This is a genomic window from Amphritea opalescens (assembly GCF_003957515.1).
GTDB lineage: Bacteria > Pseudomonadota > Gammaproteobacteria > Pseudomonadales > Balneatricaceae > Amphritea > Amphritea opalescens.
This window is the reverse complement of record NZ_RQXW01000010.1, coordinates 1-57467: the sequence shown is the minus strand read 5'-3', so window position 1 is coordinate 57467 and position 57467 is coordinate 1. Positions and strand designations below refer to the sequence as shown.

Below are 57467 nucleotides of genomic sequence, written 5' to 3'. Positions count from 1 at the left end.
AAGACTGATTGATGGCGGCTAAAAAGCGTGGTTTAGGACGGGGACTGGATGCACTGTTATCAACCAGTACTAAATATGCAGAGGAAGCTGTAACAGAGGCTCAACAGAGCGGTACCGATGGTTACTGCCTGATGTCGGTCGATCAGATTCAGCGAGGCAAGTATCAGCCGCGTCGCGATCTTGAACCGCAAGCGCTTGAGGAGTTAGCTAACTCCATCAGAGCCCAAGGTGTGATGCAGCCCATCGTCGTAAGGCCTATTGCTGATAACCTATATGAAATTATCGCCGGTGAGCGTCGTTGGCGCGCCAGTCAGATGGCCGGTCTTGAAACGATACCAACGGTTATTCGTGATGTGCCCGATGAAGCCGCGATCGCGATGGCGTTGATTGAAAATATTCAACGTGAAAATCTTAATCCCATGGAAGAAGCCATCGCCCTAGATCGGCTAAAAATGGAATTTGATCTCACCCAGCAAGAAGTCGCTGATGCGGTTGGTAAATCCCGTTCATCGGTTACCAATCTGTTGCGCTTGATTCATCTCACCGATGAAGTCAAAAAAATGCTTGAGTATGGTGATTTAGAGATGGGTCATGCTCGGGCTTTGCTGGGGATGGATGGTGAAGATCAGATTGCGGCGGCCAAAGAGGTTGTTGGCAAAAACATGTCGGTTAGACAAACGGAAGATTTGGTACGCAAGTTACACCAGAAAAAAACCGAACCTGCACAGACGCCTAAAAAACCAGACCCTCTGCTGAAAGATCTGTCAGATTCTCTTTCGAGCCGACTGAATAGCAAAGTGTCCATCAGTGAAAACGCGGCAGGCAAAGGTAAAATTACTATCGCCTATGAAAACCGTGAAAAATTTGAAGCCATTTTGAAAGCCCTTAATTAATTAAGGCTTTATTTGGGGCTTTGACACTCTATCTACCGATATTAGGGTATTTACGTAGAAAATCCTTTCTGTTGGACTAATACAAAAGTGCAAATTGGACTGAATCGTGTTGAAGCAGAGGCGTTAAGCCCCTATAATGCGCTGGCTACTGAGGGTATAAGCAAAGCCCTGAGCAGCAGATGACGGAAACTGAGGCTGTAATGAAATGAGAAAAGGGCACCGGAAACCTGGCGTTCATGCTCGTATCGCCTTACAGCAGTTTAAAAAAGTCTTCTTGATTCAAGTAGTTAGTATGATAGTGATTGCTGGAGTATCACTATCATATAGCGTGAGTGCAGCGTACTCATCCTTTTGTGGAGGTATGATTTTTTTACTGCCTAGTTATGTGTTCGCTTGGCGGGCACTGATTGCAAAACAAGCAAAAAATACTCCTGGCGCTGTTATAGCACAGCTATATACGAGTGAAATATGGAAAATGGGCTTATCCATCGCACTCTTCTCTGCGGTGTTTATCCTGATTCAACCTCTGAATCCATTTTCCTTATTTAGCACTTATATATGGCTTCAGTTGGTCGGTTTTGTCGCCCAGTTGAAGTTAAATAACAGATTCTTAAAACTTTGAATGAGAGAGATAGTAATGGCTAGTGAAATGACTTCCTCAGCCTATATTTCCCACCACCTGACGAACTGGACGTTTGGTGTGCATCCTGAAGGCGGTTTGGGCTTTGCTCATACTGCTCAGGAAGCAGCAGAAATGGGATTTTGGGCAATTCACGTAGATACAATGCTGTGGTCTGTAGGCTTGGGTCTGTTTTTTATCTGGATGTTCCGCAAAGTTGCTAAAAAAGTAACCTCCGGTGTTCCAGGCAGCACTCAGAACTTCGTTGAAGTGATCATCGAGTTCGTTGAAGACAATGTCAGCAGTATTTTCCACTACAAAAATGCGTTAATTGCCCCATTGGCACTGACTATTTTTGTTTGGGTCTTCCTGATGAATACCATGGATTTGATCCCAGTTGACTGGATTCCTTTCCTGGCTCAGAAGATCGGTGAAGCGTTTGGCGCGGACCCACATCACGTCTATATGAAGGTCGTACCGACTACGGACATTAACGCTACACTAGGTATGGCGATTGCAGTGTTCGGTTTGATTCTGTACTACAGTATCAAAATGAAGGGTTTAGGTGGTTTCCTTGGCGAACTGGCTTTCCAGCCGCTAGGTAAGTGGATGCTACCTTTCAACTTGTTCCTGGAGATCGTAGGCCTGTTGGCTAAGCCAGTATCACTGGCGCTGCGACTGTTCGGTAACATGTATGCAGGTGAGATGATCTTTATCTTGATCGCTCTGCTGCCGTTCTGGGCGCAATGGCTGTTGTCTGTGCCATGGGCGATCTTCCACATTCTGGTAATTACGCTGCAGGCGTTCATCTTCATGGTTCTGACGATTGTCTATCTAGCCATGGCGCATGAAGACCACTAAGTAGTTGTAATAACTGAATAATTAAACGATTTCTTTTTAAATATTAACTTAAACTTTAGCAATTAAAAATCGGAGAAAACTGATGGAAATGGCATTGCTGTACATCGCTGGTGCACTGATGATGGGTCTGGGGGCTGTAGGCGCCGCTGTAGGTATCGGCATCTTAGGTGGTAAGTTCCTTGAAGGTGCTGCTCGCCAGCCTGAACTGATCCCACTGTTACGTACTCAATTCTTCATCGTAATGGGTCTGGTTGATGCCGTACCTATGATCGGTGTTGGTCTGGGTCTGTACGTACTGTTCGCTGTTGCATAAGTAGAGCTACATACGTCCCTTTATGGGTAACTACTTTTTAAGACAACCGCGAGAGGTAATGGCGTGAATATTAATCTAACCATCTTTGGTCAGATCATTGCATTTGCCTTCTTCGTTGTATTTTGTATGAAATACATTTGGCCACCAATTACTGGTGCGCTGGTAGAACGTAAGAAGAAAATTGCAGAAGGTCTGGACGCTGCTGACCGTGCTCAACGTGACTTAGAGCTGGCTCAAGAAAAAGCCATCGCTGATATGCACAAGGGCAAGGAAGAAGCAGCCGCCATCATTGAACAGGCTAATAAGCGAGCTAACCAGATTGTTGATGAAGCTAAAGAGAAAGCACGTGAAGAGGCAGCTCGCCTTGTCACAGCTGCTCAAGCTGAAATCGATCAGGAAGCAAATCGTGCCAAAGAAGTTCTACGTGCTGAGGTTGCTGCTCTTGTAGTAGCCGGTGCTGAGAAAATTCTTGAAGCGTCTGTTGACGCTAATGCGCACGCACAGCTTGTTGAAAAACTAGCTGCTGAGCTTTAAGCGAGGTTTACGATGGCTGAACTCAATACAGTCGCTCGGCCTTATACCAAAGCCGCTTTCGAGTACGCAGTGGATAAGGGAAATCTTGACCAGTGGTCTAACATGCTGATAACTGCTGCGGCAGTTTCTCAACATGAGACGATGAAACTGGTATTGGGTAACCCTGGTCTTACTAGCGAACAGAAAGCTGAAGCAATGAACTCTGTCTGCGAAGAGCAGATGGATCAGTCAACGAAGAATTTTATCTCTTTGTTGGCTGAAAATCAGCGCTTGGCTTTGTTACCAAAGATCTCTGCGCAGTTTGAACAGTTGAAAGCTAATCAACAGCATTCTGTTGAGGTAAGCGTGATAACTGCCTTTGATCTGGGCGAGCAGCAGCAACAAAAATTAACTCAGGCACTGAGCTCCAAGCTGGGCCGCGAAGTGAGTCTGACCTCCGAAGTGGACAAGTCCATTATTGGTGGTGTGATCGTTCGAACCGATGATATGGTTATCGACGGCTCTATTCGTGCTCGACTGGCTAAGCTAGCCGAAGCAATGAACTCCTGAGTGTGAGGATTAAACATGCAGCAACTGAATCCATCTGAGATCAGCGAGATTCTTAAGAGCCGCATCGAGAAACTTGATGTCTCTTCTGAAGCACGTAATGAAGGTACTATTGTCAGCGTTTCTGACGGTATTATCTTGATTCACGGTCTGGCTGACGTAATGTACGGGGAAATGATTGAATTCCCTGGCGGTATCTACGGTATGGCGCTCAACCTTGAGCGTGACTCTGTAGGTGCTGTAGTACTGGGTGACTATCAGGGTCTGGTAGAAGGTATGACCGCGCGTTGTACTGGCCGTATCCTGGAAGTACCTGTTGGTCCGGAATTGCAGGGTCGTGTAGTAGACGCCCTGGGTAACCCGATCGACGGTAAAGGCCCAATTGAAACTAAACTGACTGAGCCTGTAGAAAAGGTTGCACCAGGTGTAATCGAGCGTCAATCAGTTGATCAGCCTGTACAAACAGGTCTGAAATCTATTGATGCGATGGTGCCAATCGGCCGTGGTCAGCGTGAGCTGATCATCGGTGACCGTCAGATTGGTAAATCTGCGATTGCGATTGACGCTATCATCAACCAGAAAGGCACTGGCGTTAAATGTGTCTACGTAGCAATTGGACAGAAACAGTCCACTATTGCCAACGTAGTACGTAAGCTGGAAGAGCACGGCGCAATGGAACATACCATTGTTGTTGCTGCTGGTGCATCTGATCCTGCAGCGATGCAGTTTCTGGCGCCTTATGCTGGTTGTTCTATGGGTGAATATTACCGTGACCGCGGTGAAGATGCTCTGATCGTATACGATGATTTGACTAAACAAGCTTGGGCTTACCGTCAGATCTCCCTGTTGCTACGCCGTCCACCGGGCCGTGAAGCATATCCAGGTGACGTATTCTATCTTCACTCCCGTCTGCTGGAACGTGCTGCACGTGTTAACCCAACCTACGTTGAGAAATTTACTAACGGTGAAGTTAAGGGCAAAACTGGCTCTTTGACTGCATTGCCAGTAATCGAAACACAGGGTGGTGACGTATCTGCATTCGTACCAACTAACGTTATCTCCATCACCGATGGTCAGATCTTCCTGGAAGCGGACCTGTTTAACTCAGGTATTCGTCCGGCGATCAATGCTGGTTTGTCTGTATCCCGTGTAGGTGGTGCAGCTCAGACTAAGATCATCAAGAAGCTGGGTGGTGGTGTTCGTCTGGCTCTGGCTCAGTATCGTGAATTGGCGGCATTCGCCCAGTTTGCATCTGATCTGGATGATGCGACTCGTGCTCAACTTGAGCATGGTCAGCGCGTCACCGAGCTGATGAAGCAGAAACAGTACTCCCCAATGTCAGTTGCTGACATGGGTCTGAGTCTGTTCGCTGCGAACGAAGGCTTCCTGAACGATATCGACCTGAACAAGATCCTTGATTTTGAAGCGTCCCTGATCGCTTACTTCAACAGCGAATATGCTGATGTAATGGGTAAGATCAACGATGGTGGCGATTACAATGACGAGATCGCGTCTCAGTTCAAGGCTGGTATCGAAAAGTTCAAATCTACCCAAGCTTGGTAATAGCTCATTAGAGTGGGGGTCTGTATGAACGATTATGCAGACCTGAACTAAGTAAAGGTTTAATAGGTGGAACTATGGCAGCCGGAAAAGAGATAAAGACGCAGATAAGCAGTATTCAGGGCACACGTAAGATTACCAGCGCTATGGAAATGGTGGCTGCATCTAAAATGCGTAAAGCTCAGGATCGCATGCAGGAAAGCCGTCCTTACGCCCGGAATATCCGCAGCGTAATTCAGCACCTAGCGAAATCCAATCCTGAATATAAGCATCTGTATCTGCAACAGCGCGAAGTAAAGCGTGTCGGTTTCATTGTTGTAGCAACCGACCGTGGTCTCTGCGGTGGCTTGAACATTAATGCGTTCAAGGCAGCGATTGCCAAGATGCAAGAGTTCAAAAATCAGAATGTCGAAATGGACATCTGTGCAATGGGCTCTAAGTCAGTAAGCTTCTTCAAAACTTATGGCGGTAATGTAACCGCAGCGAAATCTGGATTGGGCGATAAGCCTGAAATAGCCGAGCTGATTGGTACCGTCAAAGTAATGCTGGATGCTTACGACGAAGGCAAGCTGGATATGTTGTTTGTTGTATCTAACGAATTCGTTAATACGATGACACAGCAGCCACAAGTAGAGCAGATTCTTCCGCTGAAAGCAGAAGACGATGATGACCGTCTTAACCATCACTGGGATTACATCTACGAACCTGATGCAAGAGAGCTGTTGAACGGCTTACTGGTTCGTTATATTGAGTCCCTGGTCTATCAGGCGGTGGTTGAGAACAATGCCTGTGAACAGGCAGCACGAATGCTGGCGATGAAGAATGCAACCGACAACGCCGGTGACCTAATCGATGAGCTTCAAATGGTTTATAACAAGGCTCGTCAAGCTGCGATTACTCAGGAAATATCTGAAATCGTAAGTGGTGCTGCTGCTGTATAAGGCAGTTAACAGGTTTAAATGTTAAGAGGATCCGAACATGAGTAGCGGACGTATTGTTCAGATTATCGGCGCTGTTGTCGACGTGGAATTCCCACGCGATAGCGTACCGAAAATCTATGATGCACTGGTCGTTGAGTCTAAAGGACTCACACTTGAAGTTCAGCAGCAGCTGGGTGATGGTGTTGTACGTGCAATCGCTATGGGTCAGACGGAAGGCGTTAGCCGTGGTCTGGACGTAGTTAATACTGGTGCGCCAGTTTCTGTACCTGTCGGTACAGCAACACTGGGTCGTATCATGGATGTATTGGGTAACCCAATCGATGAGTGTGGACCTATTGGTGAAGAAGAGCGTATGCCTATTCACCGTAAGGCGCCTTCTTATGCTGACCAAGCAGCTTCTAACGAGCTGTTGGAAACCGGCATCAAGGTAATCGATTTGGTATGCCCATTCGCGAAGGGTGGTAAAGTTGGTCTGTTCGGTGGTGCCGGTGTAGGTAAAACCGTTAACATGATGGAACTGATCCGTAACATCGCGATCGAGCACTCTGGCTTCTCCGTATTTGCGGGTGTAGGTGAGCGTACTCGTGAAGGTAACGATTTCTACTATGAGATGAAAGAATCCAACGTATTGGATAAAGTATCTCTGGTATACGGTCAGATGAATGAGCCTCCAGGTAACCGTCTGCGTGTAGCGCTGACAGGCCTGACCATGGCTGAGAAATTCCGTGACGAAGGTCGTGACGTACTGTTGTTTGTTGACAACATCTACCGTTACACACTGGCAGGGACAGAAGTATCTGCACTGCTAGGACGTATGCCTTCTGCGGTAGGTTATCAGCCAACACTGGCGGAAGAGATGGGTGTTCTTCAAGAACGTATCACCTCTACCAAGTCTGGTTCTATCACGTCTATTCAAGCGGTATACGTACCAGCGGATGACTTGACCGATCCATCTCCAGCAACCACGTTCTCGCACCTTGACGCAACAGTTGTACTGTCTCGTCAAATTGCCGAGTTAGGTATCTATCCAGCGGTTGATCCACTGGATTCTACTTCACGTCAGTTGGATCCATTGGTTATCGGCCAAGAGCATTATGATACTGCTCGTCAGGTGCAGGGTGTATTGCAGCGTTATAAAGAGCTGAAAGACATCATTGCTATCTTGGGTATGGATGAGCTGTCTGAAGAAGACAAACAGGTTGTAACACGCGCACGTAAGATTCAGCGCTTCCTGTCTCAGCCATTCTTCGTAGCTGAAGTATTTACTGGTTCTCCAGGTAAGTACGTTTCTCTGAAAGACACTATCAGCGCATTCAAGGGTATCCTTGCAGGCGATTATGATAGCCTCCCAGAGCAAGCGTTCTACATGGTTGGCGGTATCGACGAAGTGGTTGAAAAAGCTAAGAGCATGTAAATGCGCTTAGTTAACCTTTTAAAAGGATAACAACATGGCTATGACTGTTCATTGTGACATCGTAAGTGCTGAAGAAGAGATCTTCTCTGGTCTTATCGAGTTCGTTTCAGTGACAGGTAGCCTGGGTGATCTGGGTGTATACCCAGGTCACGCTCCGCTTCTGTCGGAACTGAAACCAGGTCCTGTAGAGCTAAGGAAACAGGGTGGTGAGCAGGAGATTTTCTACGTTTCTGGTGGATTCATCGAAGTTCAGCCACACAAAGTCTCTGTCCTAGCGGACGTTGCACTGCGTGCGGGTGACATCAATGAAGCTGCTGCAGAAGAAGCGAAGAAACATGCTGAACATGTGATGGCTGACAAGAGTACCGAACTGGATTATTCCCGTGCGACTGCTCAATTGGCCGAAGCTGCAGCTCAACTGCGTACTATTCAGCAGATTCGTAAGAAGATGGGTAAATAACCCTCTCTTACTTAACTGCTACTCGAATAAAAAAGCGGCCTTAGGGTCGCTTTTTTTTTTTGCTTAAAATATGAGCCGCCATTAACCACTGGGGCGAATTATTCAACTTTAAGAAAGCACGAACCTTGGTTGCTTAAAGAACCCGTTACGATGCTTTGAGCGCGTACAAATTAAAAAACCAAGTGCTGCTTAAAGCAGTCCCCATAAAGTTTCGAAAATAATACTCTGTGCAGCAGCCACTTCTTTAGACTCAATCACCACGGCAGTAGGGTAGTTTGCAGAGGCTAATGAGATGATGGCGCACTTAGGCGGATAAACGGCGATATAGGCGGCGTCAACCTTACCTTCGGTCTTGATCCACTTTCGCTCACTTAATTCAGCATCTTCACCGCCTTCGCCAATCGCGATCACTTTAACTTCTATCCCTTTTTGAATCCGCTGGGCGGTAAAGTTTGGGAAAGGTCGATAAAGATGGTTTCGAATCGGTTTAGAGGAGAAAACTGAATAGCATTTAGATTGTTGCTTTTCGACGGTATTGAGAATATCCCGCAGAACCTGTTCGATGCCGCTGTCGCCTTCATAATAACTAACATTAGCGGTATTAAAGTCCGGCATCAGGTGATGCAGTTCGGGCACCACTTTAGTTTTTAACTGATCGATGGCCGTATCCAGTGAGTGACGGCGCTCTTCGGCCAGTTGTAATAGCACTTCAGGCTCTCTAGCACTAAACAGACGGCGTTTTCCTTTAGGCAGATAGGTAACAATACCTTTTTGCTGCATCTCTTTTAAACAGTCGTAGGTGGTGCCGCGATTGATCTCGGCTTTTTCGGCAATAGTGCGAATAGCACTGGGGCCGAGGGAGAGTAAAGCACGATAGAGAATGATCTCACGTTGAGTCAGCCCTAACAGTTGATACAGTTCGTTATCCATAGTTTGTCAATTTTTTCCTGACATTTTATATTGCATCTAAGGCCAATTAGATTAAAGTTCGTTGACATAATCGTTTCTATTCGCAGGCATCGTCGCTCGATCGCACTGCCATCAACCAGGGAAGACTCTGCTTTGAATACCCTTGATATCGTTATTTTGGCAGCAGGCCAAGGTAGCCGGATGAAATCATCTCTACCCAAGGTGCTGCATACCATTGGCGGTAAGCCAATGTTACAACATGTCATCGATAATGCCTCGTTACTTTCAGATGCCCAAGTACATATCGTGATCGGCCATGGGGCTGATCATGTTAAAAGCGCCTTGTCAGGACAGTCTGTTCAGTTTGCCGTACAGGCTGAGCAACGGGGTACCGGACATGCGGTAGCACAGGCATTGCCAAATATTGCTGACAACGGGGTGGTATTGGTGCTCTATGGTGATGTGCCGTTAACGCGGTCTGAAACGATGGCAGAATTAGTGGCGATTGCTGAGCGGGGTCAATTTGGCTTATTGACGGTTAAACTGGATGATCCGACCGGCTATGGGCGCATTGTGCGTAGTGATGCGGGCGACGTAGTGGCCATTGTTGAGCATAAGGATGCCAGTGAAGCGCAACGGGGGATCAGCGAAGTGAATACTGGGATTTTAGCGCTGCCTGCTGCCTTGCTACATGAATGGATCCCGCAGTTATCGGCCAATAATGCGCAAGGTGAGTATTACCTCACCGATATTATTGCGATGGCGGCCGAGCAGGGGGTGCGTATTCAGGCGATTCAACCGGCCAGTGAGGAAGAGGTGCAAGGGGTGAATAACCGACTACAGCAGGCTGCTCTTGAACGCTGGTATCAGCAAGGTCAGGCAGAAGCGTTGATGTTAGAAGGTGTATCCTTGGCTGATCCGGCACGGCTTGATGTCCGCGGTGAAGTGAGTGTGGGTCACGACGTGGCTATTGATATCAATGTGATCTTCGAAGGGAAGGTGGTGATTGGCGATAACGTCACCATTGATGCCAACTGTATTATTAAAGATTCGGTGATTGGTTCGGGCTGTCATATCAAGGCTAATTCTATACTGGAAGAGGCCGTGGTCGCCGATGCCTGCGATATTGGTCCTTTTGCCCGCTTACGTCCCGGTACGCAGTTGGGCAGTCAGGCTAAAATCGGTAATTTTGTTGAAACTAAGAAGGCTGCGATTGGCGCCGGTAGTAAAGTGAGTCATCTAAGCTATATTGGCGATGCACAGGTGGGCGACGGAGTGAATGTAGGCGCGGGCACCATTACTTGCAACTACGATGGGGTAAACAAATTTATCACAGAGATTGGTGATGATGCCTTTATCGGCTCAAATACCGCTTTGGTCGCGCCGGTTAAGATCGGCGCCGGAGCGACGATCGGTGCTGGTTCAACTATCACGAAAACCGTTGAGGCTGAACAGTTGGCGATAACCCGAGCAAAACAGACTAATCTGAATAACTGGCAGCGTCCCGTTAAAAAATCATAAAGGAGCAGGATCATGTGTGGAATAGTAGGCGCTATCGCCGGCCGTAATATTTCAGCAATTCTGCTGGAAGGCCTCAAACGACTTGAATATCGGGGTTATGACTCCGCAGGTATGGCGGTTTTAAACGGTGAAACTGGTCAGCTAGATTGTCTTAAACGGGTGGGCAAGGTGGCTCAGTTAGAGGCTGCATTAGCGGGCTCTCCATTACCAGGTCATCTAGGCATTGCGCATACCCGTTGGGCGACCCACGGTAAAGCGGAACAGCGCAATGCTCACCCACATCTATCGGCAGAACGTATTGCGGTGGTGCATAACGGCATTATTGAAAACTACACAGCGCTGAAAGAGGAGCTGAGTGCCGATGGTTATGAGTTTCTGTCGGATACCGATACTGAGGTGGTCACCCATCTGATTCATCGGGAAGTGATGGCCGGTAAAGGGCTAAAAGAAGCATTACAGATAAGCTTAACCCGCTTGGATGGTGCTTATGCATTGGCGGTGATTGATCAGCAGCAGCCGGATCTATTACTGGCAACCCGTATGGGTAGCCCACTGGTGATTGGCGTGGGTGTTGAAGAAAACTTTATTGCCTCTGATCCACTGGCGTTGCTACAGGTAACCGATCGTTTTATCTATCTGGAAGAGGGTGATCTTGCGGTTATTAGCTGTACTGAGGTTAATATTGAAAATGCCGCTGGAGATATCGTTCAACGGGAGGCTCAGCGGTTCGAACATGGCCACGATGCCGCCGATAAAGGTGAATACCGTCACTATATGCTCAAAGAGATCTATGAGCAGCCGCAGGTGATTCGTAATGTCCTAGAAGGTCGAATTCATCATGGTCATGTGTTGGAACAGGTCTTTGGCAGCGATGCTTCCGCAGTATTTGATCAGGTAAAAGCAGTGCAGATCGTTGCCTGTGGTACTAGCTACAATGCCGGTGTAGTAGCGCGTTATTGGATCGAAAAACTGGTGGGTATTCCCTGTATGGTTGAGGTTGCCAGTGAGTTTCGTTATCGCAAAACCGTCTGTATGCCAGGAACACTCTTCATTACCCTGTCCCAGTCCGGTGAAACAGCGGATACATTGTCAGCCTTGCGAGAAGCCAAGGAACAAGATTATGTTGCTTTTCTGTCGATCTGTAACGTTGCCGGTAGCTCACTGGTGCGGGAATCCGATCTAGCGATCATGACCAATGCGGGTCCTGAGATCGGCGTGGCTTCAACCAAAGCCTTTACCAGTCAGTTAGTCGTGTTGATGTTAACCACGCTGGTATTGGGGCGTCGCTATGGTTTGGAAGGTGAAGCAGACTTCGTGGCCCAATTGGAGCAACTTGCGGGGTTAACGGAGCAGGTGTTAACACTGGATTCACAGATTCAGAAAATGGCCGAACACTTTGTCGATAAGCATCATGCACTGTTTTTAGGGCGCGGCACCATCTACCCTGTGGCGGTTGAAGGCGCTCTCAAGCTTAAAGAGATCTCTTATATCCATGCTGAAGCCTATCCTGCCGGTGAGCTGAAACACGGCCCTCTGGCGCTGGTAGACGAAGATATGCCGGTGGTCGCGGTGGCACCGAATAACTCGTTGCTAGAAAAGCTTCAGGCAAACCTAGAAGAGGTACGCGCCCGCGGAGGTAAGTTATTCCTGTTTGCGGATTCGAAAGCCCAAGTAAAACCGGGCGATGATCTTGAATTAATTACCCTGCCGGATGTACCCACCGTCATGGCGCCGATCATCTATTCGATACCGTTACAGTTGTTGGCTTACTATGTTGCGGTACTCAAAGGTACCGATGTCGATCAGCCACGTAATCTAGCAAAATCGGTAACGGTGGAATAACACCCGCAACAGGATAAGTGTGCGTGTGGGATGACAATAAAGTTTGATAAATGACAATAGAGTTTGATCATTTTCAGATGGAATGTTCATCACACTAAGCGGCAGCCCAGTCAATAGGGTTGTCGTTGATAAAAATATCAGACTTTATTGTCATCGAGTCGTTTTCAATGAAAAGCCTGTCGGTTCATGATCGACAGGCTTTTTATATTTTTAAGCTAAACGAAAACTTCTTTTGAACATGGTAAACGTTAACTCGGCTCAGAGAGCGCGGATAAAAACCGCCAAGGATGACTCATGCGCTCGATGATCATCTTCCCTAGTTGATGGGCACGAGTTGTGGCTTGATCGGCTCACGGGATTTGAGCATCAATAACAGTACGCTGCCCAATGCCATAATGAATGCCGCCATATAAACCGCGCTGGTATAGCTGCCACTTTGCTCTGCAAGTACGCCAGCTAATGCCGGTGCGATGATTTGAGCGGAGCCGAAAGAGAGCGTCATTTTGCCCATCATTTTGGCTGGACGAGTAGGGTAGTAGCGCCCTGCCATGGTGAGTACTAGACACACCATGCCGACAAAGGTGCCGCCATATAAGATCGCTCCGATCATGGTGAATATGAAATTCGCTTCGATCACAGGCAGCAGTATGCCAATCACTTGTAGCATGCTGGCGCAGATCAATGCGTTCAGCGGCCCAAAGCGCCGAGCAACGAAATCCCAGCCGATAGCACTAGGGGTGGCGGCTAATCCCATAATCAGAAAGGCCCAAATACCCTGCCCCTCAAGACCCGGTAGTTGATCGATCAGCGCCACAATAAAGGTGGCGCTGATCACATAACCGACACCGGCACAGAAGTAAGCCACCTGAAATAAGCGCATAAAGGCGGCACTCGGGGGCGAATCAATCAATGCTTCACCGCTGGTTGTTTGTTGAGATTTATCCGGCGGTGGCAGCCAGCGCCAAGCGGGTATGATGATCAGCACGCCAATAAGCGTTAATAGCCCCCACTGTTGGCGCCAATCGAAATAGGGTTGCATCCATTCGATAGCGATAGCACACAAAACGATACCTAAGCCCACCCCGCAAAAATGAATGCCGAGCTCACTCCGGTGGTCGTGACGAATAAGCCAGTTAAGTACTAAACCCGCACCAAGCAGTATCCCTGCTGCGCAGCTCAGGCCAGCGAGAAAGCGAAATAGAGCCCAGAGCCAAAGATTATCCGTTAAGCCCATACCGACCGTGGTCACCAACGCCATCACTAGCCCAATACGGTAGAGGCGGTCTTTGATAACGAGATCACTGATCATGGCCACCACGAGGGCGCCGCAGAGGTAACCTAGGTAATTAACGGCCGCCAACCCACCGCCTTCCGATATCCCCAATCCTGCGTGTTCCTGCATGATCGGCAGCATAGGGGTCAACGCGAATCGGCCAATGCCCATGGTGAGTATCAAGCTCAGTATGCCAGAGCAGAGTACTTTTAAGCGTTGGGCTTTTGTGTTCATGCTGTGTCCTTGGGCAATGAATCTTTGCTTAGCAAAGGGCTTTTTCAACCCATTCAAGGCGGTCTTGGCCGAAAAAGAGTTCATCACCGACAAACATCGAGGGGGCACCAAAGACACCCCGTGCTGTTGCGGCTTGGGTAGCATCTATTAAAGCGGTTTTAACATCGGGTAGTGTTATGGCGTCCATCACGACTGCGGCATCAAAACCCGCGCTGTTTAGGACCTCTTCCAGAACAGGTTTAGCGGATAAGTCTTTACCGTCGATCCAAGCGGCGGTAAACATCGCCTGATTATAGGCGTCTAACTGGTCATTGGCCTGCGCCCATAGCGCACCGCGCATGGCATTCACTGTACTGAATGGGAAATGTGAATTTAGGTGGTAAGGCACGCCGTAATGATCAGCATAGCGTTGAATATCTTTTTTCACCCAAGCCCATTTAGCGGGGATGGTAATCGGACTGATGTTGTTACAGGCATTGAAAACGCCCCCGAGTAATATCGGTTTGTAGTGAACAGAGGCTCCGGTGCGTTTTGATATGCCCTCGAGTTGAGTCCATGCTAGGTAAGAGGCGATGCTGATGTAGTCATAATAAAAATCGATTGTTTTTGTCATGGTGTATTCCTTGAGTGAGAGCGGTTACCAGGGCTCGGCGAATGGACGAACATCTTGCTCGAAGGTCCAAGCATTTCGCGGCTGCTGGTGGAGTTGCCAGTAAATATCGGCGATGTTATCCGGCTGAATGATGCCGTCATCTCCTTTACTGGCGTAAAGATCGGGTAGGTATTCGGCGGTTGCTTGGTTTTCGATTAAACCATCGATGATCACATGGGCGACATGAATGCCCTGTGGGCCGAGTTCTCTGGCCATACTCTGAGCCAGTGCGCGTAAGGCATGTTTGCCGCCAGCAAAGGCTGCGAAGCCGCTGTTTCCGCGCAGGCTGGCGGATGCGCCGGTAAACAGTAGGGTGCCCTGTTGGCGGGGTAGCATTTTTCTGGCTAATTCGCGGCCGAATAGAAAACCGGCAAAGGCACACATCTCCCATACTTTGCGATAGATTCGGCTTGATGTGTCGCAAATATCATAGCGAACATTACCACCAACATTGAACACCGCCACCTGAATGGGGCCGAGCTCGGTCTCGATCTGATTGATGAGGTTGATAACCTGCTGTTCATCACGGGCATCAGAATGATAGGGGGTTGCACTGGCGCCTAATGCTTCGACGGCCGTGACTAGGGCACCTAAATCGCCACGGCGACGGGTAGCGACGATATGAAAACCTTCCCGTGCGAAACGTTTGGCAATCGCTAATCCTAAGTGGTCTCCGGCTCCAATAATCAGCGCAATAGGTTTGTTGTGTGCGGACATCTGTTGCTCCTGAATGATGGTGATGGATAGCAAAAGCTTAGAGTGTCTCTTATAATAAATAAAATCGATTGTTTCTATGGTTATCATAATCAGAGGTTATGTTGTGGAGCTACAACAGTTACGTTGCTTTTTGGCCGCGGCAGAATTAGAGAATTTTACCCGGGGGGCCAAACGTGCATTTGTTTCGCAACCGGCGCTTTCGGCTTCTATTTCCAAGCTGGAAGCTGAGATGGGGGTGAAGTTGTTTACGCGTAATAAGCGAAACGTGGTGCTGACCCCAGCAGGACGGATGCTGCTTAAAAGAGCAAAGAAGATCGTTGAGGAGTGTGCACGGGCCAAAGATGAGCTGAAACATCATGAGATGCCGCGCGTATTACGTTTGGGCGTGATTAATACCCTATCGATTTCCCATGTTGCTCGGTTGATCGAGCAATACCGGCGGCAAAATCCCCATCTGCGCTTGAACGTATTTGATGCCAGTGAAGCAGAGATGGAACAACTTGCACAGGCGGGGCGCATTGATATGGCGCTCACGGTGTTACCGCAACAGCCAGATCAGCGTAAACCGTTCAGCTATTCACAGGCGCTGTTTTCCGAGTCTTACGTGGTGGCGATGGCAACCGACCATCATTTGAGCCAGTCACCATCGGTCAGCCTCGACGATTTAAAAGATGAGCCCTTTATTGCGCGTTCTCACTGCGAATATCGACGGGTATTTCAGGAACTGCTTAAGGCCAGTGATGTGCGTCTGAATGTCGCTTATGTCACTAATCAGGATGATCGTGCCTTACGGCTGGTGGAAGAGGGGGTTGGCGTGGCCTTTATTCCAGAACACTACACATCGTCAGGTATTGTGAAGCGGCCGCTGATTAAAGCGCCAGGGCAAAGAACTATCGGTTTCGAGTGGGGGCTGGGTGAAAATCAGGCTGAAGTTGATCAACTGGTCGCCTTTGCTAGTACGGCCCGATGGCCATAAACGCTAGTTGAGAGACGCTATTGAGATTGTGTTGAACAGTCGCTCAGGTTATACTTGAACAAATGCTCAAAGAGATTGGTAACCTAGGTGTCAAATGTAAAGTATGATCGGCAAGATGCTATTAACAGAGCGACGGATCTGTTTTGGGCTAAAGGCTATCACGCCACTTCCATGCGCAATCTTCAGGAGGCTATCGATATGCGGCCAGGCAGCATCTATGCGTGCTTTGGCAGTAAAGACGGCCTGTTTAAAGAGACTCTGCAACACTACGCACAGATGAGTCAGCAGCGCTTACACGAGTGTCTTGCGGCGGCTGCATCGCCAATCGAAGGGTTAAAGCTTTTTATTCGTGGTGCGGTTAGTGGCTGCGAAACATCGGCTCCGAGTGGTATGTGCATGCTAGTGAAAACCATCTCTGAGTTAACACAGGACAATACGGAGCTACTCGTCGAAGCGCAGCAGTTATTACTGCGTATCGAAGGGGCTATCGCGGCCATTTTACGACAGGCTCAGGAACAGGGTGATATTAGTTCCACTAAATCACCCGAACGTCTAGCGCGTGCGCTGCAGGTGCAACTGATGGGGCTACGTGTTTATGCCAGTGCGAGCGCAGGTAACAAACAGGTCGATGAGTTGATCGATGATATGTTTGATAATCTGCGCTGAACGGGTAAGCGATCACCTATGCAAACTTAGGCCATTGATTAAAATGCTGTTTCTCTAACTGCATCTCCCCCTTTTCATCTTTATATATGTTGATCCAAGCCTGCCAGTTTTCATTATCGATATCGGGATAATCCAGTCGATAATGGCTGCATCGGCTTTCGGTGCGCATCATGGAGGCTTTAAGCTTCATCTCGGCTGTGTGGATCATATTCATGGTTTCATGGGCCAGACGCAGATGATGGCGATCGGATGCCATCAGCATCGGCCCGTGATGCTCTTTTAGCTCTTCTATATAGGCGAGTGCGGCCTGTAACATGCGCTCTTTTTTAATGTATAAGACAAAGTTAGGAATCATCACACTTTGTAATACTTGGGTGGCCCACGCTGGGCTATAGCCACTTTCCCGTTTTAATGGCGCGAGCATTTCAGCTTTAGTTTGTGCCAGTTTTTCTGCCGGTATCGGGATGGGGGTTATCGACCGGCTCGCCTTCGCCGCTGCTTCACCCGCCAATGCCCCTTGTACGGCGGAACCTGCCATAGAGCTGCCTATTTGCGTATAGATACCGCCGGACATATAGGAGCCTAAGGCGTCACCTGAAGCCCACAAGCCTGGAATTGAGCTTAAACCGGTTTCATCGATAGGCACCAAGCCCTCTGATTTATGGATCGCCATGCCGGCGGTTGATCCACCCACCGATTCAGACCCCATACCCGGAGGCCCATGTGGTTTATCTTTAGCAAATAGTGCGCGTAAACCTGAAGATTCGGCCGGTGGCTGAGGCGGCGGTCCACTTTGACGGAAGGCTTCGGGTACATAGGGGCCTGCTGGAACATCCGCGGTTGTCTCTTCTATGGTGTCTGATTTTGGCCCGGGCCCCATGCTGACAGGTCCACCACTGACATAGGCGGTATAGTTCATATCAACGCCGAGGTGGTGGTTGATCTGTGTCGACGTCGTGCTGGGGCGTTCTTCTATCTGTCCGTGCCAGTTGTCATAGCATGAGCCGGAGTTTTTTGCGGCAGCAGGATGGCCGTCATTCCACTCTTTACCGGTGACTTTTGCGCCAATGTTATAAGCCATAATGGTGCCATCATGGGTGAGGTCGCATAGAGGAAAGCCACTGGCTTTAAAGCCACCGGAGCCGGTACAGAGGATGACCGTTTTGGCGGAAAAGTTGAACACCGTATTATGATCCAAACTAAAGCCAGAAGCCCCGACAACCCGGCCCTGCTCTTTATGTAGATGGGTCATCATGATGCGTTCCATAATAGGAATATCACGCTCGCGCATCGGTTTGGAAAAACTTTCAAAACATAATGCAGAATCGAAGAAACCCCACTCACGTAATTCAGCCACCCGATCGGCAGAGTGATCTAACAGCTGGCGGGTAAAGACTGGGTTATTGGTACCAATGGATGAATCGGCAACTTTGGCGAGAAACTCATCGGGTGTCATCGAGGCGTTTTGTTTGTCATAACAAAACACACCTTTACCGAAAGGAGTCAGTCCTGAGCTACCTAAACGGCCTTTTGATACCATTAATACCTTAGCGCCGGCATCATGGGCCTTCACGGCGGCAAATAGCCCTGCAATGCCACTGCCAATCACTAAGACGTCGGCTTCGACGGTTTCCTCTTTGAAACTGTCGGCATCGATACTGGGTTGATTTCGGGTGGGCGGTTGGTCCATCGGTGGCATAGACGGTAAGTTGCCAGCAATAGCGGTTGCGCCAATCGCGCTGCCGGCCATGCCGAGAAACATCCGGCGCGATATCGTTGTGGAATCTGACATGATATTACCTCCAGGCGACAACCACAGGGATTGATTTTTCCGGCGTGATGGTAATGGCATCGACCGGGCAGTAAAGACGACATAGATGACAGATCTGACAGTCTTCCGCATAAGCGATATACGCTTTTTGCTGATCATAATCGAACTGGATAACGTCGGTAGGGCAGGTCTGCACACAGGTTTTACAACCGATACAACCTGCAATCTCACTAATGGGCATGTTGTGATCCTCTTAAAGCGGTTAAAAAGACAGCTGTTCGTAATGAATATGTGAGGCCGGAATGTTTAATGATTTCAGGCTTTTATTCACCGCGTTAATCATCGGTTTTGGGCCACATAAATAGACCGTCCAATCGCGCGGAGCGAGAGCGTTAAGCGTCTGCTCAAGGCAGTGCGTGTCGATAACGCCTTGATAGATAGCGTCGTCATCCGTCGCGGTAGCACAAACTAACTGCTGCTTAAAATTGGGCATGGTTTTTTCTAAATGTTTAATCTCATCCTGCAGAACCATCTGGTTTAGATGGTTATTACCGTATATCAGACGTATTGGTCTTGGGTCGTTCTGCTGAGCTAAGCCGCGCAGCAGACTGAGCATTGGGCCAATACCCGCGCCGCCCGCGATTAAGACGATGGCTTTCGCCTGAGCGGATTCCGCTAAACCAATGCTGCCGTAAGGGCCATCGACATAGACATTTTGGCCCACCTTGAGGGTATTCAACTTAGAGGTGTAATCACCGAGGTTGCGAATAATAAAGGAGATTTTCGGCAGATCGGCTTGGCAGGACGCAATTGAAAACGGATGCTCTTTGACCCCACCGCTGTGTTGGCTGGTGTTTAACCAAACAAACTGACCGGCGGCAAAGGTAAAGTCCGAAGCTTCTTGTTTTTCGATGGTGACCTGCCAGTCGGTACGGCTAACCTGTGTCACATCAAGCAGCTTAAAGGGCTGAGACCGAAGGGATAATGGTTTAATAAAGTAGTTATATAACACCATCGTCACGGAGGCGGCACAGAGCGCCCACCAAATAATATTAAAGCTTGCTTGAAACTGCCCATGACTGCCTACGGTGGTGATATGCAGGGTAGCGAGGATGGTGATAATGACGAAGCCGAGCATATGGCTAAAACGCCAGGTTTCATAACGCATCTTCAGGGCGTCTTTAAAGATGGCGGTGAGTATCCAGATCATCAGACAAACCCAAGCAATCAATCCTGTGAGCATCTGCGGAGCCGTAATAACGGATATTAAACTGTGCATTCCATCGTTGAATGACACCATAAAGCGGGGGGCAAGAATGAGCAGCGGATGTAATAGAAAAATAACACCTAACCATTGGCCGACTTTCTTATGGTGCGAGATATTCCAATCGATATTGGCGAACAGTGGAATCCGCTTTAAGCGGCTCGCTAATGGGAATTGCATATAAAACGCCATCATGGCGAGGGTATTGATGACCGTCAGGGTGGTGGCGTATAGGCCCTGGGGTTCCATATTCAACGTCAATGTGGCGAGAAAGGGCAGCGACATTAAGCTTAAATATCCCAGTGTTAGCCAAGCTTTCCGGCCAAGAGTATAGGCGCTGCGCTCTTTGGAGCGGCCTAAAAGGGTTGATAGAGTCGTCATTGTTTTCATCCAAAGTCATATGATGGCTTATATTGATCGTCAGGCAGTGGTTGCTAACGCAGCATAGATGCCTTTTTAATGATGAAAGTATGCGCTCCAAATGGATTAAAACCATGGAACGATTGTGGATTAAATAAGGAAGTTCGCCAGATATAGTCTGAGATCACAGGTGATCCGTTGATGCCTTTCGACGCTCAATCGTGGCCGTTCTGTTAGGTCTCTCCATCTAAATGGCGGTGATTGAATGGCTTTTCATTGTTTGGCGGCACAAAATGATGACCGACGTCGTAGGCAATACCTGTTTAACAGGATAGGATTGGCGCTGAGGCATATAGGTGCCAACAGACAACAACAAGGAGTATGGAATATGACTGATCCCGTCAGCAGCTTTGCGATTAATTTCGTGGCAATTCTGGGCGGCATCCTACTGTTGACCATTGTTGGAGGGCTGATTGCAGGGTTGATTATTTATCAGATTGATAAAAATCAGACCAAACAGACCATCCGACGAAACTATCCGCTGTTTGGTCGCTTCCGTTATGTATTTGAGCACCTAGGTGAATTCTTTCGACAGTATTTCTTTGCAATGGATCGTGAAGAGATGCCATTTAACCGAGCGCAGCGCAGTTGGTGCTACCGTGCGGCTAAGAATATTGATAACACTATCGCCTTTGGTTCTAGCCGAGATCTACGGACGCCCGGTACTTACTACTTTCTTAACTGCCCGTTTCCTACCTTAGAAGAGGATGCGGTGAAGAATCAGCCATTGCAGATCGGGCCTTTTTGTCGCGAGCCATACGACGCTAAATCCTTTTTTAATATTTCCGGTATGAGTTTTGGTGCGATCTCTAAGCCCGCCATACGCGCGTTGTCGAATGGCGCTCGTGAAGCCGGATGTTGGATGAATACCGGTGAAGGTGGTTTATCGCCATATCATCTGGAAGGCGGATGCGACATTGTCTGTCAGATCGGTACCGCTAAATATGGTATGCGAGATGACAATGGCTTATTGAGCGACGATAAACTTAAAGAGAAAGCGGCCTATAAACAGGTACGGATGTTTGAGATTAAGCTCAGCCAAGGTGCTAAACCCGGTAAAGGTGGAATGCTACCGGGGGCGAAAGTTACGGCTGAAATCGGTGCTATTCGTGGTATTCCTGAAGGAGTGGCTTCGATTAGCCCGAATCGACATGTCGAGGTTGATTCAGCAGACGATCTGTTAGATATGGTCAGTCATATTCGTGAAGTGACCGGCAAACCGGTTGGCTTCAAATTAGTGTTGGGGTCGACCGACTGGCTGGATGAGTTTTGTCAGCGAGTGGTCGCCCGAGGCATTGAGCAGGCACCGGATTTTATTACCCTCGATAGTAGTGATGGGGGGACGGGGGCGGCACCGATGCCGTTGATGGATAGTGTCGGCTTACCGTTACGGGAGAGTCTGCCCATCCTAGTGAACAAGCTGATTCAGTATGGTTTGCGGGAGCGTGTCCGGGTCATCGCGTCAGGTAAGTGCATTAACCCAACGGATGTGGCGGCGGCCCTGTGTATGGGAGCGGATTTCTGTGTCAGCGCTAGGGGCTTCATGTTTGCCCTCGGTTGTATTCAGGCGTTGCAGTGTAATAAAAACACCTGCCCGACAGGCATCACAACCCACAATAAAGATCTACAGCGAGGCTTGGTGCCCGAGGATAAGGCGGAGAGGGTTACCCATTACCATAATAATATGGTCAAGGAACTCGAGATGATCGCGCACTCCTGTGGTGTACCGGAGCCTAGAAAGCTTAAGCGTAAACATGCCGCGATGGTGGTCGACAGTGGTCGCTCAGTGCCGTTAGATGTTCTCTATCCTGAGGGTTAATCAGTAAGGCATAAACCAAAATGTAAAAAGCCTGCACTCGCTGCAGGCTTTTTTATATCAATTTTATATAGGATTAGCGTTCATCAAAACCGAGGTCATCAAACCAGAGCTCATCGTTAATTTGATGTTCGAGTTCTCTACGTTGTTTCCGCTCTTCAATCGCTCGCCTGACGGATAGACTTTTTTGGCTGGCTTCTTTTTGCTGAGCCTGCATTTGATTTTCTTCAATACCGACGATGATATCGAATATTTTGGTTTGGATTTCGTTTAGATCCTGATCTTTCCGTATAAGCATCGCAATGACTCCTACACCTTCTGCAAAGCTTTCCTGAAAGCCAATGAGACGAAGCTAACAGGTCGTTTAGCATTTCTGATTAACAGGGAATCTCTTTTTTATAACACTAAAAAGAGAATATCAATAAATTATAGGCCTAAGCAGAGGCACTAACGGATACTGATCTTGACGCAGAAATGTGACAGAAATAGGAAAAAGGGGCCGATTTATTCTTCAGGCTTGCGTAGGGGGAGGCGTTTATCGTTTTGGCGTAGGCTTTTCAGGCTACGTTTGATGGTTTTGAGGTGATCCAGTAAACCGGGTCCAAGCTTCATCGCTACGCCTACCGCAAGAACATCGATAACGACGAGATGCACAACCCGAGAGGACATCAATGTACTCAGGTCTTTGTCCTCTTCAAGATCAATATGGATAGCGATGCTAGCGAGATCTGATAGCGGGGTGTTGCTTGGACAAAGTGTGATAACGGTGACGCCGGCATCTTTGACCAGTTTTACCGCGTGTAACAGGTCTTTGGTACGGCCGGTCTGGGAGATCGCGATGACCACATCCCGTTCCGTCAATGTTGTCGCAGAGATCATCTGCATATGCGGATCTGAATAGGCCGATGCCGCAATTTTAAGCCGGTGAAACTTATGCTGGGCATCGTTACACACCGGTGCTGACGCGCCAAAGCCGTATAGTTCTAGACGGTTGGTGCTGGCAATGGCATTAATGGCTTCTTCTAAGGTGTCGGCATCGAGTTCTTCTCTGACGCGCATCATATTGCCGACAGTCGAATCGAAAATCTTCTGCTTAAACTCGCTAACAGTATCTTTCGTGTTAAGTGAAAACTGCTCGAAGTTAGCGTTACTCGCCAGCCCTTGGGCTAGTGTCAGCTTGAAATCTTGAAAACCATCGTAGTTGAGCGCGCGGCAAAAACGGACGACCGTGGGCTCACTCACATTCGCTTCTGAGGCGAGATCGACAATCCGCATATGAATAACGTCGGAAGGGTTTTCCAAGACGTAATCAGCAACTTTTTGTTCTGATTTTCGCAGACTGGGTTTAGCATCAGCGATAGATTTAAGTAGATTAAGCGACTGCAAACTGGTTTCCGTTTTCTGATTATGCGTAACAGAAAGAGTATATCAGTAAATCTGTACAATAGAGTAAATGCTGTTGTCATTCGTGCCGCATTTTGAATTTGGTAAACATTTACAGGAGTTGCTTACTATTTGAAATTGCAGCAGATATGACTTGATGCTATGTTCACTGGGTTATAAGTATAAATACAATAATTATCGACAGCTATATAGCTACAATGACGAATAGGGAGAAGCCTTGTGAAACGTCGTGAGATTGTTAAAGTCCTCGGTCTTGGGGTCGCTGCTGCAGGCCTAGCCGCGTGCACAGAAGAGAAAAAAACGGTGGCTGCGGATTGTGCCCAGCCAGCAGCGTCAGCTGCACCGGAAAAGCCGGAAACCATTGAATGGAAAATGGTAACGACTTGGCCGAAAAACTTCCCAGGTTTGGGAACGGGCGCAAATGACCTCGCTGATCTGATTGATAAGATGAGTGGCGGCCGGATTAAAGTTAAAGTTTATGGTGCCAAAGAGCTGGTGGGCGCACTCGAAATTTTCGATGCGGTTTCCCGTGGAACGGCAGAGATGGGTCACGGTGCTGCCTATTATTGGAAAGGTAAAACCCGTGCGGCGCAATTCTTTGCGGCGGTACCTTTTGGTCTGACCGCTCAAGAGATGAACTCTTGGTTGTATCATGGCGGCGGTATGGAGCTCTGGGAAGAAGTCTATGCTGAGTTTGGCCTGATTCCAGGTGCGGCGGGTAACACAGGCGTACAGATGGGTGGCTGGTTTAACCGTGAAATCAACGGCGTAGAAGACCTAAAAGGTCTGAAAATGCGGATGCCAGGCCTTGGTGGTGAAGTGCTTAAACGTGCGGGTGGTACACCTGTATTGCTGCCGGGTGGCGAGATTTTCACATCGCTGCAATCGGGTGCGATTGATGCAACTGAGTGGGTAGGTCCTTACAACGACTTGGCCTTCGGTTTGTATAAAGCGGCTAAGTATTACTACTATCCTGGCTGGCATGAGCCAGGCACCACGCTGGAGTGCTTCATCAATAAAGAAGCCTTTGAAAAACTGCCAGCCGATCTGCAGGTTATTGTACGTAATGCGTTGCGGGTTGCTAACCAAGATATGCTGGCTGACTTCACGGCCAAGAATAACGAGGCTTTGCAGCAGTTGGTCAATGAGCACGGTGTTGAACTGCGTCAGTTCCCTGACGACGTGCTTAAGCAGATCCGAGCGCTATCTGATGAGGTTGTCGCTGAAGAAGCCGCTAAAGATCCGATGTCACAGAAAGTATTCGAATCTTTCGTTAAGTTCCGTGAACAGGCGATTAAGTGGCATGCCGTGTCTGAGCAGTCTTACCTGAACGCCCGTACATTGTAAGTATGGTGTAAAGGTTAGGTTATAAAAAAACCCGCAATGTGCGGGTTTTTTTTGGTTTTAAGTTGACGTTTTAACCGTAAACCAGCGTTGGTAACCAGGTTGCAAGGGCTGGCCATTGCGCCAATGCCATCAATGCAACGAGCTGAATCATGATAAAGGGTATAACCCCTTTGTAGATCTGCATGGTTGAAATACTGGCGGGTGCGACACCACGAAGGTAAAAGAGGGCAAAGCCAAACGGCGGTGTCAGGAACGAGGTTTGCAGGTTAAGCGCGATCATGACGCCAAGCCAAACAGGGTCGAGCCCCATGGCTAATAGAATAGGAGCCACGATAGGCACCACCACGAAGGTGATCTCGATAAAGTCGAGGAAGAAGCCTAGCAGGAAGATAACCAGCATCACCAGCGCGACTGCACCAAATACGCCGCCCGGTAAGTCGGTGAGGAACTCACGCACGAGGTCATCACCGCCAAAGCCACGGAACACCAGCGAAAAGATCGAAGCACCGACCAAGATGATAAACACCATCGAGCTGACTTGAGTGGTGGAGCGCATAACATCTTTTAGAATAGATAGCGTAAAACAACGTCGCGCCATTGCCAGTAGCATCGCTCCTAATGCGCCAACGGAAGCTGCTTCTGTCGGCGTCGCCCAACCACCTAGAATCGACCCAAGTACTAAGCCAACGAGAAATACGGGTGGCAGTAATGCAAAGATGACCCGATGGAACATGTTGTCTACTTTATCCCGTTCCTCTTTTGGAATAGCAGGGACGGTTTCAGGGTGAACGATCGCTTTGAAGATCAGATAAGCAATATAAGCACAGACTAGCAGAAGGCCAGGGATCAGTGCGCCAAGGAACAGGTCACCGACCGTAATGGTCTTGGGTGAGTAAATGCCTTGCTCCAGCTGTGCCTGCTGGTAAGCCGAGGAGATAACATCCCCTAGTAATACCAGTACGATTGATGGCGGGATTATCTGCCCAAGTGTACCGGAGGCGCAGATGGTGCCTGTGGCAACACCTGGATCATATCCACGACGCAGCATGGTCGGCAGCGAAAGTAGGCCCATGGTGACGACGGTTGCACCCACAATACCGGTACTGGCGGCGAGCAACATGCCAACAACGGTTACTGAGATGCCTAACCCACCGCGAATAGGGCCAAATAATGTGGCCATGGTATCGAGTAAATCTTCAGCGATTTTAGATTTCTCTAGCATCACGCCCATGAAGACAAACAGTGGCACGGCGATCAGCACCGAGTTATTCATAATGCCGAACAGACGGTTTGGCACGGCTTCTAGGAAGCTCGCTTCAAAGTGGCCGGTCATAATGCCGATAGCGGCAAAGATAAGACCGGTGCCCGCGAGAGAGTAGGCAACAGAGTAGCCGAGTAATAAAACAAAGATTGCGCCGAAAAACAGCAGTAATGGCAGAAGTTCAATCATATTGGATGCTCCTGAGAATCCACTTCGATCAGGTGTGCTTGTCCGGTCAGTACCAGAATGTTACGCCCGAGCTCAGCAGTTCCTTGTAGGATCATAAGTACAGGCATGAGGAGTAAGGTGGTTTTCAGAAGGTATATAGCTTCAATACCCCCCGCTTCTTGTGAGCCTTCGAGGGTATGCCAAGAGAATGTTACATAATCCCAGGAGATCCAGAAGATAAACACAGAAACCGGCATTAGCAGTACGATAACACCGATAATATTGATGACTGCTTTGCCACGTTCACCCAATGGTCGATAGAAAATATCGACACGAACATGTCCATCATGTTTGAGGGTGTAGCCTGCTCCGAGCAGAAAAACTAGGCTGTGCATGTAGATGATTGATTCTTGTAACGGGATGTTGCCAACATTTAAAACATAACGCAGCACCACAACAATGAAGGTCACCAGGACCATCAGCAATGTCAGCCAGGCAATACTGCGCCCGGTCCATTCGCTGAAACAGTCTAGGCCCTTGACGAGGGTCGCGAGAGGAGTCTTATTATCCATGGTTTGTCTTCCACTAAGAACTTGCTTTTCAGGAGAGGAGTATACAATAAAAAAGCGAACTGAATCAGAGGATTAATATTTGTTCGTTGGAATACAACCCCAATGCCTCTGCAGAGGGGGAATCCTGCATAACTGCTGCAAAATGATTTCGGCGCTGTACAATAGGAGAAAATTTAGTTCTGGAGTTTATCTGATGTCACAATGGTCACTGGAAAATGAGCTTAAAGCACTCGACGGTTGGCAGTTGAGCGCTTTTTCGGTTGCTGTCACAGAGCGCATGTTCCCTAACTTTGCGCTGTTTTCAACCTTGCTTGATTTTGGTGATCGTCATCAGGTACGTAGCATCCTTGACGGGGTGTGGAATAAGTTGGGCAATACCGGCGCGACGATGAATTTTGAGGTTCAGCAGAGCAATGTTGAAGCCAATATGCCGGATCTTGATGTTTTTGAGATGTACGGTGCATCCCCTGCGCTGGATGCTATGGTGGCCCTGTATTCCACGATTAACTGCCTGTTAGAGCCTAATCGCACCGAAGCGGCTAACGTGGGCAATCTGTCGCTGGAATGTGTCGCGACCTTTATTGAAGTGACCGCCGATACGGATATGTCCGATGAAGAGTTGCTTCGCTATATCAGCCACCACGATATGATGTTGCAGGAAGAAAGCTTTCAAGAAGAGGTGGTTAAACGCCTTGCCGCCGCTAAAAATGCCAATGCCGGATTGATGGGCGAATTAAAGAAACTCGCAGCGAATGATGGCATCAGTAATATCGGGGTGAGTGAAGAATAATGCTGCGGCTAGGTCTGTTGTTATTGATTCTGCCCGGCGTGGTTCTGATGGCTGTGTTCTGGGCGGAACTGAGCGACGTGAATGCTTGCTTATCCGCAGGTGGTTCGTTTAATTACGGTGCAGCGGTTTGTGATATGAATAACAGTCACTCGTTTGTACCTTTTGCTGCCCGTCATCCCCTGTTTGTTAATTTAACCATGCTAGCCTCTGCGGCTGGATTTTTTTGCTGTCTTTTTGGGCTGTATGTCCGGGGCCGCTGAATAAAAGGATTTTTCGATTATGCGACGTTTTTGGTTGGGCCTGTTGTTGGTGGTCATTGTGGGGGCTGTCTATAGCTGGTTGAATGCACCCGAGTGGCTCGAAGGCTGGAATGAAGAGCATCAAGAGATGGTGGATAGACAACGGCAGGCAGGCATTAGCGCCGGTGAAGAGACCGACCAGCAAGGCTGTGTCTCAATGGCGTTACAGCGGGTCGAACATTGCAATGACTCTGAGTATCGCTGCACCGTGGGTGGCGGTACCTTCTTTAAAGCTTGCTGGCAGCATAGTCAGCCGTCGGCAGCGGTGTGTAACGATATCCCGCCTTACCATGAGAAGCCGACCGAAGATGATAAAGCATGGGTTAAAGATCGCTGTATTGAACAGGGTTTTCTGGCGAAAGGCTGCCGTTTGATCATGCGCCAGCAACAACAACTGTGTAGCGCTAGCACAGGGTCATAAATAACCCACCGATAAAGGCAAGGCCGCTTAAACGGCCTTACCTTTTACTACTTAGATCGTCAAAATAAGTTTGCCGCAAACGTGACCACTCTTGCTTAGTGCAAATGCATCGGAGGCTTTCTCTAGCGCAAAGGTATTACCTATCTGTAGTTTAAGTTGCTCGTCGGCAACGAGTTCACCAATCTTACCCAATTGTTCAGCCGAGGGTTCGCAGCGAATCGCTTCGACTCGGCGCCTTTGTGCCTTACCTGCCGCGATCACCTGATCTTTAGTCACCGAAGGTAGTGTGACTAAAATACCGTCGGGTTTGAGACAGGGCAGGGCTTGGATACCTGTGTCTCCACCGACACAGTCGATCACGAGATCAAAGCTATTGGTATATTCAGTGAGGCTCTGATGGCGATAATCGATGGTTTGTTTGCAGCCGAGAGAGGCCAGAAGTTCATGATTATGTGAAGAGGCGGTGCCTGATACCTGAGCACCGGCCCAGTGTGCGAGTTGCACCGCGAGATGGCCAACCCCTCCCGCAGCACCCAATATCAAGACCTGTTGACCGGCTTTCAGCTCTCCTTTGTCGAAGAGTGCTTGCCAAGCGGTTAGGCTAGCGGTGGGTAGACCTCCGGCAGTTACTAGATCGACGGCATCAGGTAGTCGCGCTATTTGATCGGCGGGGGCGGCAATATACTCGGCATAACAGCCCGCTGGTTGGGGAAAGCGAATCATCCCGAACACCGCTTCACCTTTTTTAAAGTCAGTGTCGCCAGCGTCTTCGATAATCCCAGAAAACTCCCAGCCGGGAATAAAGGGCATCTCCTGAATAAAGCCACTCGCCCCGCCACCAGAACAGGTTTTCCAATCAATGGGGTTAACGCCAACGGCGGCTGTTTTAACCAATACTTCGCCAGAAGCAGGTTGAGGTCGGGATTGTTTACTGTAGATAAGTTCCTCAAGGCCACCAAACTGATGTATTGATATCGTATGCATAAAAGACTCCGGTGAGTAGCAGGTAATGATTGTTATTAGAGAGTTTAGATCTTCGCATAAAGTTATAGGCTAAAGCTGCCACTAATGCAGGCTATTTCTGTTAATCTTAGTGTCCTAAATAGTAATTGATGGTGATAAGAAAATGACTCTGGCGGTGTTGGAACAGCTGTTAATGATGGTAGGGTTTGGTGTCTTTTTGGTGTCGCTGATACTCTATGTGCTGCGAACCAATGATGTTAAATCGATATTGGTTTTCTGGCAGGCAACCATTAATTTTACTAAACGAGAGTTTATGATCAACCGGGTTGGCTTATCGATGATGCTTCTGGCGGTTATCGTGCGTTTTTGTAACTACTTTTTTGCCTGATTCAGCGTGTTAATCAATTGAGGGAAAGATGAAAGGAAATCCATTGCGCGGCGCAAATTTCTTATTGCGTGGCTTGGCTATGTTGCCAGAAAAGGGGATTCGCCACTTTGTTGTGGTGCCTCTGTTAATCAATATCTTTATTTTTACCGGCGCTATTTGGTTATTGTTTGATCAGATGGGATATTGGATCGATTACCTATTAAGTGCGATCTTGCCGGATTGGGACTGGCTACAATTTTTGCGTTATCTGCTATGGCCGATGATCGCAATATTGGTGTTGATCATGGTGTATTACAGCTTCAGCGTGGTCGCTAATATTATTGCCGCGCCGTTTAATGGCATCCTATCGGAGAAAGTAGAGCAGCGGCTGCGGGGCGTGACCGTCACCGATTCGGGTTGGAAAGAGATCATGGCATTGATTCCGCGGACGATCGCTCGAGAGCTATCTAAGCTGCTTTATTATCTGCCTAGACTGCTATTTTTGATTATCCTCGCCTTTATTCCCGTGGTGGGCATGATTGCACCTATTTTATTATTCCTGTTTGGTTGCTGGATGATGGCGATTCAGTACTGTGATTATCCGATGGATAATAACAAGGTGAGTTTTCGCCAGATGAAGGATTCCCTCAAGCAGCGACGCCTTACCTCATTGGGTTTTGGCGGCTTAATTTCGCTGGGGATGATGATTCCCCTTCTTAATCTGCTATTGATGCCCGCCGCCGTGGTCGGCGCGACTATCTTTTGGGTGGAAGAGTATACCGATGGTAGCGAAATCGACCTGAGTGGCTTGACCCGTCAGCAACAGTTGGACGACAAGCGTTCGTAACGAGCGATACCCGTCGGGCTCACTGCCTAAAATGCTCCATTAAAAAAGCCTCTCGTGTGGTTGGTTAAGCCGCACGAGGGGCTTTTCTATGCTTACCCCGCTTTATTTACTCCCTTCACCGCAACACTCGCGTTCAGTGATTCAAGCATGGCTGTATTCAGAAAATGATTGAAGCTGACAAGCGGCCTCTTTATAATCGAATGTTATAGTATAACATTTTAACGATTGGTCTCGCTTCAACGGCTGCCAAAAATCTTATCGGGGATCCCGCTCGATGTAACAAATGTCCCATCCACTGTGTTCGCGGTGCTCGTTGGTAAACGATCCCTATGGCGTACTTTTACGCCTGTCAGCATTTAGGGGCGTTTCGCTATCGGTATGGCGATATAGGGTTGTGGCATTGCAGTGTTCTTCGTCTTGGCGGAGCGCTATCTATTGGATTTTGAGTATGAATACAGCACTTCCTGATGTTTCTATGACAGAGTTTTCTCGACGCTAAGCGCCCTTGAATGGGTGGGTATGCAGGGTATTGATCTGCCTATTACATTGATTGAACCGGGTTATCGCCGTGAATTACATGCACGGATTGATGCCCAAGTTGATCTACCTGTACCGCATGTGAAGGGTATTCATATGTCACGTCTATATCGGTTATTGGATGACTTGGTCGATAGTGAGGGGTTAACACCGCGGGCGTTGCACCAACTGTTACAAAAGATGATAGCGAGTCATCAAGATTGCGATAGTCGTAATGCCCGTGTGCGTATGAAGTTTGAGCTACTGGCGCGCCGCTCGGCATTGATCACCGAAGGGTTAGGGGGCTGGAAATCCTACCCTATCTGTCTGGAGGCAACCCTCGTCAATGGCGTGTTTGTCTTACGCGCCAAGGTGTCGGTGGGCTATTCCTCTACCTGCCCATGTTCAGCGGCTTTGTCGCGACAACTGGTCGAGCAAGGTTTCTTGACGGCGTTTGCCGGTCAAACTGAATTGCCGGTGACGGCTGTTGCGGCTTGGTTGCGGGAAAATGCGTCATTAGCAACGCCACATAGTCAGCGTAGTGAAGCTCAGGTCGAGGTGGAGGTTGCTGGAGATAAGCCGATGTTGGGGCTGCTGGCGTTGATCGACTGTATTGAGCAGGCGGTGGCGACACCGGTACAAACGGCCGTGAAACGGGCTGACGAGCAGGCTTTTGCCGCCCTTAATGGCGAGAACCTGATGTTTGTTGAGGATGCGGCACGTCGTATATCGGCGGCATTGGGGGACACCTATAAGGCGCCGAGTGTTTATGTGCGGCATATCGAAAGTTTACACCCCCATGATGCAGTCGCTTGGGCCAGCCCTGCGGCTAAACCTGCCTTCCTATGATAGCTATCCACTTTAAATGGAAGCCTAACTCGATGGGTTTGAGTTTAGGCTTTTCAGCGTCTTTTCAACCACTCCCTTTAATGGCAGAGGCTCTATGATTCGGAAAAATCCGCGTGGCGATTTACCTCAGATAGACCCTAGCGCTTTTGTTGATCCGACCGCCATCTTATGTGGCTTGGTGATTGTTGAAGCAAATGTGTTTATTGGCCCCTACGCCGTGATTCGCGCAGATGAAATGGATGCGAATGGGCATATCGATCCTATCGTGATTGGTGCCCATTCTAATATTCAGGATGGCGTGGTGATTCACAGCAAGTCCGGCGCTAGGGTGCAGATTGGTCAGCATACCTCGATTGCCCATCGAGCCATTGTGCATGGCCCTTGCGTGATTGGTAATGATGTTTTTATTGGCTTTAACAGCGTGTTGTTTAACTGCACCGTCGATGATGGTTGTGTGGTGCGCTATAACGCGGTGGTTGATGGTGTGCATTTACCTAAGGGGTTCTATGTACGTTCGACTGAGCGGGTAGGGAGCGAAACGAACCTGGCTTCACTCCCTCAAGTACCGGCGGCGGCCAGTGAGTTCTCAGAGAGTGTGGCGCGCACGAATAATGAGTTGGTGCGTGGCTATAAAGCTATTCAGAACGAGTTTTAATACCCGAAAAGGAAAAACTTATGCTCAACATCCCCAGCCTGCTGTGGTTAGCATGCAGCCGGTGCCCCTTTTTTGATGGGCAAGGCATCCTAGGATTAAGGCTTGTGAGTCATCCGGTGACAGGTATCGACCTATGAGTGATCGAGGGCGTTTCGCTCAGCCGTCGTCATCTCAGCATGCCGATCTGTTAGTGCTAGATGGCACAGTACTCACCCCTAATGGTGCAGAAAAAATTGATATAGCCTGCGTGGCAGGTCGTATTGTGGCACTGGGTAATTTAAAACATAGCTGGAGCGCTACGACCGTTGTGGATGCTACCGGACTCCATGTACTGCCCGGCGTCATCGATAGTCAGGTGCATTTTCGTGAGCCTGGTCTGACCCATAAAGAAGATTTTGAAGCGGGCACCCGAGGCGCTGTTCTGGGCGGTGTGACCGGTGTGTTTGAGATGCCTAATACTCAGCCGTTGACGCTGAATGCTATGGATCTGCAAGCGAAAATGGACGCCGCCCATGGCCGCGCTTGGTGCGACTACGCCTTTTATATTGGCGGCTCGGCGGTCAATGCGGAGAAACTCGCCCTGCTGGAGAGCCTACCCGGTTGTGCCGGCGTCAAAGTGTTCATGGGCAGCTCGTTTGGCGATCTATTGGCTGACGACGAAGAGGTACTCAGGTGGATTCTCCATCATGGTTCTCGTCGGTTAGCAGTACATGCAGAGGACGAAGCGAGATTGAATCAGCGGAAGGCGTTGGTCGAGGCCAGTGGCGATGTTTGCCAGCATCCTCTATGGCGTGACGAAACCAGTGCCTTGATGGCGACCGAGCGTATTGTGAGGTTAGCAACCCAGGCAAATCGACGGTTACATGTACTGCATGTTTCTACCGCAGAGGAGATGGCCTTTTTAGCCGGCCATAAGGATCGGGTGACGGTGGAGGTCACTCCGCATCATTTAACCCTCGTTGCGCCGGATTGCTATGAGCGTTTGGGGAGCCTTGCACAAATGAATCCACCGGTACGGGAACGCCGCCATCAAGAAGCATTATGGCGGGGAATTCGAGAGGGTGTGGTGGATGTAATAGGCAGTGATCATGCACCGCACACGCTGGCAGAGAAAGCGCGGCCTTATCCTCAGTCACCTAGCGGTATGACGGGCGTACAAACATTGTTGCCATTGATGTTAGATCATGTCCATGCCGGTCGGTTGAGTCTGCAACGTTTAGTCGATCTAACGAGTGCCGGCCCAGCGCGTATTTTTGGTCTTGAGGGAAAGGGACGTATCGCTTTGGGCTTCGATGCTGATTTGACGCTGGTGGATCTCGCCGCTCGTCGGACCATCAGTAATGATTGGATCGCCAGTCGCAGTGGCTGGACGCCTTATGATGGTAAGGATGTGACAGGATGGCCGATTCATACGGTTGTGCGGGGTCAGCTGGTGGTGCGCGATGAAGAGCTAGTCGGGCAGCCACGGGGGGAAAGTCTGCGGTTTCTGGAGGCCGGTTCGATGTGAATCATAGGCTAACAATAATTTAGGCAGAGTATAAATCGCAGGGTATGAGGGGTTTCTCACCTGCGTTAGATGGAATATGAAGAGGAAAATAGATGCAGAACCCAAGTGAAGTTTCAAATGTTGCCGACAATGCAGAGCCGGTCACCTTTCACTCTAGAGTCTCGATAGAGCAGGTTGAAGAAGGTCGAGAGTTAGCGCCTAAGTTTGATCGTGACAACTTGATCGTTAGCATTACCACCGATGCGGAAAGCGGTGAAGTCTTGATGCTAGGTTATATGAACGAGGAAGCGCTGACCAAGACGATACAAACCGGCGAAGCGCATTATTGGAGCCGATCACGACAGGTGTTGTGGCACAAAGGGGCGACTAGCGGTCTTGTGCAAGTGGTTGAAGAGCTGCGTATCGATGATGACCAAGATGCGGTTTGGTTGCGGGTACGTGTCGGTGGCACGGGCGCGAGCTGTCACGTGGGTTATCGCTCATGTTTTTATCGACAAGTACCTATCGGGGCCCAGCGAAAAGATGGTGAGATGTTGCGTTTTACGGAGGCGAGTAAGACCTTTGATCCGGTTCAGGTTTACGGCGATGAGCCCAACCCAACTATTCTTTAAAATGTCGCAATAGGTGATATTGAAAACTCATCATTAGGTTTTGATGATCTTTGATGGTGTTTTTAATAGCGGGTTAATCTTTATCTGCCTCTTCAGCGGCCGCTGGAATAATCAGCTCATGGGGAAAGTGGCAGGTAAAGGTGCTGCCTTTGCCTAAGCGGCTACTGATAGACAGTTTGCCACCATGTCGTAACATCACGTGTTTCACGATGGCTAAACCTAAGCCGGTGCCACCACTATCGGAGGAGCGGCTTTCATCGACGCGGTAAAAGCGTTCTTGTAAGCGGGGTAGGTGAATACTGTCGATACCGGGGCCGTTATCTTGAACTGCAAAGTGGCCTCCCTCTTTATCGGTCCACCAGCGAAGTTTAATGGCACCTTCTGCCGGTGTGTAACGGACCGCATTAAACACCAAGTTTGAAACGGCACTGTAGACTTCGGCTTCCTGCCCTAGGAGGGTGTTGTCTTGCTCAAGTTCGAGTTCGATGGTTTGGCGTTTCTCTTGGCCGAGTACTAAGGCATCGTCCCGAATACGCGCAACCATGGAATGAATCGGTATCGGCAGTTCGTCGGCGACGTGGGCGCTAGTTTCCAGCCGGGAGAGCAACAGCAGATCGGCGACAAGATTTTCCATTCGCCGAGACTGATTCTCCATCTGGCTCAGGCCGCGCTGTAAGGGACGAGGCAGGTCTTGGTCGAGAAAGGTCTCAAGGTAGCCGCGGATCACGGTAAGGGGGGTACGCAGCTCGTGAGAGGCGTTAGCGACGAAATCTTGACGGGTTTGTTCCAGCTGTTTGAGGCGAGTGATGTCCCGAGCAACCAGAATCCGATCTCCGGCCCCAAAGCGAGTGATACGGTATTCCAGTACGACCTCTTTCTGAATCGGTGATGTTAGCTGTAATGGATCATCGTAGACATTTTTTCGGTAGTAGCGCACAAAGCGGGGGTCCCGTAACAGGTTTATCACCGAACGGCCCCGATCGGTCTGGGTTTTCATCCCCAGTAGTGTTTCGGCGGCCCGATTCCACCACTCTAGGTGGTTTTGCGCATCGATGATGACGATCGCATCACTCAGGGCAGCGGATGATTGCTGGAAGCGATGGATAACATTACGTAACGACTGGGTCCGAGTCTGTTGCCGTTTTTGATCTCTGGAGATCTCATCAAACAGTTCTCCCCAGTAACCTCGGCTTTCGGGCACATCGGTATGGTCGATACTCATCAGCCACTGCTGTAGGCGATTAAACTGCTTAACCTGATAGAGGCCCCAGCCAAGTAGTGCGAGAGCGAGGGTCCATCCGGGGTAGCCGATCACAAAGCCAACCACTAAGCTAACCGTCGCGGTTAGGGCAAGGTTGCTGGCGATCGAATGGCTGGAATTGTACATTCAGTCAGGCTCAGGCTGTCTGGGATGAAAAGCGGTAACCCGTACCGCGCACGGTTTGGATCAGATAGTCATGCCGCTCGCCGAGTGCCTTACGTAGACGGCGAATATGAACATCAACGGTACGCTCTTCGACGTAAACATTGCCGCCCCATACCAGATCAAGCAGTTGACTACGGCTGTAAGCACGATCCTGATGGGTCATAAAAAATTGCAGCAGACGAAACTCGGTTGGCCCCAGTTCCAGTGGTTTGAGTTCGGAGCTAACCCGATGAGAGACCGGGTCGAGTGTTAGGTTATCAACGGTGATCGGCTCTTCGATGCCTTTAGGGGTGGTGCGGCGCAGTACGGTTTTGAGTCGCGCAACCAGCTCCCGAGGTGAAAACGGCTTGGTGATATAATCATCGATACCGGTTTCGAGCCCCTGTATCTTATTATCTTCATCTGTTTTCGCCGTCAGCATGATGATGGGGATATCGGAAGTCATCTCATCTTTACGTAGACGGCGCGCAAATTCGATCCCACTGATACCGGGCATCATCCAGTCCAGCAACACCATATCCGGTTTACAATCGACAATCATTGGGTGCGCGGCTTGTGCAGAATCCGCCTCCACACAATCGTATCCAGCCATTTCGAGTGCAACAGCGATCATTTCGCGAATCGGAGCCTCGTCGTCAACTATCAGAACGCGTTTACCCGACGTCATGACCAATCACCTCATTTATTTATAATGTATTAAGACGGTCATTAGATTATGAAACTGTTACAGAAATATGACAAAGTCGCCTGTGGTGCAAGAGTATTTGTCTTAACGGGTGAGATAATGCAGAAATAGGCCGATAAAAACCGCCATGCCCGCGTAATTGTTATTGAGGAAGGCGGTAAAGCAGGCCTCCCGCTGACGCTCTCTGATAAGGTATTGCTGATAGATAAATAGCCCCGCCATCACCATCACCCCAAGATAAAACCAGATAGATAGCTGTAATTGAAGCCCCAGCAGTATCAAAATACTCAGCGTCAGCAGCTGTAAGACACCGAGAATGACTTTATCCATATCACCGAAGAGCACCGCCGTGGATTTCACCCCGATACGAATATCATCGTCCCGGTCGACCATGGCGTACATGGTGTCATATATCACCGTCCAGATAACGGCCCCGGTATACATCAGCCAAGCGATGAGTGGCACTTCACCCAAGGTGGCACTAAACGCCATAGGTATGGCCCAAGAAAAGGCCATGCCCAATACCACTTGGGGTAGATGGGTATAGCGTTTCATGAAGGGGTAGCAGAAGGCGAGGATAACGCCGCCAAAGGAGAGATAGATGGTGAGCGGGTTGGTGAAAAGCACGAGCGCAAAAGAGGCCAGCAGTAGAACGACAAACAGTATTAGGGCTTCTTTGGCGGAGATTCGACCGGCCGGTAGGGGACGCTGTGCCGTACGCTTTACATGGGCATCGATATTGCGATCGGCAAAATCATTAATGACGCAGCCGGCGGAGCGCATTAAAAAGGTGCCTAAGGTGAAAATAAACAGCAGACCGGAGGAAGGTATGCCCTCAGCGGCAACCCACAGAGCCCAGAAAGCCGGCCATAGCAGTAGGAAACTGCCGATCGGCTTGCTGATGCGCATAAGGTCACCACAGGCTTTCAGTTTCTGCCAAGTGGGATTCGTGTTTTGAGTACCGGATTGCATCGTTAATAATCCATTATTATTTGTGTCGATAGTTTACCTGTTGTAGCGCAGGCAGGAAAACTTCAGCAACAAGTAGGGGTTTATTCGCCAAATAGAACAACGAACGGCGTGCCCAGGTGGTTTCGCCATTACTCAGCGGTATGCGGCTGATCTCCAGGGGGGATCGTTTCATGGTGGGGTCACGAAACAAAACACTGCCCAATGAGCGGGTGCCGAGGGCGTGAAGCTTGCGCTGTTTACCGGTCAGGGTGGACGCTGGAATAATGGTTCGGGCAAACACCCAAGGCTGATTATAGCCGAGTAACTGTACTTCTCGAATCAGCACCTTTTGTCGCGTTGGGATGTTGAGCGCTTTGGCTTCTGCGAGGCTAGGTTGTCCCCATTGCTGGCGCACCACCTCAACTCTGAAGTGGCCGTTACTGGCATTGATTAAATGCTGCGTGAGTGATCCTTTATCCAGCAGCCATTTTCGCCAGATACGCGGCGCATCGGTTGTTGCAGGGCGTTGCAAGGCATGCCAGCGGGTAGCAAAACGATTCTGATTGAGAGCAACAGGCACAATAATTTCTCAGCAAAAAAAGTGGCCGTATAGTACCCTAACCGTCGGTAAAAGTATTGGTTTGCATCGCTCGGGATGAAGTGAAACGTATGGTTAAAACGCAGCAAGATTATTCAGTGGAACAGGTAGAAGAGCTGACCCGTCAATGGGTTGAAAGCATGGTTGTCGGTTTGAATCTTTGTCCCTTTGCGGCTCCCGTGGTGAAGGATGAGTCGCTGCGTTATGCGGTGACCCAAGCCTCTGCTGGAGAGGCGCTGGTGGAGGCTTTTCTCGCTGAGGTCGAGCGATTGGTGCAGGCCGATGAGCAAAGCCTATCAACCACCTTGTTCATTGTGCCGACGGGGCTGGAAGATTTTTATGATTACCTCGATCAACTGCAGTTGTTTGAAAACCTGCTGCAACAGGCCGGTTTAGAAGGTGTACTGCAGCTGGCTAGCTTTCATCCTGGCTATCTCTTTGCGGGGGTGGCGGAAGATGATCTTAGCCATTGGAGCAATCGGGCGCCCTGGCCAACCTTTCATATTATCCGCGAGGCGGAGATGAGTCGGGCATTGGCGCACTATTCCCATCCTGAACAGATTCCCGAGCGAAATATTCAACGGCTAAGAGCGTTAGGCCGCGAGGCGCTGATTGAACGTTTTCCTCCCTTTGCCGATTATTGTTAACGTTATTAGGGTTATATTCGTGCTGCAATGGTTGGATCTGAATACGGCCCTGTTTGTGGCACGTTGCTTATTTCATCTCTGTGTAAAAAACCATCAAAACAGGCGTAAATCCCCCATATAGGTTGGCCAATCTCACTATCTCGAGTACCCGATAGAGGGGGATTACGTTAGAATTTATGAGCAGCATCTGAGTCTGAACAGCAGATAAATAGATGACAAAATAATAATGCTCAGCGAGATAAGATGTACGCCGAACGAGAGATAATAAAGGTAGGATGAAGGCGTGTCAGTGGATCTAAAGAGGGGCCCCCAGCGTTCGGGGAATAAGCGTCATCAAGCGCGAAAAGTCGGTGAAGCCGTTTGTGATATGCAAGGTGATCTGTGGGATCTTGATGGCATATTTTTACACTTGATGAAACAGTTGGTGCCGGGATGGAGTGGCGGTGCTTTACCATCGGAGGTCATGCCCGAGTTAAAAAATACCGGTCAGTTTCATGCGCATGATCTGTTACTCACGGCCGAACCGGCGGGTGGTGGCAAGATCAGTTTGCGCATCTGTGCCTTTGAGGGGTAAGCCGACTTAGCTTAAGACCTGTAAAAGAGAGAATAAAAGAGAAAAGGCAGCGCGATGGCTGCCTTTGATTTATCTGCAAACCGCTTACTTCTTATGTTCGACTTCCCGTACGGTCCGTTTAATCTCTTTCAAGCTGCTATGGCGCACATCGGTGCCACTGACAAGATAGATGAGATGTTCAGCCATGTTGCGGGCATGATCACCAATCCGCTCAATACTACGTAATATCCAGATGACATTCATAATACTGGTGATATAGCGTGGATCTTCCATCATGTAGGTCATCAGTGAACGCATGGCGGTGCGATACTCTGAATCGACCTCTTTATCCTGCTTAGCCACCTTATAGGCCATCTCTGCATCGCTGCGGGCAAATGCCGTTAAGCAGTTTTGCAGCATATCGCGGACAAGGTTGCCGATATGGCGGACTTCTTGGAAACCACGGACATTTTTACCATCGTCCGCCAATTCGATCGCATAGCGACAGATACGGCTGGTTTCATCGCCGATGCGCTCGAGATCGCTAACCGCTTTGCTGACGGAGATAATCAAACGTAAATCGGCGGCTGCCGGTTGGCGACGGGCGATGATCAGGGTGCACTGTTCATCGATCATCATCTCCATATCATTGATGGCCTTATCGCTCTTGCGGGCTTGTTCGGCTTGGTCGGTATCACCGGTAACCAATGCCTCGACGGCCTCACTCAGCTGACGCTCAACGAGGCCTCCCATGGTTAGCAACTCTGTGCGGATCTGCTCCAGCTCTTCATTGAAGCTCTGGGAGATGTGATTGCTATGACGGTCCTGTTCGTAACTCACTATAATTCTCCCCTAATTAACCGTAACGACCGGTAATATAGTCTTCGGTTTGTTTCTTTTCTGGATTGGTAAACAGACGGTCTGTTACCCCAAATTCGATCAGATCGCCCATATACATAAAGGCGGTGTAATCAGAGACCCGCGCCGCTTGTTGCATGTTGTGGGTGACGATCACGATGGTAAAGTCTTTCTTTAATTCGTTGATCAGCTCTTCGATCTTCAGTGTTGAGATCGGATCGAGTGCCGATGCCGGCTCATCTAGCAACAACACTTCAGGCTTCACCGCGATGGTGCGGGCGATTACCAAACGTTGCTGCTGACCACCGGACATGCCCAGCGCGCTCTCGTGTAGGCGGTCTTTCACTTCGTCCCAGAGGGCGGCGGATTTCAACGCCCACTCAACGGTTTCGTCGATAACCCGTTTTTTGTTAATACCCTGAATCCGCAGGCCGTAGGCAACATTTTCATAGATGCTTTTCGGGAAGGGGTTGGGTTTCTGAAACACCATGCCAACACGACGGCGTAGATCCGCCACATCGACGCCGCGTTCATAGATATCCTGTCCATATAGGCTCATCTGGCCCTGAATACGGCAGCTATCGACCAGATCGTTCATCCGGTTAAAGCAGCGTAATAGGGTGGATTTACCGCAACCGGACGGGCCGATAAAGGCGGTTACCCGGTTTTTAGGGATATCCATGGTGACGCCATGCAGGGCACGTTTGTCGCCATAAAATAGCTCAAGATCACGCACGGTCAGGGCAATGGTCTCATCTTCAAGACGCAGACTCTGATTCTGGCGCTGCAGAGCAGAAATATCGATTGAATGGGTCTTAGCTTCCATAGTCATCATTAAACCTATCTAGTGTGCGGCTTACATCTCAAGCGCTTTGTATTTTTCGCGTAAATGGTTACGGATCGCAATGGCTGACATGTTCAGCAGTGCGATAACCAAAACCAGCAGCAGAGCGGTGGCATAAACGAGCGGCCGTGCTGCTTCAACGTTGGGGCTCTGGAAGCCCACATCATAGATGTGGAAGCCCAGGTGCATAAATTTTTGATCCAGATGGATGAACGGATAGTTACCATCTAGCGGTAAGCTTGGTGCTAGCTTCACCACTCCGACTAACATCAGTGGTGCTACTTCACCGGCGGCGCGGGCAATCGCGAGGATAACACCGGTCATCATTGCGGGGCTTGCCATGGGCAGCACCACCTTCATCAGTGTTTCAAACTTGGTGGCGCCGAGTGCTAGGCTACCTTCGCGCAGTGCGCGAGGAATCCGGCTCAGGCCCTCTTCCGTTGCCACAATCACCACGGGCACCGTTAGCAGGGCAAGGGTGAGGGAGGCCCACATCAATCCTGGGGTACCAAAGGTTGGCGCAGGCTTGGCCGCGGCGAAAAAGAGGTCATCAATATTGCCGCCCAAGAAGTAAACAAAGAAACCTAAGCCGAATACACCGTAAACAATCGAGGGCACACCGGCTAAGTTGTTGACCGCAATGCGGATTAGCCGAGTGACAAACCCCTGTTTGGCATATTCACGTAGATAAACCGCGGCAACCACACCGAAAGGCGTCACTAGCAAAGACATCAGTAGCACCATCATCACGGTACCAAAGATAGCGGGGAAGATGCCGCCTTCGGTATTGGCTTCCCGAGGCTCATCGCTGACAAACTCCCAGAGCTTAGCCGCATAATGAAGCATCTTTTGCCCAGTATTCATTGCGTTAGGGCGGAAAATACGCACGATTTTTGCTATCTGTAGATCAACCACTTTACCACCAGCGACTTCTGCGGTGAGAGAGTCACGGTTAATCTGGGTATAGAGGTCGAGCAAACGTTGCTGCATTCCTTCGTAAGCTTGATCGAGCTCTTTACGGCGCTGGTTGATCGCTACATAAGGTGCTTGATCCGTGACGTTATCGAGTTGTAAGCCACGCTCTTTTAAACGTAGACGCTCCAGCTCGTAATTGATAGCACCGATTTCATGCTTCTCAATCTCTAAAATATCTTCCCGAATATCTAAAGCCCGTTCGACACGCTTATCTAACTCAGCCCATAGGGCCAGATATTCAGCGGACTCATCGTTACTCTCGACATGGCCGATCTCTTTTCCGTCTTCTTTGAGAGAGCGCAGGTAGCCATAGAGGTTGCCCCACTCTCGTCGTTCGGCGGTAAAGAGCATGGTGGGCCGTGATTGGTCGGTGAAAAACTGTTCCAGCGCCCAGCTAAAGTCAGAACCGTACACATCACGGTTACCGACCTTAAGCAGATGACGGGTGGAAAACTCGGTGTCATCTGGAATTTTGATGCCCGCTTCAATCAACTGCTTAGTGAGCACTTCATTGGTTTCGACGATCTCACCGGCGATTGTTTTTGACTGTCCATCGACGGTATAGGTGCCTTGGACAATATCGGCTGGCCAGAAGTGACTCAGGCCACGCACGGCAATGAGACCCAGCAGGCCGATCACCATAATAAGGCTGATCGCCACCGCGCCGGCATTCAGCCATACCCAAGGTGAACCTGATTTATACCATTCTTTTACTGAGATGTTCATATCTGTTATTTCCTCAACAGCCCAGATTACAGGGAGCCATATTTATTACGTAGCCGCTGACGTATCACTTCGGCCACGGTGTTGACGGCAAAGGTGAACATAAAGAGTACAAAGGCGGCTAGGAACAGAATACGGTAGTGAGTACTGCCGACTTCAGATTCCGGCATCTCGACGGCGATATTCGCCGCTAGCGTACGCATCCCTTCGAATATATTGGCGTCCATTATTGGTGTATTACCGGTCGCCATGAGGACGATCATGGTTTCACCAACCGCGCGACCCATACCGATCATCACCGCCGAAAAAATACCGGGGCTGGCGGTGGGTATCACAACCCGTGTTAGGGTTTGCCACGGAGTCGCTCCCAGTGCCAGTGAGCCATAGCTTAGATGCTTGGGCACCGCAAAGATGGCATCTTCGGTGATGGAGAAGATGGTCGGAATGATGGCAAAGCCCATGGCAATACCGATCACCATCGCGTTGCGCTGATCATAGGCGATACCGAGATCATTGGTGAGCCAGTGACGCATATTGCCGTCAAAGAGCGCGAGCTCCATCGAGGGGCTAATGGAGATACTGAACCAGGTCGCTAGCATGATGACGGGAATCAATAACAGCGCGTCCCAGCCGTCGGGTACCAGCCAGCGAACCTTTTTCGGCATCTGCGCCCAAGCGTAGGCGAACGCGAGTATCGCGACAGGTATCATCAGCAAGGTGACAAAGATGCCGGGTAAATTTTCCTCCATAAAGGGGGCGAGCCAAAGACCGGCGAGAAAACCCAGAATAACGGTGGGGAGGGCTTCCATCAATTCGATAAAAGGTTTCACCTTACGGCGCAGTGTCGGCACCATGAAGTAAGCGGTATAGATTGCACCACAGATCGCCAGCGGCGTGGCGAGTATCATCGCATAGAAGGCTGCTTTTAGCGTACCAAAGGCGAGCGGCATGAGACTGAACTTCGGTTCGAAGTCGTTGTTGGCCGCCGAAGACTGCCAAACATATTTTGGCTCTTCATAACCTTCATACCACACCTTACCCCAGAGCGAGCTCCAAGAAACTTCAGGGTGTTCGTTATCAATATGCAGCAGCGTTAATTTGCCAGCCTCTTCGATCAGGGCCGCGTTAGCGCGAGGCGCCAGGGTGATCATCGATGCGTTCGCTTGTGCGACCTTTTCGGCTAAGACATTAACGTTGGCGGTGGTGTTATAGAGGCGTAGTTCACCGGCGGCATCAATGGTGGCGAAGCCTTTACGGCGGTGCTCAATGGCTAAATCCGAGATGGCGGTTTGACCCGTATCGAATGAGCGGATTTTAGTCATCTGCCACTCGCCTTGATCATCACGCACTAAGAACCACTCCGAGACTTCACCCTCGGCGTTACCTAACAGAACCGCGTTGCCGCCGAGGAGTAGGTCAAAGGTGGTGATCTTGCTTGAAGAGGCCTGTAATACCTGAGTAATGATAGGAGCGTCTTGGTTGCGCAGGTTAACCACGGCCATTTTGCCACTTTCGCCCGCCACAAATAACCAAGCCAGATCGGGCATGAGCAGCATCTTCTTAATCTTTATGCCGAGGTCGGGCAGGTGAGTAGTCGACTCTTCGAGTTCTACGTCACCGGTAAACATATTCTCGGTTTGTGAGATAAAGATCGCTTGTAGATTTTCCTGATTACCGCCGATCAACGCATAGCTGCCTTCGCTACCGCTGATCGTTAGCTGTTCTAGGGCCGTTGATGCGACATCGATGGGCGCTTCACCCAAAGGGTAGGCGATATTCGGCAGAATAACCCGCTTACCATCTGGATAGGTCGACTTATAGGTGTGTTTGAACACAAGGGCTTGGCCGTTACTGAGTCCGAGAGCAAACATACGGCTGTTTTCGGATACCATGGCGAAGCTGGTAATGGTGGCACCGACGGGTAGTGAGGCTTGAATGCTTTTAATCACCTCACCAGAGGTCGTACTAAAAAAGATAATGTTGCCCTGGTCGGTAACCCGAATGCCGATCTCAGCTTGCTCTTCCATCGCCATATAAAGTGTTTTGCCGGCACCGGGAACGGCATAAGGTTCGACAATTTGACCATTCTGCTCCCAAGGCTGAACTTCAGCCGAACGAAACATCGGTATCACTTCATAGAGCAGATAGAAAAAGATCAATAGGATCGCGATGATGACGCTGACGCCACCGAGACCGATGCCAACACGGGCCACCTTGTCTTTGAGTGCCCGGAGCTTACGCCCACGGCGCTGCGCCGGGGTATTAAAATCCAGATCAGGAATAACGGAGCTGTTCTCTATACTCATGACAAATTTCTACAATGATAAAAGTTATGGCGCCAAGATAAACGCAATTGATGACAGAAATGTTACAAAGCCGTAATAAAACCTTCAGACATAAAAAAGGAGCCCCAAAGGACTCCTTTTTATCTGGTCAGCGAGCCTGTTGTCAGGCTCGAAACGAGAGGCTGTATTATAGGCCGAGTTCTTTCATCTGTTTTTCAACCAGAGCCGCTGGCAGAGGGATGTAACCATCCTTCACAACCACTTCTTGGCCGACTTTAGCCATGACCATTTTCAGGAACTCACGCTCCAGTGGTGCTAGGTCCTGACCAGGCTTCTTGTTGACGTATACATACAGTGCACGAGCCAGTGGGTAAGAACCGTTCAGTGCGTTTTCTGGTGAAGCTTCAACGAAAGGTGTACCCGCTTTCTTAGTCAGTGGCAGTGCACGAACAGAAGAGGTTTTGTAACCGATACCTGAGTAACCGATACCGTTCAGTGAAGTAGAAACCGACTGTACAACAGAGGCAGAACCCGGCTGTTCGTTAACATTGTCGCGGTAATCACCTTTACATAGTGCTTTCTTCTTGAAGTAACCGTAAGTGCCGGATACTGAGTTACGACCAAAGATCTGGAAGCCCTGAGTCGCGATAGAACCGGTAGCGCCGACATCACCCCACTTGCTCACTTCTTCAGGTAGTCCACACTTACGAGTAGAAGAGAAGATGGCATCAACCTGAGGAATCGTTAGACCTTCGATTGCATTATCTTTGTTGACGAAAACCGCCAGCGCATCAATCGCAACGGCAACCGGTGTTGGCTTGTAGCCAAATTTCTTTTCGAATGCGCCGAGTTCTTTGTCTTTCATCTTACGGGACATTGGCCCAATGTTAGAGGTGCCTTCAGTCAATGCTGGTGGCGCAGTAGATGAACCCGCTGCTTGAATCTGAACGTTAACGTTCGGGTAGTTACGCTTGAACTCTTCAGCCCACATGGTCATCAGGTTAGCCAGTGTATCTGAACCAACAGAAGACAGGTTGCCGGAAACGCCAGAAGCTTTAGTGTAAGTTGGCAGGTTTGGATCTAGCAGATCAGATGCAGATGCAGTCATACAGGTTGTTGCTAGGGCAACGGCAGCAAAGATTTTCTTCATTGGTTTCATTACAAGCTCCAGAGAGTCGGGTTTGAATTCGTTTTTAAAACGTTCAGTGTTAATTCGATGATGGAAATATAAGCGGCTTGTGTGACAGTGATGTGACAGTGGGAAACATTTTTTATGGGCGTGGAATAATAATCACCGTATTTTTGCTAGACCTTAGTCGGGTAGTTAATAGTAAAATACGGGCAGAAAACAATAACCCGATCTTGGAACCCGATATGAAAACCGATAAAACACTGCTCAAACCCGAAGGCGAGCTTAGCCTGCGTTGCCCGGCATCCGGCGCAGCGGCCAATATGTTTGGTGATGTGTATGGTGGCTGGGTTGCGTCACAGGCGGTTTTGGCAGCTGAAATTCGTGCCGGTGAAGCGGCTGAAGGGCGGGTGGCCACGGTGTCCATTGGTGCCATGAGCTTTATGGCTCCTGTGCTTGAGGGCACTATCCTGAGTTTTTATACCCGCATTAAAGAGCAGGGGACGAGTTCGTTACGCATTAAAGTAGAGATATGGGGATGTTGTCCCGATGGCCGAGACTTACGTAAAGTCTCTGAAACCGAATGTATCCAAGTGGCTATCGACGGTCATGGCCATATCCGTGCGCTGGATTTTGGGCACGAACAGGAATAAGGACGATTCGCTGTTGGTTTTGCCTTGGCCGTTAGCCAAAGAACCAATAACCCACCAGGATGGCGCTGATAATGCCCACTAAATCAGCGGTTAACCCGCAGGCTAGCGCATGGCGGGTATGACGAATGCCGACCGAGCCGAAATAGACGGCCAGCACATAGAAAGTGGTTTCGGTCGACCCCTGAATAATCGCGGCTAAGCGGCCGGCAAAAGAATCGACCCCGTGGGTGTTGATGGTATCGAGCATCATCGCTCGGGCGCCGGAACCACTCAGCGGCTTCATCAGCGCTGTGGGTAGCGCATCCACAAAGCGGGTATCTAATCCGAGAAGGGAGATACCTTCTCGTAATAGCCAGATAGCCCCGTCCATCACGCCGCTCGCACGAAACACGCCAATAGCCACCAGCATCGCCAGTAAGTAAGGAATAATCATGATGGCGACTGAAAACCCCTCTTTTGCTCCCTCGACAAAGGTTTCGTAGATATTGACCCCTTTAAGGTGGGCTGCCGTGAGAAAGCAGATAATCGCGCTGAAGATCATCAGATTGCCGATCAGTGATGATTGTTGTTGTAACTGTGCCACGGTGAGTGTGGCGAAATAGCCAATAAAGGCGAGCAGCAGGGCAAAGAAACCACCCAGATAGAGGAGCGTTACCCTTTCCCATAGGCGGATTTTCTGTACCCAGGCCACCGCGAGTAAACCCGCTAGTGTTGAGCAACAGGTGGCGATCAGAATGGGAATAAAGACGGACGTTGGATCGCTCGCGCCCTGTTGAGCCCGATAGAGAAACACGGTGATGGGGAAGAGGGTGACCGACGAGGTGTTGAGTACGAGAAACAGAATCTGAGCATCGGTGGCCCGGCTTTTATCGGGATTCAGCCGTTGTAGATCCTGCATCGCTTTCAACCCGAGGGGGGTGGCGGCGTTATCCAGCCCGAGCATATTGGCCGACAGATTCATGGTCATCGAGCCGATAGCCGGATCACCTTTGGGGACTTCCGGCATCAGCCGTGTAAACAGTGGGCTGAGGCCGTTGGCCAACTTAGTGATTAAGCCGGCTGCCTCAGCGAGTTTCATAATCCCTAACCAGAAGGCGAGTGTGCCGATCAGACCCAGTGATAGCTCAACCGACAGCTTGGACATATCAAAGGTGGATTGCACCATTCGCTGAAAGACGGCGCTATCGCCACCGATTAGCCACTGATATAAACCACCGGCAAACGCCAGCAGAAAAAAGCCAAGCCAGATTCTGTGTAACATTTTGCTTCCTCTTAGACGGTTGCCGCAGCGGGTATCTTAGAGGACAGTATCGCTGGCCGAGTCAGCAAAATCAAAAGTGTGAGTGTTGTAGCGCTCTTACACCGCCTGTAGATTGGCGTATCCCACCACCAGCCACTTGCTACCTTCGGAGTCGAAGTTGACCTGTACCCGTGCTTTAGGCCCAGATCCCTCATAGTTCACCACAATACCATCCCCAAAGGTGGCGTGTGATACCCGTTGACCGAGAATAATCTGAGTATCGGGCACTTCAGCATTATTAAACATTGCTGGGCGTTGCTGCTGGCGAGCGGTGACTGGCCGGCTAACACTGGCGTTTAAGCGAACCTCTTCGAGGCAGTTATCCGGTATCTCGCGGATAAAGCGGGAGGGGCGATTAAAGGTCTCGTTACCATGCAGTCGGCGGGATTCAGCGTAGGTGATATAGAGCTTCTGCATCGCTCGGGTGATACCCACATAGCAAAGTCGGCGCTCTTCTTCGAGACGGTCGCCCTCTTCAAGGGACATCTTATGCGGGAACAATCCCTCTTCCATACCGGCGAGAAAGACCAGCGGAAACTCCAGACCTTTGGCAGAGTGGAGTGTCATCAACTGAACCGAGTCCTGATGTTCATCAGCCTGAGCCTCACCGGCATCCAGTGCGGCATCATCGAGAAAGGCTGACAACGGGGTGCTGTTCTCATTACCCTCTTTGTCCGGTTGCCAGGTAGACAGGTATTGTCGCGCTGCGCTGATCAATTCCTCAAGGTTTTCGATGCGCGCCTGTGCTTTTTCACCCTTCTCTTTGAGGTGGTGATCGATCAAACCTGATTTTTGAATCGCATGTTCGGTTTGCTCATGCAGGTCGGTGTCTTCGGTGTCTTGGGCGATCTGATTCACGAGGTCAATAAAGGCTTGCAGGGCGTTAGCGGCCCGCGCCGTGAGTTTATTGAGTTCGATCACTTCATTGGCGGCGCGCCACATGGAGATGCCTTCCGTGCGGGCATGCAGGCGAATCTCTTCGATGGTTTTGCCGCCGATGCCGCGCGTCGGGACATTAATCACCCGTTCCATCGCGGTATCATCTTCGCGGTTGTTCACTAGGCGTAGATAAGCGAGCGCATTTTTAATCTCTAAACGGTCATAAAATCGCTGACCACCGTAGATACGGTAGGGCATACCCGCGCGAATCAATGATTCCTCAAGCACCCGTGACTGGGCATTCGAGCGATATAGAATGGCACTTTCGCTACGTAGGTTGCCTTTATTTACCCAGCTTTCGATCTGATCAACGATAAAGCGGGATTCATCCTGCTCGTTGAAGGCGGCATAGAGGGAGATCTGCTCGCCATCGGGTTGATCGGTGCGGAGCTCTTTACCCAAACGGCCTTGGTTATTGCGGATAACGTCATTCGCCGCCTGCAAAATGGTGTTGGTGGAGCGGTAGTTCTGCTCCAGCTTTACCACCATGGTGTCTTTGAAATCCTGATTAAAGCGCTGAATATTTTCGATCTTTGCACCGCGCCAGCCGTAGATAGACTGATCATCATCACCTACCGCCATCAGTTTTTCGGGCTGAGGTTTACGTGGGTCTAGCGGTTGGCAGAGCAGCTTCAGCCAAGCATATTGAATCGAGTTGGTATCCTGAAACTCATCCACCAGAATGTAACGGAAACGATCCTGATAGTGTTCTAGCAGTGAGGGGTTGTGGTCCCGTAACAGCTCTAATGAACGCAGCAGTAACTCGCCAAAGTCCACCATACCGCCACGATCACAGGCATCTTCATAGGCGGCGTAGAGGTTGATCATCACCTGTGCGTGGGGGTCTCCACCGGCATCAAGATGCCGAGCCCGCAGCCCTTCATCTTTCTGGGCGTTGATATACCACTGGAATTGGCGTGCTGGCCAGCGGCTATCATCCAAGTTCATCTCTTTGGCCAGCCGCTTAATCAGACGTAGCTGATCATCGGAATCCATAATCTGGAAGTTTTGCATCAGCCCAGCATCATGCCAGTGGGCGCGCAAAATACGGTGCGCTAGGCCGTGGAAGGTACCGACCCACATGCCACTGGGGTTAAGCCCCATGAGCTCCTGAATCCGGCCACGCATCTCTTTCGCCGCCTTATTGGTAAAGGTCACGGCCATAATGGAATAGGGTGAGAGCCCCTCGGTCTGTACCAGCCAGGCGATTCTGTGCACCAGCACTCGGGTTTTACCGGAACCGGCGCCGGCCAGCACGAGCATATTGCAGACTGGCGCAGAGACGGCTTCACGCTGGGCTTCATTGAGTGAATCGAGTAGGTGGGATACGTCCATAGGGTTTCTTCAGATAGCTGTATAAATATTCAGGTAAGGATTATAACGACCAGAACGGCCAGTGGCTATTAAAAGCCGGTGATACGCTGGTCGTTTCGTGAACAAGTCACATCAGAAGTGACTCGTTCGACAAAGAAAATGCTTTTATTGGCCGTTATCTTAGCGCTGAGCCTAAGGCAGCTTAGCGGGATGGTCGATACGATATTGTAGTATCCGCCGGAGCTCGGAGGGATCTTTAATTTTTTGTGTGGAGTCTGGGTCTAACGCTGGAATCAGGCGAGATAACCAGAAGCGCATGGCGGCGGTGCGCACTAACTGGGGCCAAGCTAAATATTCGTTCTCTTCGAATGGGCGTACCGCGGCGTAGGCGTTTAACAGCGCGGTTTCCCGCACGGGGTCGATTGAACCGTCGGGGTTAACGCACCAGTCATTGGCCACAATCGCCAGATCAAAGAGTAGGTAGCCGTTGCAAGCGTTATAGATATCCAAAATTGCACTGAGCTGATCACCCTGAAACAGGGCATTATCAAAGAATAGATCCCCATGAATCACCCCCTGTGGCAGATGCCAGGGTTGCTCCCGTAGTTGATCAAACAGAGCGACCTCGTTTCGCAGCAGTGCTGCGTCATCAGGGGATAGTTTGTCGGCGATATGCTGAGATTCACGCCGCCACCAGAAAACGCCACGATGGGCTTGGCGTTGTAGGTAGAAATCACGGCCAGCTTGATGGAATTCAGCCAGCGCGGTGCCTATTTGATGACAGTGAGCCGCGGTTAACGCTGCTACATGACTACCCGGTAACCTAGGTTGTAGCAGGGCTGGCCGGTTATGCACTGTTTTCAGGGCGATGCCGTCACTATCTTTAAATGGGAAGGGAACCGGGCAACCTCGATCAGCTAACCAGGTGGTTAGCTCAACAAAGTAGGGCATCTCTTCTTGGCTTAATTCTTCGAAGATAGTGAGTACGTACTCTTCGGTTAAGCCTGCATCGCTGCGGAGTGTGACAAAATAGTTGGTGTTCTCGACGCCACCCTCTATACCTTGAAAATCAACCAGCTGCCCCTGTTCAATACCCTGCAACAGGTTTTCTAGGTCAGTCCGGCTTATATTGGTGTATACAGCCATATTTACGCTTCGTTAGTTACTGCTTAAAAGAGTTACCAGCTGAATAGAATCCACTTGGGCAGCATCAGGTTTGAATCTTCAGATCGTTGGAACTCGCCATCGTCGGTAGGTACTAAGTAATAGGTTTTACCGATGGCGGGCTTCACTTTGATCTCTTTGAGTTTGCCGTTGATTCGATATTCGTAATAGGTCGCTTTTTCCCCTTTACGAATGGTGACAACGGGGTCGTTATTATCAAATTCTGGCAGAACGTCGGCATACACTGTCGATACCATCGAAAAGGAACAAAGCAGAGTTAACAACAACACTATTTTTTTCATAACCACTCCGTGAACTGGGGTCGCCCCTTCTGTGTCAGAGGCTAATCTAATATGATGGTGTCTTCCGGACACCAAACCCGCTAACAATATCTCCTGACGGACAATGACTGCAATACCATGACCGCAAATACTTCCCCTATTATCTTAGTCGATGGCTCTTCATATCTATACAGAGCCTTTTTTGCTGCCCAACAGGCCGATATGCGCACCTCTGAAGGGGTTCCGACAGGAGCTGTCCGATTGGTGACCAGTATGTTGCGGAGCCTGATTAAGCAGTATCCGCAGAGTCCGGTCGCCGTGGTGTTCGATGCCAAAGGCAAAACCTTCCGTGATGACATCTATCCAGAATATAAGGCGCAGCGCCCCTCGATGCCGGACGATCTGCGTACCCAGATAGAGCCGATTCATAAAATCGTTAGGGCCATGGGCTTTCCTCTGATCTCTGTCGATGGGGTTGAGGCTGATGATGTGATCGGCACGTTAGCGCGTGAAGCCAGTGCTAAAGGGCTGGATACCATTATCTCCACCGGCGATAAAGACATGGCGCAGCTGGTGGATAAGCATGTCACCCTGATCAACACCATGAACGATTCCCATATGGATATCGATGGCGTTAATGAGAAGTTTGGTATTCCGCCGGAGCTGATTATCGATTATCTAGCCCTGATGGGCGATAAAGTCGATAACATCCCCGGTGTGCCAGGGGTGGGTGAAAAAACCGCCTTAGCGTTATTGCAAGGGATTGGCGGTATTAGCGATCTCTATGAAAACCTAGATAAAATTGCGGAGTTGGGCTTTCGGGGCTCGAAAACGATGGCTAAGAAGCTGGAAGAAAATCGCGAATCGGCGGAGCTTTCTTACCTGCTAGCAACCATTAAAACCGACCTCGAACTCGACTGCGGTATCGAAGATATTCCGGTACCGGTGGCTGATAATGAGCAGTTACAGGCGCTGTTTCAGCAGTGTGAATTTCGCTCTTGGGTGAGCGATTTAGGTGCGGCGGCGGCCGATGATGCCCGCGCGATAGAGAATCAAGCCCAGCTGCCAACTGAGATTGTTTATGAAACGATTCTCGATCAAGAAAGCTTTGATCGTTGGTTTAAGGTGTTGGAGTCGGCAGAGCTGTTTGCTTTCGATACCGAGACGGATAGCCTGAACTACATGGAAGCGAATCTTATCGGTCTGTCTTTCTCGGTTGAACCGGGCAAAGCGGCTTACCTGCCCGTTGCCCACGATTATATGGGGGCGCCGGCTCAGCTTGATCGCTATGCGGTGTTGCAACAACTGAAACCATTATTGGAAAGCGACGCCCATAAAAAAGTTGGCCAGCATATCAAATACGATATGAATGTATTGGCGCGCTACGATATTAAGCTGAAGGGCATCGCTTTCGATACCATGCTTGAATCCTACGCGCTGAATTCCACGGCGACCCGGCATAATATGGATGCGCTGGCGGATTTCTACCTGGGGGTTAAAACGGTTAAGTTTGAAGAGATCGCGGGTAAAGGTAAAAAACAGCTCACCTTTAACCAGATCGAAATGGAACAGGCCAGCCCCTATGCCGCAGAAGATGCGGATATCACATTACGTTTGCATCAGCAGCTCAGCGCAAAGTTAGCGCAGGTGCCAAGCCTCGAAAAGGTATTCACCGAGATTGAGTTGCCGTTAATCCCCGTGTTGGCTCGCATGGAGCAGCAGGGAGCCAAGGTTGATGCGACGCAGCTAGCGATTCAGAGCCGAGAGCATGGCATTCGCTTGGCCGAACTAGAAGCCAAGGCGCATGAACTGGCCGGCGGGCCCTTTAATCTGAGTTCACCTAAGCAGTTACAGGAAATTCTGTTCGAGCAGCAAAAGCTGCCGATCCTTAAGAAAACGCCGAAAGGTGCGCCGTCTACAGCGGAAGAGGTCTTGCAGGAATTGGCGCTGGACTATCCATTGCCGAAAATGATTATCGAGCACCGTAGTTTGAGTAAGCTGAAAAGTACCTATACCGATAAGCTGCCGCAGATGATTAACCCTGCCACCGGCCGGATACATACCTCATATCATCAGGCGGTGACCGCGACGGGGCGACTGTCGTCGTCCGATCCTAATCTACAGAATATCCCTATTCGCTCGACTGAGGGGCGGCGTATTCGTCAGGCCTTTGTTGCGCCTGAGGGTTATAAGCTGGTGGCCGCGGATTATTCTCAGATCGAGTTGCGGATTATGGCTCACCTATCACAGGACCAAGGGTTGCTGAACGCCTTTGCCCACGGAGAAGATGTCCATAAAGCAACCGCCGCCGAGGTGTTCGGTGTTGAGTTGGAGAACGTCACCTCAGATCAGCGTCGCAGTGCTAAGGCGATCAATTTTGGTCTGATCTACGGTATGTCAGCCTTTGGATTGGCGAAGCAGCTGGGGATTGGTCGTAATGAAGCGCAAACCTATATCGATCATTATTTTGCTACCTATCCGGGCGTGCAGCGTTATATGGATGATATCCGTCTTCAGGCTGCCGAGAACGGCTATGTCGAAACCCTGTTTGGTCGGCGCCTCTATCTGCCAGAGATTAAAGCCAGTAATGGTATGCGGCGTCAGGCGGCTGAGCGTACGGCGATCAATGCGCCGATGCAGGGTACTGCGGCGGATATCATTAAAAAGGCGATGGTTGCGGTGGATCACTGGCTGCAGGGCAGTGACACGGGAGCGCGGATGATTATGCAGGTGCACGATGAACTCATCCTCGAGGTGCCTGAAGCGCTAATCGATGATGTGACGGCGCAATTAGTCGAGTTGATGCAGGGTGCGGCGGATCTGGATGTGCCTCTGTTGGTGGAAGCGGGTATTGGCGATAACTGGGATGAGGCTCACTGAGCCGAGTGGTAGCGTCAGGCGATGAGCTTTGTTGCTTATCGCCCGACGGTGAGAACTCTGCGACAGTGCTTGCTACAGGTTCTCAGATCCGTTTGATTTGAAGCCGAGGAAAGCCGATTATTCTTCGGCTGATTTTTCCTCTTCATCGTCTAACAACCAACGGTTCAGGTGCTCGCGTAATTGGTCGACGCCGGTAGTTTTCAGCGCTGAGAATGTCTGCATCGTCAGCAAGGGGTTGTTTTTCACATCGAGCGCCTGTTTCAGTTTCAACAGTGCATTTTGTGCCGCGCCGCGGTTTAGCTTATCTGCTTTGGTCAGCAAAATATGTAGCGGCATCTCCGCTTCGCTGCACCACTCAATCATCATCTGGTCAAACTCTTTCAGCGGATGACGAATATCGACCATCAATACCACGCCCCGTAAACAGTCGCGATTTTGCAGATAATCATTAAGATGCTTCTGCCAATGTTCCTTCATGGCGATGGGCACCTTGGCGTAGCCATAACCTGGCAGATCGACAATACGCACCCCTTCGACGTTGGTGTCGAAGAAGTTAATTAACTGCGTCCGGCCAGGGGTTTTACTGGTGCGGGCCAACTTGGCGTTGGTTAATGTGTTGATGGCGCTGGACTTGCCAGCATTGGAACGACCGGCAAATGCGACCTCGGCGCCGGTGTCTTCAGGACACTGACTGAGTTTGCTGGCGCTAGTGTTAAAGCGGGTCATATGGTATTGAATTTGAGGTAAAGACATATACTTTTTGCCTATCAGCCTGCTAATGCAGACATTTATCGTTCCAGTTTGTGTGGATATTAGGTTATAATCTCGCCGGAATTCTACCTGTGGCTGGAATATTACACCAGTCCGGGTGTTGGTTCGGTAGCCCTGTTTCAATCTGATTAGCTTCAGGTTGCGGCAGAAACCGTTAGCAATCTATAGCAAGAGTCTGGGTTAGTCGATGAATAAACTACTGATCGCCATACTGGCAAGCGTGAGTATCATAAGTGTTGCACATGCGGCGGGAGATGCTGCTGCAGGGCAAAGTAAAACAGCAGTCTGTGGTGCATGTCATGCGCCTGATGGCAATAGTGCTGTGGGCAACTTTCCTAAGCTGGCAGGCCAAAACGAGCGTTACCTGCTTAAACAACTGCAGGAAATTAAATCAGGCAGCCGTACGGTTGTCGAAATGACCGGTCTCCTGACCAATTTGAATGATCAGGATCTGGCGGATATTGCGGCTTATTTCTCATCGAAGAATATACAGATTGGCGCAGCTAAAGCTGATTTGGTTGAAGCGGGTGAAAAAATCTACCGTGCCGGTGTCGCCTCTAAAGGCATTGCGGCTTGTACTGCATGCCACGGTGTACAGGGTAAAGGTATTGCGAGTGCAGGTTACCCACAACTGGGTGGACAGCATGCACAATATGTTGAGACTCAGCTGAAAAACTTCCGCACTGGGGTTCGTAATAATGATCCTCAAGCGATGATGAGTACTATCGCCGCTAAATTGAGCGATAAAGAGATTCAGGCAGTTGCAAGTTACATTCAGGGTTTGAATTAAGTTAAATTCAGCTCTGAGTCAGGAAAGGCAGCGTAAGCTGCCTTTTTTATTGCAAAATTTATTTGCGGCAAGGATGAACTTGACGCATATTGGCCGGTCTTATAAGACTGAATTTCTTAAAGGTTGGAGACAGACATGTTAAAAAAGCTCGCTATTGGGTTAGTTTTTGCCCTTACTGCAGTAATAGCTCAGGCTGAAGAGTATAAGGCTGGCGTCAACTATGATGTGATTGCGATACCAGTGCCTACCGCTGATAAAACGAAGGTTGAGGTCGTTGAAGCGTTTGGCTACCTCTGCCCACATTGCGCAAGTTTTGAGCCTATGCTGCATAGCTGGACAACTAAACTACCCGCTGATGTGAGTTTTGGGCGTGTACCGGTGGTCTTTTCTCGCTCATGGGAGCCGCTGGCTCGGGCGTATTATTCTTCCGAACTTCTACATGGTCTGGATAAAACCCATGAAGCAACGTTTAACGCCCTGCATAAAGAGCGTCGTCGCTTTAATAGCTTAGAAGATTTGGCTGATTTCTATGCTGATTTAGGCGTTGATAAAGAAGAGTTCATCAAAATGAATCGTTCTTTTGCGGTTAACATGCGTATGAATCAAGGTGTTTCCAAATTAAAAGGCTACGGTATACAGAGTGTGCCAACGCTGGTCGTCAATGGTAAATATCGTATTACTGCGGATAAAGCTGGTGGTCATGCAGGTATGCTTAAGGTTGCTGAATACCTTATCGAGCAGGAAAAAAAGGCTCTATAGATTAAGGTCTGTCTAAAAAAGCCGCTTTATGCGGCTCAGGTTACTGATAAACCCCAGTATTTTTGCTGGGGTTTTGCTTTTCTAGCGCCATGACTGTTTTATTAACAAAATACTGGGGCAATAGTTTGAGGCCGTTTTAAGTCGCCTCAAGACCTCTCAGGCC

General features: G+C 49.7%; 57 protein-coding genes and 1 pseudogene (1 of these 58 running past the window's edge). 32 read left to right on the top strand and 26 right to left on the bottom strand.

Annotation, left to right across the window (positions count from 1 at the left end):
• From EH243_RS12155 to EH243_RS12105, 11 genes are all read left to right on the top strand, one after another.
• Positions 1-8, top strand: the final stretch of a protein-coding gene (locus EH243_RS12155) for a ParA family protein (RefSeq protein ID WP_126158942.1). Its footprint begins 799 nt before the window's first position; the window shows 8 of its 807 coding nt (coding positions 800-807); the start codon falls outside the window, past its left edge; it ends in the stop codon at positions 6-8.
• Positions 9-11: 3 nt separating this feature from the next.
• Positions 12-893: a ParB/RepB/Spo0J family partition protein gene (locus EH243_RS12150; protein WP_126158941.1), complete on the top strand. Its 882-nt coding sequence runs from the start codon at positions 12-14 to the stop codon at positions 891-893.
• Positions 894-1098: 205 nt separating this feature from the next.
• Positions 1099-1515, top strand: a complete 417-nt coding sequence (locus EH243_RS12145; RefSeq protein ID WP_126158940.1) for an ATP synthase subunit I — start codon at positions 1099-1101, stop codon at positions 1513-1515.
• Positions 1516-1530: 15 nt separating this feature from the next.
• Positions 1531-2373 carry a F0F1 ATP synthase subunit A gene (gene atpB / locus EH243_RS12140; protein WP_126158939.1) on the top strand — a complete coding sequence of 281 codons (843 nt, stop codon included), beginning with the start codon at positions 1531-1533 and terminating at the stop codon, positions 2371-2373.
• A gap of 88 nt (positions 2374-2461) precedes the next feature.
• Entirely contained in the window at positions 2462-2686 is a 225-nt protein-coding gene (gene atpE / locus EH243_RS12135) for a F0F1 ATP synthase subunit C (RefSeq protein ID WP_425424959.1), read from the top strand.
• A gap of 63 nt (positions 2687-2749) precedes the next feature.
• Positions 2750-3220, top strand: coding sequence for a F0F1 ATP synthase subunit B (locus EH243_RS12130; protein ID WP_126158938.1), 471 nt, complete (start codon positions 2750-2752; stop codon positions 3218-3220).
• Positions 3221-3232: 12 nt separating this feature from the next.
• The gene (locus EH243_RS12125) at positions 3233-3769 is read left to right on the top strand and encodes a F0F1 ATP synthase subunit delta (protein WP_126158937.1); all 537 of its coding nucleotides are present in this window, start codon (positions 3233-3235) and stop codon (positions 3767-3769) included.
• Between the two features lie 15 nt (positions 3770-3784).
• Positions 3785-5329 carry a F0F1 ATP synthase subunit alpha gene (gene atpA / locus EH243_RS12120; RefSeq protein WP_126158936.1) on the top strand — a complete coding sequence of 515 codons (1545 nt, stop codon included), beginning with the start codon at positions 3785-3787 and terminating at the stop codon, positions 5327-5329.
• Positions 5330-5403: 74 nt separating this feature from the next.
• The gene (atpG, locus tag EH243_RS12115) at positions 5404-6267 is read left to right on the top strand and encodes a F0F1 ATP synthase subunit gamma (RefSeq protein WP_126158935.1); all 864 of its coding nucleotides are present in this window, start codon (positions 5404-5406) and stop codon (positions 6265-6267) included.
• 37 nt (positions 6268-6304) lie between these two features.
• Positions 6305-7681, top strand: a complete 1377-nt coding sequence (gene atpD / locus EH243_RS12110) for a F0F1 ATP synthase subunit beta (protein WP_126158934.1) — start codon at positions 6305-6307, stop codon at positions 7679-7681.
• Between the two features lie 34 nt (positions 7682-7715).
• Positions 7716-8141, top strand: coding sequence for a F0F1 ATP synthase subunit epsilon (locus EH243_RS12105; protein ID WP_126158933.1), 426 nt, complete (start codon positions 7716-7718; stop codon positions 8139-8141).
• Positions 8142-8330: 189 nt separating this feature from the next.
• Here the strand turns inward: EH243_RS12105 and EH243_RS12100 are convergent, their stop codons facing one another.
• A complete protein-coding gene (locus EH243_RS12100) occupies positions 8331-9071 on the bottom strand; it encodes a TrmB family transcriptional regulator (RefSeq protein WP_126158932.1) in 741 nt (246 codons plus the stop codon).
• A 132-nt stretch (positions 9072-9203) separates the two neighbouring features.
• Between EH243_RS12100 and glmU the strand changes: the two genes are divergently transcribed.
• Positions 9204-10571, top strand: a complete 1368-nt coding sequence (glmU, locus tag EH243_RS12095) for a bifunctional UDP-N-acetylglucosamine diphosphorylase/glucosamine-1-phosphate N-acetyltransferase GlmU (protein ID WP_126158931.1) — start codon at positions 9204-9206, stop codon at positions 10569-10571.
• A 12-nt stretch (positions 10572-10583) separates the two neighbouring features.
• On the top strand, positions 10584-12413 hold the full coding sequence (glmS, locus tag EH243_RS12090; protein WP_126158930.1) for a glutamine--fructose-6-phosphate transaminase (isomerizing): 1830 nt from the start codon (positions 10584-10586) through the stop codon (positions 12411-12413).
• 316 nt (positions 12414-12729) lie between these two features.
• On the opposite strand, the gene EH243_RS12085 is transcribed toward glmS, so the two are convergent.
• From EH243_RS12085 to EH243_RS12075, 3 genes are read right to left on the bottom strand one after another with little or no spacing between them, the layout of a single operon-like run.
• Positions 12730-13920 carry a YbfB/YjiJ family MFS transporter gene (locus EH243_RS12085; RefSeq protein WP_126158929.1) on the bottom strand — a complete coding sequence of 397 codons (1191 nt, stop codon included), beginning with the start codon at positions 13918-13920 and terminating at the stop codon, positions 12730-12732.
• Between the two features lie 28 nt (positions 13921-13948).
• Complete coding sequence (locus tag EH243_RS12080; protein WP_126158928.1) at positions 13949-14533, bottom strand: 2-hydroxychromene-2-carboxylate isomerase; 585 nt, start codon at positions 14531-14533, stop codon at positions 13949-13951.
• 24 nt (positions 14534-14557) lie between these two features.
• Positions 14558-15289, bottom strand: a complete 732-nt coding sequence (locus EH243_RS12075) for an SDR family oxidoreductase (protein WP_126158927.1) — start codon at positions 15287-15289, stop codon at positions 14558-14560.
• A gap of 103 nt (positions 15290-15392) precedes the next feature.
• Here EH243_RS12075 and EH243_RS12070 point away from each other — a divergent pair, with 103 nt between their 5' ends.
• Positions 15393-16265 (top strand): LysR family transcriptional regulator, encoded by an 873-nt coding sequence (locus tag EH243_RS12070; RefSeq protein ID WP_126159015.1) that lies wholly within the window; start codon positions 15393-15395, stop codon positions 16263-16265.
• 87 nt (positions 16266-16352) lie between these two features.
• Positions 16353-16931, top strand: coding sequence for a TetR/AcrR family transcriptional regulator (locus EH243_RS12065; protein WP_126158926.1), 579 nt, complete (start codon positions 16353-16355; stop codon positions 16929-16931).
• 16 nt (positions 16932-16947) lie between these two features.
• Here the strand turns inward: EH243_RS12065 and EH243_RS12060 are convergent, their stop codons facing one another.
• The 3 genes from EH243_RS12060 to EH243_RS12050 are packed head-to-tail and all read right to left on the bottom strand — an operon-like array spanning position 16948 to position 20347.
• Positions 16948-18723 carry an FAD-dependent oxidoreductase gene (locus EH243_RS12060; RefSeq protein ID WP_126158925.1) on the bottom strand — a complete coding sequence of 592 codons (1776 nt, stop codon included), beginning with the start codon at positions 18721-18723 and terminating at the stop codon, positions 16948-16950.
• A 4-nt stretch (positions 18724-18727) separates the two neighbouring features.
• Entirely contained in the window at positions 18728-18943 is a 216-nt protein-coding gene (locus EH243_RS12055; protein WP_126158924.1) for a 4Fe-4S dicluster domain-containing protein, read from the bottom strand.
• A gap of 21 nt (positions 18944-18964) precedes the next feature.
• The gene (locus EH243_RS12050; RefSeq protein WP_164549113.1) at positions 18965-20347 is read right to left on the bottom strand and encodes a ferredoxin reductase family protein; all 1383 of its coding nucleotides are present in this window, start codon (positions 20345-20347) and stop codon (positions 18965-18967) included.
• Between the two features lie 367 nt (positions 20348-20714).
• Here EH243_RS12050 and EH243_RS12045 point away from each other — a divergent pair, with 367 nt between their 5' ends.
• Positions 20715-22205 carry an FMN-binding glutamate synthase family protein gene (locus EH243_RS12045; protein ID WP_126158922.1) on the top strand — a complete coding sequence of 497 codons (1491 nt, stop codon included), beginning with the start codon at positions 20715-20717 and terminating at the stop codon, positions 22203-22205.
• A 73-nt stretch (positions 22206-22278) separates the two neighbouring features.
• Here the strand turns inward: EH243_RS12045 and EH243_RS12040 are convergent, their stop codons facing one another.
• Positions 22279-22500 (bottom strand): PA3496 family putative envelope integrity protein, encoded by a 222-nt coding sequence (locus tag EH243_RS12040; RefSeq protein ID WP_126158921.1) that lies wholly within the window; start codon positions 22498-22500, stop codon positions 22279-22281.
• 206 nt (positions 22501-22706) lie between these two features.
• Entirely contained in the window at positions 22707-23588 is an 882-nt protein-coding gene (locus tag EH243_RS12035) for a MurR/RpiR family transcriptional regulator (protein ID WP_126158920.1), read from the bottom strand.
• A gap of 237 nt (positions 23589-23825) precedes the next feature.
• On the opposite strand from EH243_RS12035, the gene EH243_RS12030 reads away from it, so the two are divergent.
• A complete protein-coding gene (locus EH243_RS12030; protein ID WP_206441609.1) occupies positions 23826-24953 on the top strand; it encodes a TRAP transporter substrate-binding protein in 1128 nt (375 codons plus the stop codon).
• Between the two features lie 70 nt (positions 24954-25023).
• On the opposite strand, the gene EH243_RS12025 is transcribed toward EH243_RS12030, so the two are convergent.
• Both EH243_RS12025 and EH243_RS12020 read right to left on the bottom strand, forming a co-directional pair.
• Positions 25024-26403 (bottom strand): TRAP transporter large permease, encoded by a 1380-nt coding sequence (locus EH243_RS12025; protein ID WP_126158919.1) that lies wholly within the window; start codon positions 26401-26403, stop codon positions 25024-25026.
• Positions 26400-26954 carry a TRAP transporter small permease subunit gene (locus EH243_RS12020; RefSeq protein WP_126158918.1) on the bottom strand — a complete coding sequence of 185 codons (555 nt, stop codon included), beginning with the start codon at positions 26952-26954 and terminating at the stop codon, positions 26400-26402. The genes EH243_RS12025 and EH243_RS12020 overlap by 4 nt, the downstream gene beginning before the upstream one ends.
• Positions 26955-27147: 193 nt before the next feature.
• Between EH243_RS12020 and EH243_RS12015 the strand changes: the two genes are divergently transcribed.
• Genes EH243_RS12015 through EH243_RS12005 form a run of 3 tightly spaced genes read left to right on the top strand, consistent with a single transcriptional unit; the run spans position 27148 to position 28464 of the window.
• Positions 27148-27744: a YjaG family protein gene (locus EH243_RS12015; protein WP_126158917.1), complete on the top strand. Its 597-nt coding sequence runs from the start codon at positions 27148-27150 to the stop codon at positions 27742-27744.
• Entirely contained in the window at positions 27744-28004 is a 261-nt protein-coding gene (locus tag EH243_RS12010) for a hypothetical protein (protein ID WP_126158916.1), read from the top strand. The genes EH243_RS12015 and EH243_RS12010 overlap by 1 nt, the downstream gene beginning before the upstream one ends.
• A 19-nt stretch (positions 28005-28023) precedes the next feature.
• Positions 28024-28464 carry a hypothetical protein gene (locus EH243_RS12005; RefSeq protein WP_126158915.1) on the top strand — a complete coding sequence of 147 codons (441 nt, stop codon included), beginning with the start codon at positions 28024-28026 and terminating at the stop codon, positions 28462-28464.
• Positions 28465-28515: 51 nt separating this feature from the next.
• Here the strand turns inward: EH243_RS12005 and EH243_RS12000 are convergent, their stop codons facing one another.
• Positions 28516-29448: an NADP-dependent oxidoreductase gene (locus EH243_RS12000; RefSeq protein ID WP_126158914.1), complete on the bottom strand. Its 933-nt coding sequence runs from the start codon at positions 29446-29448 to the stop codon at positions 28516-28518.
• 142 nt (positions 29449-29590) lie between these two features.
• On the opposite strand from EH243_RS12000, the gene EH243_RS11995 reads away from it, so the two are divergent.
• The 6 genes and pseudogenes from EH243_RS11995 to hisI all read left to right on the top strand — a co-directional run bounded on the left by EH243_RS11995 (position 29591) and on the right by hisI (position 34779).
• Positions 29591-29815: a hypothetical protein gene (locus EH243_RS11995; RefSeq protein ID WP_126158913.1), complete on the top strand. Its 225-nt coding sequence runs from the start codon at positions 29591-29593 to the stop codon at positions 29813-29815.
• 28 nt (positions 29816-29843) lie between these two features.
• Positions 29844-30641 (top strand): sulfate transporter CysZ, encoded by a 798-nt coding sequence (cysZ, locus tag EH243_RS11990; protein ID WP_126158912.1) that lies wholly within the window; start codon positions 29844-29846, stop codon positions 30639-30641.
• Between the two features lie 510 nt (positions 30642-31151).
• Positions 31152-32006 (top strand): annotated as a pseudogene (gene folE2 / locus EH243_RS11985) (GTP cyclohydrolase FolE2); the annotation flags it as partial.
• A 94-nt stretch (positions 32007-32100) separates the two neighbouring features.
• Entirely contained in the window at positions 32101-32661 is a 561-nt protein-coding gene (locus tag EH243_RS11980; RefSeq protein ID WP_126158911.1) for a gamma carbonic anhydrase family protein, read from the top strand.
• 133 nt (positions 32662-32794) lie between these two features.
• Positions 32795-34168, top strand: coding sequence for a dihydroorotase (locus EH243_RS11975; RefSeq protein WP_126158910.1), 1374 nt, complete (start codon positions 32795-32797; stop codon positions 34166-34168).
• A 92-nt stretch (positions 34169-34260) separates the two neighbouring features.
• On the top strand, positions 34261-34779 hold the full coding sequence (hisI, locus tag EH243_RS11970) for a phosphoribosyl-AMP cyclohydrolase (protein WP_126158909.1): 519 nt from the start codon (positions 34261-34263) through the stop codon (positions 34777-34779).
• 73 nt (positions 34780-34852) lie between these two features.
• On the opposite strand, the gene phoR is transcribed toward hisI, so the two are convergent.
• The 4 genes from phoR to EH243_RS11950 all read right to left on the bottom strand — a co-directional run bounded on the left by phoR (position 34853) and on the right by EH243_RS11950 (position 38421).
• On the bottom strand, positions 34853-36166 hold the full coding sequence (gene phoR / locus EH243_RS11965; protein ID WP_126158908.1) for a phosphate regulon sensor histidine kinase PhoR: 1314 nt from the start codon (positions 36164-36166) through the stop codon (positions 34853-34855).
• A gap of 10 nt (positions 36167-36176) precedes the next feature.
• Positions 36177-36872, bottom strand: coding sequence for a phosphate regulon transcriptional regulator PhoB (phoB, locus tag EH243_RS11960; RefSeq protein ID WP_126158907.1), 696 nt, complete (start codon positions 36870-36872; stop codon positions 36177-36179).
• Between the two features lie 102 nt (positions 36873-36974).
• Positions 36975-37862, bottom strand: a complete 888-nt coding sequence (gene ubiA, locus EH243_RS11955; protein ID WP_126158906.1) for a 4-hydroxybenzoate octaprenyltransferase — start codon at positions 37860-37862, stop codon at positions 36975-36977.
• A gap of 16 nt (positions 37863-37878) precedes the next feature.
• Positions 37879-38421, bottom strand: a complete 543-nt coding sequence (locus tag EH243_RS11950) for a chorismate--pyruvate lyase family protein (protein ID WP_241235068.1) — start codon at positions 38419-38421, stop codon at positions 37879-37881.
• 89 nt (positions 38422-38510) lie between these two features.
• Here EH243_RS11950 and EH243_RS11945 point away from each other — a divergent pair, with 89 nt between their 5' ends.
• Positions 38511-39086: a DUF1415 domain-containing protein gene (locus tag EH243_RS11945; protein WP_126158904.1), complete on the top strand. Its 576-nt coding sequence runs from the start codon at positions 38511-38513 to the stop codon at positions 39084-39086.
• 289 nt (positions 39087-39375) lie between these two features.
• The gene (locus EH243_RS11940) at positions 39376-39660 is read left to right on the top strand and encodes a hypothetical protein (protein WP_126158903.1); all 285 of its coding nucleotides are present in this window, start codon (positions 39376-39378) and stop codon (positions 39658-39660) included.
• A gap of 84 nt (positions 39661-39744) precedes the next feature.
• Here EH243_RS11940 and phoU read toward each other — a convergent pair whose 3' ends face one another.
• From phoU to EH243_RS11915, 5 genes are all read right to left on the bottom strand, one after another.
• A complete protein-coding gene (gene phoU, locus EH243_RS11935) occupies positions 39745-40479 on the bottom strand; it encodes a phosphate signaling complex protein PhoU (RefSeq protein ID WP_126158902.1) in 735 nt (244 codons plus the stop codon).
• 16 nt (positions 40480-40495) lie between these two features.
• Positions 40496-41329, bottom strand: a complete 834-nt coding sequence (gene pstB / locus EH243_RS11930) for a phosphate ABC transporter ATP-binding protein PstB (RefSeq protein ID WP_126158901.1) — start codon at positions 41327-41329, stop codon at positions 40496-40498.
• Between the two features lie 24 nt (positions 41330-41353).
• A complete protein-coding gene (pstA, locus tag EH243_RS11925) occupies positions 41354-43042 on the bottom strand; it encodes a phosphate ABC transporter permease PstA (RefSeq protein ID WP_126158900.1) in 1689 nt (562 codons plus the stop codon).
• Between the two features lie 26 nt (positions 43043-43068).
• Positions 43069-45345, bottom strand: coding sequence for an ABC transporter permease subunit (locus tag EH243_RS11920; RefSeq protein ID WP_126158899.1), 2277 nt, complete (start codon positions 45343-45345; stop codon positions 43069-43071).
• A 166-nt stretch (positions 45346-45511) separates the two neighbouring features.
• The gene (locus EH243_RS11915; RefSeq protein WP_126158898.1) at positions 45512-46483 is read right to left on the bottom strand and encodes a PstS family phosphate ABC transporter substrate-binding protein; all 972 of its coding nucleotides are present in this window, start codon (positions 46481-46483) and stop codon (positions 45512-45514) included.
• A 215-nt stretch (positions 46484-46698) separates the two neighbouring features.
• On the opposite strand from EH243_RS11915, the gene EH243_RS11910 reads away from it, so the two are divergent.
• Entirely contained in the window at positions 46699-47106 is a 408-nt protein-coding gene (locus EH243_RS11910) for an acyl-CoA thioesterase (protein WP_126158897.1), read from the top strand.
• Between the two features lie 31 nt (positions 47107-47137).
• Here EH243_RS11910 and EH243_RS11905 read toward each other — a convergent pair whose 3' ends face one another.
• The 4 genes from EH243_RS11905 to EH243_RS11890 form a co-directional block, all read right to left on the bottom strand.
• On the bottom strand, positions 47138-48367 hold the full coding sequence (locus tag EH243_RS11905; RefSeq protein WP_126158896.1) for a nucleoside recognition domain-containing protein: 1230 nt from the start codon (positions 48365-48367) through the stop codon (positions 47138-47140).
• Between the two features lie 96 nt (positions 48368-48463).
• Entirely contained in the window at positions 48464-50680 is a 2217-nt protein-coding gene (uvrD, locus tag EH243_RS11900; RefSeq protein ID WP_126158895.1) for a DNA helicase II, read from the bottom strand.
• A 171-nt stretch (positions 50681-50851) separates the two neighbouring features.
• Complete coding sequence (locus EH243_RS11895) at positions 50852-51805, bottom strand: homoserine kinase (RefSeq protein ID WP_126158894.1); 954 nt, start codon at positions 51803-51805, stop codon at positions 50852-50854.
• A gap of 32 nt (positions 51806-51837) precedes the next feature.
• A complete protein-coding gene (locus tag EH243_RS11890) occupies positions 51838-52125 on the bottom strand; it encodes a DUF2782 domain-containing protein (protein ID WP_126158893.1) in 288 nt (95 codons plus the stop codon).
• A 117-nt stretch (positions 52126-52242) separates the two neighbouring features.
• Here EH243_RS11890 and polA point away from each other — a divergent pair, with 117 nt between their 5' ends.
• On the top strand, positions 52243-54984 hold the full coding sequence (polA, locus tag EH243_RS11885) for a DNA polymerase I (RefSeq protein ID WP_126158892.1): 2742 nt from the start codon (positions 52243-52245) through the stop codon (positions 54982-54984).
• Positions 54985-55101: 117 nt separating this feature from the next.
• Here the strand turns inward: polA and yihA are convergent, their stop codons facing one another.
• Entirely contained in the window at positions 55102-55737 is a 636-nt protein-coding gene (gene yihA, locus EH243_RS11880) for a ribosome biogenesis GTP-binding protein YihA/YsxC (protein WP_126158891.1), read from the bottom strand.
• 205 nt (positions 55738-55942) lie between these two features.
• Here yihA and EH243_RS11875 point away from each other — a divergent pair, with 205 nt between their 5' ends.
• Entirely contained in the window at positions 55943-56545 is a 603-nt protein-coding gene (locus tag EH243_RS11875) for a c-type cytochrome (protein ID WP_126158890.1), read from the top strand.
• Between the two features lie 135 nt (positions 56546-56680).
• A complete protein-coding gene (locus tag EH243_RS11870) occupies positions 56681-57304 on the top strand; it encodes a thiol:disulfide interchange protein DsbA/DsbL (protein ID WP_126158889.1) in 624 nt (207 codons plus the stop codon).
• Positions 57305-57467 lie beyond the last annotated feature (163 nt).

Excerpts from the sequence above, each read along its gene's own strand:
- EH243_RS12125 (WP_126158937.1), top strand. The coding sequence starts at position 3,233 with ATGGCTGAACTCAATACAGTCGCTCGGCCTTATACCAAAGCCGCTTTC.
- polA (WP_126158892.1), top strand. The coding sequence starts at position 52,243 with ATGACCGCAAATACTTCCCCTATTATCTTAGTCGATGGCTCTTCATAT.
- EH243_RS11910 (WP_126158897.1), top strand. The coding sequence starts at position 46,699 with ATGAAAACCGATAAAACACTGCTCAAACCCGAAGGCGAGCTTAGCCTG.
- EH243_RS11905 (WP_126158896.1), bottom strand. The coding sequence starts at position 48,367 with ATGTTACACAGAATCTGGCTTGGCTTTTTTCTGCTGGCGTTTGCCGGT.
- EH243_RS12145 (WP_126158940.1), top strand. The coding sequence starts at position 1,099 with ATGAGAAAAGGGCACCGGAAACCTGGCGTTCATGCTCGTATCGCCTTA.
- EH243_RS12010 (WP_126158916.1), top strand. The coding sequence starts at position 27,744 with ATGCTGCGGCTAGGTCTGTTGTTATTGATTCTGCCCGGCGTGGTTCTG.
- yihA (WP_126158891.1), bottom strand. The coding sequence starts at position 55,737 with ATGTCTTTACCTCAAATTCAATACCATATGACCCGCTTTAACACTAGC.
- EH243_RS12055 (WP_126158924.1), bottom strand. The coding sequence starts at position 18,943 with ATGCCCATTAGTGAGATTGCAGGTTGTATCGGTTGTAAAACCTGTGTG.
- ubiA (WP_126158906.1), bottom strand. The coding sequence starts at position 37,862 with ATGCAATCCGGTACTCAAAACACGAATCCCACTTGGCAGAAACTGAAA.
- EH243_RS12020 (WP_126158918.1), bottom strand. The coding sequence starts at position 26,954 with ATGGATAATAAGACTCCTCTCGCGACCCTCGTCAAGGGCCTAGACTGT.
- EH243_RS11995 (WP_126158913.1), top strand. The coding sequence starts at position 29,591 with ATGACTCTGGCGGTGTTGGAACAGCTGTTAATGATGGTAGGGTTTGGT.
- EH243_RS12040 (WP_126158921.1), bottom strand. The coding sequence starts at position 22,500 with ATGCTTATACGGAAAGATCAGGATCTAAACGAAATCCAAACCAAAATA.
- EH243_RS12100 (WP_126158932.1), bottom strand. The coding sequence starts at position 9,071 with ATGGATAACGAACTGTATCAACTGTTAGGGCTGACTCAACGTGAGATC.
- atpE (WP_425424959.1), top strand. The coding sequence starts at position 2,462 with ATGGCATTGCTGTACATCGCTGGTGCACTGATGATGGGTCTGGGGGCT.
- EH243_RS12105 (WP_126158933.1), top strand. The coding sequence starts at position 7,716 with ATGGCTATGACTGTTCATTGTGACATCGTAAGTGCTGAAGAAGAGATC.
- EH243_RS11920 (WP_126158899.1), bottom strand. The coding sequence starts at position 45,345 with ATGAGTATAGAGAACAGCTCCGTTATTCCTGATCTGGATTTTAATACC.
- EH243_RS12045 (WP_126158922.1), top strand. The coding sequence starts at position 20,715 with ATGACTGATCCCGTCAGCAGCTTTGCGATTAATTTCGTGGCAATTCTG.
- EH243_RS11890 (WP_126158893.1), bottom strand. The coding sequence starts at position 52,125 with ATGAAAAAAATAGTGTTGTTGTTAACTCTGCTTTGTTCCTTTTCGATG.
- EH243_RS12000 (WP_126158914.1), bottom strand. The coding sequence starts at position 29,448 with ATGCATACGATATCAATACATCAGTTTGGTGGCCTTGAGGAACTTATC.
- EH243_RS12050 (WP_164549113.1), bottom strand. The coding sequence starts at position 20,347 with ATGACGACTCTATCAACCCTTTTAGGCCGCTCCAAAGAGCGCAGCGCC.
- EH243_RS12080 (WP_126158928.1), bottom strand. The coding sequence starts at position 14,533 with ATGACAAAAACAATCGATTTTTATTATGACTACATCAGCATCGCCTCT.
- EH243_RS12005 (WP_126158915.1), top strand. The coding sequence starts at position 28,024 with ATGCGACGTTTTTGGTTGGGCCTGTTGTTGGTGGTCATTGTGGGGGCT.
- EH243_RS12060 (WP_126158925.1), bottom strand. The coding sequence starts at position 18,723 with ATGTCAGATTCCACAACGATATCGCGCCGGATGTTTCTCGGCATGGCC.
- phoR (WP_126158908.1), bottom strand. The coding sequence starts at position 36,166 with ATGTACAATTCCAGCCATTCGATCGCCAGCAACCTTGCCCTAACCGCG.
- EH243_RS12085 (WP_126158929.1), bottom strand. The coding sequence starts at position 13,920 with ATGAACACAAAAGCCCAACGCTTAAAAGTACTCTGCTCTGGCATACTG.
- pstA (WP_126158900.1), bottom strand. The coding sequence starts at position 43,042 with ATGAACATCTCAGTAAAAGAATGGTATAAATCAGGTTCACCTTGGGTA.
- EH243_RS12025 (WP_126158919.1), bottom strand. The coding sequence starts at position 26,403 with ATGATTGAACTTCTGCCATTACTGCTGTTTTTCGGCGCAATCTTTGTT.
- atpB (WP_126158939.1), top strand. The coding sequence starts at position 1,531 with ATGGCTAGTGAAATGACTTCCTCAGCCTATATTTCCCACCACCTGACG.
- EH243_RS11980 (WP_126158911.1), top strand. The coding sequence starts at position 32,101 with ATGATTCGGAAAAATCCGCGTGGCGATTTACCTCAGATAGACCCTAGC.
- EH243_RS12150 (WP_126158941.1), top strand. The coding sequence starts at position 12 with ATGGCGGCTAAAAAGCGTGGTTTAGGACGGGGACTGGATGCACTGTTA.
- glmS (WP_126158930.1), top strand. The coding sequence starts at position 10,584 with ATGTGTGGAATAGTAGGCGCTATCGCCGGCCGTAATATTTCAGCAATT.
- EH243_RS12015 (WP_126158917.1), top strand. The coding sequence starts at position 27,148 with ATGTCACAATGGTCACTGGAAAATGAGCTTAAAGCACTCGACGGTTGG.
- phoB (WP_126158907.1), bottom strand. The coding sequence starts at position 36,872 with ATGACGTCGGGTAAACGCGTTCTGATAGTTGACGACGAGGCTCCGATT.
- hisI (WP_126158909.1), top strand. The coding sequence starts at position 34,261 with ATGCAGAACCCAAGTGAAGTTTCAAATGTTGCCGACAATGCAGAGCCG.
- uvrD (WP_126158895.1), bottom strand. The coding sequence starts at position 50,680 with ATGGACGTATCCCACCTACTCGATTCACTCAATGAAGCCCAGCGTGAA.
- atpA (WP_126158936.1), top strand. The coding sequence starts at position 3,785 with ATGCAGCAACTGAATCCATCTGAGATCAGCGAGATTCTTAAGAGCCGC.
- EH243_RS11895 (WP_126158894.1), bottom strand. The coding sequence starts at position 51,805 with ATGGCTGTATACACCAATATAAGCCGGACTGACCTAGAAAACCTGTTG.
- pstB (WP_126158901.1), bottom strand. The coding sequence starts at position 41,329 with ATGACTATGGAAGCTAAGACCCATTCAATCGATATTTCTGCTCTGCAG.
- EH243_RS12075 (WP_126158927.1), bottom strand. The coding sequence starts at position 15,289 with ATGTCCGCACACAACAAACCTATTGCGCTGATTATTGGAGCCGGAGAC.
- EH243_RS11875 (WP_126158890.1), top strand. The coding sequence starts at position 55,943 with ATGAATAAACTACTGATCGCCATACTGGCAAGCGTGAGTATCATAAGT.
- atpG (WP_126158935.1), top strand. The coding sequence starts at position 5,404 with ATGGCAGCCGGAAAAGAGATAAAGACGCAGATAAGCAGTATTCAGGGC.
- atpD (WP_126158934.1), top strand. The coding sequence starts at position 6,305 with ATGAGTAGCGGACGTATTGTTCAGATTATCGGCGCTGTTGTCGACGTG.
- EH243_RS11915 (WP_126158898.1), bottom strand. The coding sequence starts at position 46,483 with ATGAAACCAATGAAGAAAATCTTTGCTGCCGTTGCCCTAGCAACAACC.
- EH243_RS11945 (WP_126158904.1), top strand. The coding sequence starts at position 38,511 with ATGGTTAAAACGCAGCAAGATTATTCAGTGGAACAGGTAGAAGAGCTG.
- cysZ (WP_126158912.1), top strand. The coding sequence starts at position 29,844 with ATGAAAGGAAATCCATTGCGCGGCGCAAATTTCTTATTGCGTGGCTTG.
- EH243_RS11975 (WP_126158910.1), top strand. The coding sequence starts at position 32,795 with ATGAGTGATCGAGGGCGTTTCGCTCAGCCGTCGTCATCTCAGCATGCC.
- EH243_RS11870 (WP_126158889.1), top strand. The coding sequence starts at position 56,681 with ATGTTAAAAAAGCTCGCTATTGGGTTAGTTTTTGCCCTTACTGCAGTA.